This is a genomic window from Bacteroides zhangwenhongii, assembly GCF_009193325.2.
Classification (GTDB): domain Bacteria; phylum Bacteroidota; class Bacteroidia; order Bacteroidales; family Bacteroidaceae; genus Bacteroides; species Bacteroides zhangwenhongii.
In genome coordinates this window covers 690130-747800 of record NZ_CP059856.1, presented here as the reverse complement: position 1 = coordinate 747800, position 57671 = coordinate 690130, and the positions used below count along the sequence as shown (strand labels likewise).

General features: G+C 43.6%; 49 protein-coding genes, 1 tRNA gene, 1 rRNA gene and 4 pseudogenes (2 of these 55 only partly in view). 28 read left to right on the top strand and 27 right to left on the bottom strand.

The genetic code is table 11. The annotated features are described in order from the left end of the window. The 3 genes in view from GD630_RS02990 to GD630_RS02980 are tightly spaced (at most 3 nt apart) and all read right to left on the bottom strand, a layout consistent with a single transcriptional unit that may run on beyond the window. A protein-coding gene (locus GD630_RS02990; RefSeq protein ID WP_143867944.1) for an efflux transporter outer membrane subunit crosses the window boundary here: on the bottom strand, positions 1–1168 show its 5' portion. 212 nt of this gene lie to the left of the window's left edge; 1168 of the gene's 1380 nt are visible here — the first part of the coding sequence; it begins with the start codon at positions 1166–1168; its stop codon lies beyond the left edge, outside the window. Further along, the gene (locus GD630_RS02985) at positions 1168–4272 is read right to left on the bottom strand and encodes an efflux RND transporter permease subunit (RefSeq protein WP_143867878.1); all 3105 of its coding nucleotides are present in this window, start codon (positions 4270–4272) and stop codon (positions 1168–1170) included. Before GD630_RS02985 ends, GD630_RS02990 begins: the two co-directional genes overlap by 1 nt. A 3-nt stretch (positions 4273–4275) precedes the next feature. Further along, complete coding sequence (locus GD630_RS02980; RefSeq protein WP_143867876.1) at positions 4276–5469, bottom strand: efflux RND transporter periplasmic adaptor subunit; 1194 nt, start codon at positions 5467–5469, stop codon at positions 4276–4278. A gap of 259 nt (positions 5470–5728) precedes the next feature. Here GD630_RS02980 and GD630_RS02975 point away from each other — a divergent pair, with 259 nt between their 5' ends. After that, entirely contained in the window at positions 5729–7948 is a 2220-nt protein-coding gene (locus GD630_RS02975) for a patatin-like phospholipase family protein (RefSeq protein WP_143867875.1), read from the top strand. Here the strand turns inward: GD630_RS02975 and GD630_RS02970 are convergent. The 8 genes from GD630_RS02970 to GD630_RS02935 form a co-directional block, all read right to left on the bottom strand. After that, complete coding sequence (locus GD630_RS02970) at positions 7945–9054, bottom strand: AMP-binding protein (RefSeq protein WP_143867943.1); 1110 nt, start codon at positions 9052–9054, stop codon at positions 7945–7947. The genes GD630_RS02975 and GD630_RS02970 overlap by 4 nt on opposite strands. Then, positions 9054–10079 (bottom strand): o-succinylbenzoate synthase, encoded by a 1026-nt coding sequence (locus tag GD630_RS02965; RefSeq protein ID WP_143867873.1) that lies wholly within the window; start codon positions 10077–10079, stop codon positions 9054–9056. Before GD630_RS02965 ends, GD630_RS02970 begins: the two co-directional genes overlap by 1 nt. A 31-nt stretch (positions 10080–10110) precedes the next feature. Further along, positions 10111–10935, bottom strand: a complete 825-nt coding sequence (menB, locus tag GD630_RS02960; protein WP_004310001.1) for a 1,4-dihydroxy-2-naphthoyl-CoA synthase — start codon at positions 10933–10935, stop codon at positions 10111–10113. 3 nt (positions 10936–10938) lie between these two features. Continuing rightward, the gene (gene menD / locus GD630_RS02955; protein WP_143867871.1) at positions 10939–12606 is read right to left on the bottom strand and encodes a 2-succinyl-5-enolpyruvyl-6-hydroxy-3-cyclohexene-1-carboxylic-acid synthase; all 1668 of its coding nucleotides are present in this window, start codon (positions 12604–12606) and stop codon (positions 10939–10941) included. A gap of 27 nt (positions 12607–12633) precedes the next feature. Beyond that, complete coding sequence (locus tag GD630_RS02950; RefSeq protein ID WP_143867869.1) at positions 12634–13755, bottom strand: isochorismate synthase; 1122 nt, start codon at positions 13753–13755, stop codon at positions 12634–12636. Next, complete coding sequence (locus GD630_RS02945; RefSeq protein ID WP_143867867.1) at positions 13752–14984, bottom strand: Cof-type HAD-IIB family hydrolase; 1233 nt, start codon at positions 14982–14984, stop codon at positions 13752–13754. The genes GD630_RS02950 and GD630_RS02945 overlap by 4 nt, the downstream gene beginning before the upstream one ends. Positions 14985–15068: 84 nt before the next feature. Continuing rightward, entirely contained in the window at positions 15069–15431 is a 363-nt protein-coding gene (locus GD630_RS02940) for a DUF488 domain-containing protein (protein WP_143867866.1), read from the bottom strand. Between the two features lie 85 nt (positions 15432–15516). Continuing rightward, positions 15517–17271, bottom strand: coding sequence for a helix-turn-helix domain-containing protein (locus tag GD630_RS02935; protein ID WP_143867865.1), 1755 nt, complete (start codon positions 17269–17271; stop codon positions 15517–15519). 997 nt (positions 17272–18268) lie between these two features. Between GD630_RS02935 and GD630_RS21280 the strand changes: the two are divergent. Then, positions 18269–20374, top strand: a pseudogene (locus GD630_RS21280) (histidine kinase dimerization/phospho-acceptor domain-containing protein); the annotation flags it as partial. Here GD630_RS21280 and GD630_RS21275 read toward each other — a convergent pair. Then, on the bottom strand, positions 20326–20550 hold the full coding sequence (locus tag GD630_RS21275) for a hypothetical protein (protein WP_238482987.1): 225 nt from the start codon (positions 20548–20550) through the stop codon (positions 20326–20328). The pseudogene GD630_RS21280 and the gene GD630_RS21275 overlap by 49 nt on opposite strands. A gap of 12 nt (positions 20551–20562) precedes the next feature. Then, positions 20563–21849: an IS1380-like element IS613 family transposase gene (locus GD630_RS02925; RefSeq protein WP_005805709.1), complete on the bottom strand. Its 1287-nt coding sequence runs from the start codon at positions 21847–21849 to the stop codon at positions 20563–20565. Positions 21850–22010: 161 nt separating this feature from the next. On the opposite strand from GD630_RS02925, the pseudogene GD630_RS02920 reads away from it, so the two are divergent. From GD630_RS02920 to rrf, 13 genes and pseudogenes are all read left to right on the top strand, one after another. Then, a pseudogene (locus GD630_RS02920) lies at positions 22011–22553 on the top strand (sensor histidine kinase); the annotation flags it as partial. A gap of 364 nt (positions 22554–22917) precedes the next feature. Beyond that, a pseudogene (locus GD630_RS02915) lies at positions 22918–24202 on the top strand (phage integrase SAM-like domain-containing protein). 69 nt (positions 24203–24271) lie between these two features. Next, entirely contained in the window at positions 24272–25570 is a 1299-nt protein-coding gene (locus GD630_RS02910) for a PDDEXK nuclease domain-containing protein (protein WP_143867861.1), read from the top strand. 5 nt (positions 25571–25575) lie between these two features. Further along, complete coding sequence (locus tag GD630_RS02905) at positions 25576–26616, top strand: hypothetical protein (protein ID WP_143867860.1); 1041 nt, start codon at positions 25576–25578, stop codon at positions 26614–26616. Positions 26617–26638: 22 nt separating this feature from the next. Next, the gene (locus GD630_RS02900; protein WP_048698324.1) at positions 26639–27181 is read left to right on the top strand and encodes a hypothetical protein; all 543 of its coding nucleotides are present in this window, start codon (positions 26639–26641) and stop codon (positions 27179–27181) included. Next, a complete protein-coding gene (locus GD630_RS02895; protein WP_143867858.1) occupies positions 27171–27737 on the top strand; it encodes a hypothetical protein in 567 nt (188 codons plus the stop codon). The genes GD630_RS02900 and GD630_RS02895 overlap by 11 nt, the downstream gene beginning before the upstream one ends. Before the next feature lie 269 nt (positions 27738–28006). Beyond that, entirely contained in the window at positions 28007–28315 is a 309-nt protein-coding gene (locus tag GD630_RS02890) for a DUF3853 family protein (RefSeq protein ID WP_005856031.1), read from the top strand. Between the two features lie 14 nt (positions 28316–28329). Then, complete coding sequence (locus GD630_RS02885; RefSeq protein WP_143867856.1) at positions 28330–29406, top strand: AAA family ATPase; 1077 nt, start codon at positions 28330–28332, stop codon at positions 29404–29406. Positions 29407–29619: 213 nt separating this feature from the next. After that, a pseudogene (locus tag GD630_RS02880) lies at positions 29620–30571 on the top strand (toprim domain-containing protein). 217 nt (positions 30572–30788) lie between these two features. After that, positions 30789–32192 carry a coiled-coil domain-containing protein gene (locus GD630_RS02875; protein WP_143867854.1) on the top strand — a complete coding sequence of 468 codons (1404 nt, stop codon included), beginning with the start codon at positions 30789–30791 and terminating at the stop codon, positions 32190–32192. A gap of 705 nt (positions 32193–32897) precedes the next feature. Then, entirely contained in the window at positions 32898–34526 is a 1629-nt protein-coding gene (locus tag GD630_RS02870; RefSeq protein WP_182505693.1) for a sel1 repeat family protein, read from the top strand. 290 nt (positions 34527–34816) lie between these two features. Beyond that, on the top strand, positions 34817–35419 hold the full coding sequence (locus GD630_RS02865; protein WP_143867852.1) for a hypothetical protein: 603 nt from the start codon (positions 34817–34819) through the stop codon (positions 35417–35419). Positions 35420–35446: 27 nt separating this feature from the next. Next, a 5S ribosomal RNA gene (rrf, locus tag GD630_RS02860) occupies positions 35447–35557 on the top strand. Positions 35558–36044: 487 nt separating this feature from the next. Here rrf and GD630_RS02855 read toward each other — a convergent pair. Continuing rightward, positions 36045–36129 (bottom strand) — tRNA-Ser (locus GD630_RS02855). A 132-nt stretch (positions 36130–36261) separates the two neighbouring features. Between GD630_RS02855 and GD630_RS02850 the strand changes: the two genes are divergently transcribed. The 3 genes from GD630_RS02850 to GD630_RS02840 are packed head-to-tail and all read left to right on the top strand — an operon-like array spanning position 36262 to position 41080. Further along, positions 36262–38763: an endonuclease MutS2 gene (locus tag GD630_RS02850; RefSeq protein WP_143867850.1), complete on the top strand. Its 2502-nt coding sequence runs from the start codon at positions 36262–36264 to the stop codon at positions 38761–38763. Positions 38764–38799: 36 nt separating this feature from the next. Continuing rightward, a complete protein-coding gene (gene corA, locus GD630_RS02845; protein ID WP_143867848.1) occupies positions 38800–39852 on the top strand; it encodes a magnesium/cobalt transporter CorA in 1053 nt (350 codons plus the stop codon). 19 nt (positions 39853–39871) lie between these two features. Then, positions 39872–41080 carry an L-serine ammonia-lyase gene (locus GD630_RS02840; protein ID WP_143867847.1) on the top strand — a complete coding sequence of 403 codons (1209 nt, stop codon included), beginning with the start codon at positions 39872–39874 and terminating at the stop codon, positions 41078–41080. A gap of 8 nt (positions 41081–41088) precedes the next feature. Here the strand turns inward: GD630_RS02840 and GD630_RS02835 are convergent, their stop codons facing one another. From GD630_RS02835 to GD630_RS02820, 4 genes are all read right to left on the bottom strand, one after another. Further along, positions 41089–41592, bottom strand: coding sequence for a PepSY-like domain-containing protein (locus tag GD630_RS02835; RefSeq protein ID WP_143867845.1), 504 nt, complete (start codon positions 41590–41592; stop codon positions 41089–41091). A 38-nt stretch (positions 41593–41630) separates the two neighbouring features. Continuing rightward, entirely contained in the window at positions 41631–42077 is a 447-nt protein-coding gene (locus GD630_RS02830) for a PepSY-like domain-containing protein (protein ID WP_143867843.1), read from the bottom strand. Positions 42078–42212: 135 nt separating this feature from the next. Further along, complete coding sequence (locus GD630_RS02825) at positions 42213–43391, bottom strand: heparin lyase I family protein (protein WP_143867842.1); 1179 nt, start codon at positions 43389–43391, stop codon at positions 42213–42215. Between the two features lie 124 nt (positions 43392–43515). Beyond that, the gene (locus GD630_RS02820; RefSeq protein ID WP_143867840.1) at positions 43516–44067 is read right to left on the bottom strand and encodes a DUF4738 domain-containing protein; all 552 of its coding nucleotides are present in this window, start codon (positions 44065–44067) and stop codon (positions 43516–43518) included. Between the two features lie 119 nt (positions 44068–44186). On the opposite strand from GD630_RS02820, the gene galB reads away from it, so the two are divergent. Beyond that, complete coding sequence (galB, locus tag GD630_RS02815) at positions 44187–46634, top strand: beta-galactosidase GalB (RefSeq protein WP_143867838.1); 2448 nt, start codon at positions 44187–44189, stop codon at positions 46632–46634. A 737-nt stretch (positions 46635–47371) separates the two neighbouring features. On the opposite strand, the gene GD630_RS02810 is transcribed toward galB, so the two are convergent. Continuing rightward, positions 47372–47773 (bottom strand): hypothetical protein, encoded by a 402-nt coding sequence (locus GD630_RS02810; RefSeq protein WP_143867836.1) that lies wholly within the window; start codon positions 47771–47773, stop codon positions 47372–47374. Between the two features lie 416 nt (positions 47774–48189). Between GD630_RS02810 and GD630_RS21270 the strand changes: the two genes are divergently transcribed. From GD630_RS21270 to GD630_RS02770, 9 genes are read left to right on the top strand one after another with little or no spacing between them, the layout of a single operon-like run. Further along, a complete protein-coding gene (locus tag GD630_RS21270) occupies positions 48190–48537 on the top strand; it encodes a molybdenum ABC transporter ATP-binding protein (protein WP_143867833.1) in 348 nt (115 codons plus the stop codon). Then, entirely contained in the window at positions 48534–48749 is a 216-nt protein-coding gene (locus tag GD630_RS02805; RefSeq protein WP_103004125.1) for a hypothetical protein, read from the top strand. Before GD630_RS21270 ends, GD630_RS02805 begins: the two co-directional genes overlap by 4 nt. Before the next feature lie 12 nt (positions 48750–48761). Then, positions 48762–48983, top strand: a complete 222-nt coding sequence (locus tag GD630_RS02800; protein WP_103004126.1) for a hypothetical protein — start codon at positions 48762–48764, stop codon at positions 48981–48983. A gap of 21 nt (positions 48984–49004) precedes the next feature. Next, entirely contained in the window at positions 49005–49253 is a 249-nt protein-coding gene (locus GD630_RS02795) for a DUF6926 domain-containing protein (protein WP_143867831.1), read from the top strand. 13 nt (positions 49254–49266) lie between these two features. Continuing rightward, on the top strand, positions 49267–49689 hold the full coding sequence (locus GD630_RS02790) for a PcfK-like family protein (protein WP_143867829.1): 423 nt from the start codon (positions 49267–49269) through the stop codon (positions 49687–49689). After that, positions 49686–50951: a PcfJ domain-containing protein gene (locus tag GD630_RS02785; RefSeq protein ID WP_143867827.1), complete on the top strand. Its 1266-nt coding sequence runs from the start codon at positions 49686–49688 to the stop codon at positions 50949–50951. Before GD630_RS02790 ends, GD630_RS02785 begins: the two co-directional genes overlap by 4 nt. 11 nt (positions 50952–50962) lie before the next feature. Next, a complete protein-coding gene (locus tag GD630_RS02780) occupies positions 50963–51208 on the top strand; it encodes a DUF3873 family protein (RefSeq protein ID WP_143867825.1) in 246 nt (81 codons plus the stop codon). Then, positions 51205–51450 (top strand): DUF6956 domain-containing protein, encoded by a 246-nt coding sequence (locus GD630_RS02775; RefSeq protein WP_143867823.1) that lies wholly within the window; start codon positions 51205–51207, stop codon positions 51448–51450. The genes GD630_RS02780 and GD630_RS02775 overlap by 4 nt, the downstream gene beginning before the upstream one ends. Before the next feature lie 57 nt (positions 51451–51507). Further along, positions 51508–51822: a hypothetical protein gene (locus GD630_RS02770; protein WP_143867821.1), complete on the top strand. Its 315-nt coding sequence runs from the start codon at positions 51508–51510 to the stop codon at positions 51820–51822. 487 nt (positions 51823–52309) lie between these two features. Here the strand turns inward: GD630_RS02770 and GD630_RS02765 are convergent, their stop codons facing one another. The 8 genes from GD630_RS02765 to traK form a co-directional block, all read right to left on the bottom strand. After that, positions 52310–52825 carry a glycoside hydrolase family protein gene (locus GD630_RS02765; RefSeq protein WP_143867819.1) on the bottom strand — a complete coding sequence of 172 codons (516 nt, stop codon included), beginning with the start codon at positions 52823–52825 and terminating at the stop codon, positions 52310–52312. Next, positions 52825–53280: a DUF3872 domain-containing protein gene (locus tag GD630_RS02760; protein ID WP_250884450.1), complete on the bottom strand. Its 456-nt coding sequence runs from the start codon at positions 53278–53280 to the stop codon at positions 52825–52827. The genes GD630_RS02765 and GD630_RS02760 overlap by 1 nt, the downstream gene beginning before the upstream one ends. A 56-nt stretch (positions 53281–53336) precedes the next feature. Further along, positions 53337–54209 (bottom strand): toprim domain-containing protein, encoded by an 873-nt coding sequence (locus tag GD630_RS02755; RefSeq protein WP_143867816.1) that lies wholly within the window; start codon positions 54207–54209, stop codon positions 53337–53339. 8 nt (positions 54210–54217) lie between these two features. Further along, positions 54218–54793, bottom strand: coding sequence for a conjugal transfer protein TraO (locus GD630_RS02750; RefSeq protein ID WP_143867814.1), 576 nt, complete (start codon positions 54791–54793; stop codon positions 54218–54220). Positions 54794–54797: 4 nt separating this feature from the next. Continuing rightward, the gene (traN, locus tag GD630_RS02745) at positions 54798–55787 is read right to left on the bottom strand and encodes a conjugative transposon protein TraN (protein WP_143867812.1); all 990 of its coding nucleotides are present in this window, start codon (positions 55785–55787) and stop codon (positions 54798–54800) included. 62 nt (positions 55788–55849) lie between these two features. After that, positions 55850–57202, bottom strand: a complete 1353-nt coding sequence (traM, locus tag GD630_RS02740; protein ID WP_143867810.1) for a conjugative transposon protein TraM — start codon at positions 57200–57202, stop codon at positions 55850–55852. Further along, positions 57183–57461: a TraL conjugative transposon family protein gene (locus GD630_RS02735; protein WP_103004168.1), complete on the bottom strand. Its 279-nt coding sequence runs from the start codon at positions 57459–57461 to the stop codon at positions 57183–57185. Before GD630_RS02735 ends, traM begins: the two co-directional genes overlap by 20 nt. A 5-nt stretch (positions 57462–57466) precedes the next feature. After that, positions 57467–57671 carry the 3' portion of a conjugative transposon protein TraK gene (gene traK / locus GD630_RS02730; protein ID WP_021824925.1) on the bottom strand. It continues 419 nt past the right edge of the window, so 205 of the gene's 624 nt are visible here — the last part of the coding sequence; its start codon lies beyond the right edge, outside the window — the gene reads right to left on this strand; it ends in the stop codon at positions 57467–57469.

Genomic DNA, 57671 nt, shown 5'->3' with positions numbered 1-57671 from the left:
GCTCATATACCTCTTTTATCTTGTTGAAATTCACTATCGCATTACGTGTCTCTTTGAAAGCCTGCAATACAGACTTCTCATAATTGTGTACTTCAGCTTCATAGGCCGCCTTTTTCGCTTTCAATGCGGCACGGTTCTTTCCCCAGCCAAAAATTGGAGTCAATAAAGCCCCTTCCATAACCGCATAAGGAGATTTCAACAGTTCCGATAGAGACGTGCTTTCCGAGCCAAATCCTCCTGTCAGGGCAAGACGCGGAAACATATTCGTATAAGCCACCCCTACTTTGGCATTGGCTGCAATCAGCTTTTGTTCAGCCTGACGGATGTCGGGACGACGTTCCAATAAAGTGGACGGTAATCCGATAGGAAGCGTTTCCGGTGACTTAAACTCCTGAAGCAAACGTGAGCGGGCAATCTTGTTTGGATATTCACCTGCCAGAAAAGCTATATCATTCTCTTTCAAGGAAATCTTCCGTTCCAAGTCCGGAACCAAAGTTGCCGTACGTGCCAATTCCACCTGCGACTGACGGTACGACGTCTCCGAAGTCAATCCTCCGGCAAAACGGATACGAGCCAAACGGACTCCTTCTTCACGGGCTTTCAAGGTTTGTTTTACGATATCCAATTCCGTATCCAAAGCCACCAACTCATAATATGCCTGTGCCACCTCCGCTACAATAGTCATTCGGAGTGCCCGTTGTGCCTCTACTGACTGTAAATACTCGGCAATGCTAGCCGAACGCGCCCAACGCAAATTTCCCCAAAAGTCGAGTTCCCAAGAAACTAGAAACTGCGCTTCAAAGGTATCCGACCTCTTAAAAGCCTCTCCTCCATGATTTTCGAGTTCACGCTCTGCCGTCACTTTCCCTTTTATATCAGGAAGCAATGCTGCCGTAGAAATCCTCTTCTGTGCAGCCATCTCTTTCACACGGGCAGCAGCTATCAGCATATCCTTATTATGATCCAATGCCCGTTCTATCAAGCTTCTCAATGTAGAATCCGTATAAATATCTTTCCAGTCCTGATCACCAAAGCTAACTGAGTCCTGATGTTGAGCCAAACTGTCGGGTAGATGAAGATCGGGACGGACATAACTTTTTCCTACCTTGCAGGAAGTCAATATTCCTGCAAATAACAATATGGCAATATATAGTTTCTTTCGTTTCATCATTTCTTCTGTTTTAAGAGTTTAGACTTCGTCTTATATACCATCACAAAGAAAAACGGTACAAGAATGATACCGAATACAATAGCAAATATCATTCCGAAAAAGACACCTGTACCGATTGCCTGCCGACTTGCCGAACCGGGTCCGCTAGCCAAAACCATTGGAAGCATACCGAGCACAAACGCGAGAGAAGTCATCAAGATCGGACGGAAACGTAAACGGGCCGCATAAATAGCCGACTGCACCAAGTCTTCTCCCTTGTCAACCTGCACCTTAGCAAATTCAACAATCAAAATTGCATTCTTGGCGGCAAGCCCCACCAACATGACCAGACCGATCTGAAAATACACATCGTTCTCCAATCCGCATACCCATACCCCAAGATAAGCACCCAAAGCGGCAACGGGCAAAGAAAGCAATACGGCAATAGGTACTGTCCAGCTTTCATATTGCGCGGCAAGAAAGAGGAATACGAAAAGGAATACCAATGCCATCACCATGCCTGTCTGACCTCCGGCCTGTTTTTCCTGGTAAGAAAGTCCGCTCCATTCCAAACCGATATTGTCGGGAAGATGTTCACGAGCAATCTGTTCCATGATCTCCATCGCTTGTCCGGAACTGTATCCTTGCGCAGCCGCCCCACGAATGACTGCCGTAGTAAACATATTGAAGCGCTTGATACTACCCGGCCCTGTGGTATAAGAAGCGTTTCCTAAAGATGTTAACGGTATCATAGCTCCATTAGAGGCCTTGACGAAGAATAGATTGATATTATCCTTATGTTCACGGTAAGGAGCTTCCGCCTGAATGTATACCTTATATATACGGTTGAACATATTGAAGTCATTTACGTATACCGAGCCGGTATAGGCTTTCATGGTAGAAAATACATCAGCCAAAGGTACACCGAGCATTTTCACTTTGTCCCGGTCTACATCAAAATAGAGCTGCGGTATCTCCGATTGCAAAGAAGAAGACAAACCCGTCAATGCCTTATTTTTAGAAGCGTAATACATTAATGTATCCGCCGCATCCACCAAATTGTCAAAAGTGGCTTCCCCACGAGCTTCCAACTGCATTTCAAAGCCTCCCGAAGTACCTAAACCCGGTATCACCGGCGGAGTGGAAAGATAGACTTTACATTCCGGATATTCCTCAAGATGTCTCTCCACTGTATCCATAATCTTTTCGATACTTGTGTTCTTGCGCTCTTCCCAAGGTTTCAGTATAACCGTCAACTCGGCACGTCCCTGATTACTGCCTACACGCGGACTGCTTCCTGTCACATTCTGAATATATTCTATGTATGGATTCTTTTCCAGATAAGCAATGGCACGATCGGTCACAATGCGCGTACGTTCCAAAGTAGCTCCCTCCGGCAATTCCAATTCAATCTTAAAGTAACCCTGGTCCTCTACGGGCAAAAAACTAGTCGGAATAATACGATGAACCAACATTATGGCTATCAACACCATACCGAAAGCACTCAACACCCGGCGAGGATGCTTGATAGTCCGGGTAACGGCAGCTACATATTTATTACCGCCAATACCTAACCATTCATTGATTTTCCTGAAAACAATGTTTTTCTTCTTCCCACTATCCGGTTTTAAGATCAGAGAACACATGACCGGACTCAATGTCAAAGCTACGACTGTGGAAATGAGTACGGACACTACAATCGTCACTGTAAACTGACGATATAACTGTCCTGTAATTCCGCTCAAGAAACTGACAGGAACGAACACAGCAGCCAATACCAATGAAGTGGCAATCAAGGCGCTTGCCAGTCCGTTCATCGCTTTCTTGGTAGCTTCATAAGGACTCAGCTTTTCCGTTTCCATAATATGCTCTACTCCTTCCACCACTACAATTGCATCGTCCACCACAATACCGATGGCAAGAATCAATCCGAGCAAAGTCAAGATATTCAAAGAGAAACCAAAAATCAACATAAAACCGAAAGTACCGATCAATGAAATAGGTACCGCCACTACAGGAATCAACGTCGCACGCCAGCTCTGTAAAGAAAGATATACCACCAACACTACCAGTACTAAAGCCTCAAATAAGGTTTTATATACTTCATGGATAGATTCTGAAATATAGGTTGTCATATCAAACGGAATCTCGTAGCTCAACCCTTCCGGGAAGTTCTTGCTAATTTCCGCCATCGCTTCCTTCACTCTTTCAGCCACCTCCATCGCATTGGCACCCGGCAACATATAGATACCAAGCACGGCGGCATTCTCACCGTTGATACCACTCTCTGTATTGTAGGAAGAAGCCTCCAAAGAAACACGCGCCACATCCCTCAACCGAATGATGGAACCGTTTGCATTGGCACGCACCACAATATCCTCAAACTGTCCAACCGTAGAAAGGCGTCCTTGAGTTGTAATAGGAATCGTTATATCCAATCCCTGCACCGGTTGTTGCCCTAGCACACCTGCCGCAGATTCACGATTCTGATCTTTCAAGGCATTTTGCAAGTCCTGCACGGTCAGACCGAAATTCGCCAATTTATCGGGCTGTGCCCATATCTGCATTGCATAATAACGGCTACCAATATTTGAAACACGTCCCACTCCCGGAATACGGCGAATCACATCAAGCACATTGATGGTAGCGAAGTTACTCAGATAAATTTCGTCAAACTTCGGATCGGTGGAAGTCAGACAGAGTGTCATCAACTGGCTGGGAGCCTGCTTTTCTACCGAAATACCATTTTGGATCACCTCTGCCGGCAAACGGGATTCCGCCAGTTTCACACGATTCTGAATTTCGACTGCCGCCAAATCCGGATCAGCAGAAACATCAAATGTAACCGTTGCCGAAAAACCTCCGGAATTAGAACTGTTCGACTCCATATAAAGCATTCCCGGCGTACCATTGATCTCCTGCTCAATCGGAGTAGCTACTGCCTGAGATACGGTAAGCGCACTCGCACCCGGATAAGACGCACTGATCTTCACCACCGGAGGAGTGATCTGCGGATATTGATCTACCGGGAGCATTGTCAAACCGATAATACCGACAATCACAATCACGATAGAGATTACAGCCGAAAAAACCGGCCTATCTATAAAAAACGTAACTTTCATCGCCTATTCTCCTTTCGCGTTATCCTTCGTTTCCATCTCCGGCTGACTTACCCGCACTTTCATTCCCGGCGTCAACTTATGGAAACCTTCCACTACAACAATTTCTCCTGCTGCCAGTCCTCTTTCCACCACTACATTATTCCCTACTTCCGGTCCCAATTCAATAAAACGTTTCTCTACCGTATTATCCTTACGCATGGTATAAATATATGCTCCTCCTTTTTCAATGGTAACCGCTTTCATCGGAACAACGAGTGCACCTTCACGAACATCCAACAATAGTTTGACCTTAGTAAACTGTCCCGGCAACAAGACTTGTTTCGGATTCGGCATTTCGGCACGGACGGAAAAAGTTCCCGTCTGAGGATCGACCTGCGGTTCGGCAAAATCTACATATCCTTTGTATGGATAAACGGTATTATCCGCCAGCGTAATAGTGATATTGGGTTGCCAGGAACGGGTAGAATCCTGTTGGCCCAAATTAATATTTCTTTCTTTACTTTTCAGATAATCGAGTGCCGTCATACTAAAATCCACCAATACTGTGTCACTTTTCACAATGGTAGCAAGCAATGATTTTCCACCGGGACCGACCAACGTACCTAAATCCACGTTTCTTTCACTGATATGTCCCGACAGAGGAGAACGGACAATAGTATAACCCAATTCCAGTTCCGCCTGTGCCAAGTCTGCTTCACTCATAGCCACCGTTGCTTCGGCACTTTCAAAAGCAGCTTCCGCATTATCCAAATCCAACTGACTTGCAGCATTTTGTTCAAACAACGGACGGATACGCTTTAAATCACGTTCCGCTTTCAAAGCCTGCGCCTCATCTTTCTTCAACTGCGCTCTCGCCTTGTCCGCTTTGGCACGATACTGATCCTGATTGATTACAAATAAAACCTGATTCTTATTTACATACGTACCTTCGGCAAAAAGCATATTCTCCAAATAGCCTTCCACACGCGCACGTACTTCGACAAACTGTTGGGCACGGATACGCCCGACATATTCCCCGTATATTTCCACATCATCTTTAACTACCGATTCCACAATGACTGTCGGCATTTCCGGCTCAACCTTCTGAGGCCGGGTTAGTATCCAATACACCCCCAACACAATTACCACGCAAATTATAGCAGCAATGTTTCTCTTTCTTCTCAGTTTCAACTCATGTTTCGAAAAGAATAATCTCATATCGAATCTTATTATTAAATTTAACTTATGCTTGTTCTATCTTCCTCTCAGGCAAATAGCATGCCAAAATCATTACATTTATTATTTACTGTCTATCAGCTCATTATACCTTATCATGCCAAATGCGGAAATGTAGAATTTATCGGAAATATGTAGAAATAATCCACAATTCCGACTTTTGGAACATTTTTTCCATTTCCCAATTCAACAACTAAACAAATTATACCCTACATTTGTAGTATATATAAACACCTGTCTGATGAAAAAACAAATACTTTCAACATTGGTTTTATTAACCTGCTTAATATTTCCTTTTTCTTTGCATTCTCAAGAGCAACAACGCAAAAAAGTAGGAGTAGTCCTAAGCGGCGGAGGTGCCAAAGGTATGGCTCATATCAAAGCTTTGAAAGTGATTGAGGAGGCCGGAATTCCTATTGATTATATAGCCGGGACCAGTATGGGAGCCATCGTAGGAGGGCTTTACGCTATAGGCTACACACCTGAGCAGTTGGACAGCATGGTGCGAAAGCAAAATTGGACATTCTTGTTGAGCGACCGGGTAAAACGGAGTTCCATGTCACTAACGGACCGTGAACGTTCCGAAAGGTTTATCGTTTCCATCCCTTTTACAAAAACACCCAAAGACGCAGCTTCAGGAGGAATCGTAAAAGGGCAGAATCTAGCCAATCTATTCTCGGATTTGACAATGGGGTATCATGACTCCATCAACTTTAATAAACTGCCCATTCCTTTTGCCTGTGTGGCAGCCAATGTAGTGAACGGAGAACCTATTGTATTCCATGACGGAATACTCTCCACCGCCATGCGTGCCAGTATGGCCATTCCCGGGGTATTTACTCCGGTACGGAAAGACAGTATGGTATTAGTGGACGGCGGAATCGTAAACAATTATCCGGCAGATGTAGTGAAAGCTATGGGGGCGGATATTATTATCGGAGTAGATGTGCAGAATGCTTTAAAAAAGGCAGACAAGCTGAACAGTGCACCCGATATTCTGGGACAGATTGTCGACCTTACCTGCCAGTCCAATCATGAGAAGAATGTAGATATCACAGATACCTATATCCGTGTGAATGTGGAAGGATATTCCTCCGCCAGCTTTACTCCGACCGCCATTGACAGTTTGATGCGAAGGGGTGAAGAGGCGGCAAGATCGCAATGGGAATCCCTGCTTGCCTTAAAAAAGAGAATAGGGATACCGGACGATTATAAGCCCAAGCAGCATGGCCCTTACTCTTCCTTCTCCAATGTGCGCACCATTTACGTCACAGATATTTCTTTCTCCGGAGTAGAGACTGACGACAAAAAATGGTTAATGAAGAAATGTAACTTAAAAGAAAACAGTAACATCACGACGCAGCAAATAGAACAGGCCTTAGACCTGTTACGCGGTAGCCAGTCTTACTCTAGTGCCAGTTATACACTGACAGATACTCCCGAAGGCTACCATCTCAACTTCCTGTTGCAAGAGAAATATGAAAGAAGAATCAATCTGGGTATCCGCTTCGATTCGGAAGAGATTGCCTCTCTGTTGCTTAATGCCACTGCAGACCTCAAGACTCATATTCCTTCCCGCCTGTCCCTCACCGGACGGTTGGGTAAGCGATATGCCGCACGTATCGACTATACCCTCGAACCCATGCAGCAGCGTAATTTCAACTTCTCGTATATGTTCCAATACAACGACATCAACATCTACGAGAAGGGAAACCGTGCCTACAATACAACCTATAAATATCACTTAGCCGAATTCGGCTTCTCTGATGTATGGTACAAAAACTTCCGTTTCGGGCTCGGACTCCGTTTTGAATATTACAAATACAAAGACTTCCTGTTTAAACAACCGGAACTGATTGATTTGAAAGTAGAATCGGAACATTTTCTGAGTTATTTTGCCCAAATACATTACAACACATACGATAAAGGATATTTCCCCGCCAAAGGTAGCGACTTTAAGGCTGCCTATTCCCTCTATACGGATAATATGGCGCAATATAACGAACACGCTCCTTTCTCTGCATTGAGTGCTTCATGGGCAAGTGTTCTTCCCATCACCCGCCGCTTCTCCGTCATTCCTTCCATCTATGGACGTATCCTGATCGGGAGAAACTTTCCCTATCCTCTGCAAAATGCAATCGGAGGTGAAGTTCCCGGCTTCTATATACCTCAGCAATTACCATTTGCCGGAGTCAACAATATCGAACTGATGGATAATGCAATTATGATTGCGTCTTTAAAATTCAGACAACGGATGGGAGCCATCCATTACCTCATCCTGACCGGAAACTACGGACTGACGGACAGTTATTTTTTCAAAATATTAAAAGGCAAGCAATTGTTCGGTATCAGTGCCGGTTATGGAATGGACAGCGTCTTCGGGCCATTGGAAATCTCATTGGGCTACTCCAACCAGACGGATAAAGCAAGTTGTTTTGTGAATCTGGGGTATTACTTTTAACAGGATGAATCATTCAGAAGTTGTAGCAGGCGCTGTGCCAAAATACGACAATCCGCACGATTGACTTTTCCATTTCCCGTTTGCGGAATACAATCCGCTACCAGAATGTGCTTGGGACGATAATATGGTTCCAATATCGTTTGTATTCCTTTTTCCGTCTCTTGTATATCCGGCTGTCCCGCCAGCAATAAAACCACAGCCTGCCCCAAACGCTTGTCCGGAACAGAGGTAATAACAAACGGTATCGGAATCAACAGGCGAAGTTTTTTTTCTATTTCTTCCGCTTGAATTTTAATTCCCCCGCTATTTATCACATTATCTTTCCGTCCCAGAATAGAAAAACTTCCATCGGGATGGATGCGTGCAATGTCATTGGTTTGCAGAATATCAGCGCAAACCAAAGGTGCTTCAATCACTAAAGTATTCTCTGGAGACAAAGACAAATGCACCGAAGAGAAAGGATGATAGTGTTCGGATGCCGCAGGACCATTCAAACGGCGAAGAGCGATATGGGATAAAGTTTCAGTCATCCCGTAAGTAGAATAGACAGCTCCCGGAAGAGATTGAATGTCCGCTTCCAGTCCGGCATCAACCGCTCCCCCGCCTATTACCAAAATATCCGTCTGCTTCAACCGTTCCTTTTCTTCAGGAACCTGAAGAGTATTATAAACTTGTAGCGGAACCATTGCCGCAAACTTCAACGGTTCGTGTATATCGGACAATGGATGGCCGGAAGCAGGACGCACAATCAAATTCAAACCTGCAACTAAAGAGCGCACCACTACCATCATCGCTCCGATATAACGGAGGTTCATACATAACAAGGCCGTATCTCCCGCCTGCAAATTCAGGTATTCACAAGTCAGACGCGCACTCTGCATCATTTGTTCTTTACGCACCATTAGTTTTTTCGGCATACCGGTAGACCCGGATGTATGAACCGCAAGTAAAGGGGAATCGTTGAACCACTCCTGTAGAAAAAGGAATAAATCCCATATGGCGGAAGGATAGTTTTCTACTCCCCGCACCATACATCTGCGTATATCATCAGGTGTATATTCCTTTCCTTCCAGCAGCAAGCGTTGCTTTTGTCGATTGAATACCATCATCTGTCAAACCACAAACAATCTTTTCTTATTTCAAGCGGCATTTCTACGTTATCAGTAAAAAGCAATCCTGTCCCTAATCCCTGAGGCAACGGATTGTCGAAAGTAGCACACCATTGTGCAATGGCGTTCAGACCGATATTAGACTCCAAAGCAGATGTAATCCACCAACCGATATGCTGACGTCCGGCCTCCGCAATCCATTCGTTTCCACCACTTATTCCACCATGCAACGAAGGTTTGAGGATGATATACTGCGGTCGAATGACAGAAAGCAGTTTCCGTTTCTCTACCGGAGTATTACACCCTATCAACTCTTCATCCAACGCTATCGGCAAAGGAGACTCGGAGGTAAGACGCGCCATCTCCTCCCATTGCCCGGCACGGATAGGCTGCTCAATGGAATGCAAATCCAATTCGGACAACCGTTTCAGTTTCTCCATAGCGTCAACCGGAGCAAAAGCCCCATTCGCATCTACACGGAGCTCGATCTCATTGGAAGAAAAGTGCGCACGGATATGACGGAGCAGAGCCAATTCCTCTTCAAAGTTGATCGCACCGATTTTGAGTTTGATACAACGGAAACCTGCATTCATTTTCGTTTCTATCTGCGCCAGCATTTTATTGAAGTCGCCCATCCAGATAAGACCGTTAATAGGTATCCCTGTTTCTCCGCGAGAGAAAGCGGTATCCCACAAAGCCCAATCTCCCGTATGATAGTGACGGATAGCGGTTTCAAGTCCGAAAAGGATGGAAGGATACTTACGCAAAGCGCCCACATCCAATCTCCCATTTTGCTTTTCCACTTCCCGACAGACCGCTCCTAATATATCTTCATAATCGGGAAGATCGTCACAACTCAGTGCAGGCAGAGGAGCACACTCCCCTATTCCCACCCGACCGGGAAATTCGGAAGAGGTAAAATGGAGATACCACACTTTCCGGGTGGAGTATGTACCTCGCGAAGTTCCTGCCGGCTGCTTGAAATGGAGCAATCGGGGAATGATCTTAATCTTGCAATCCATTGAATGTAAATAATATATCAAAGTATCATTTTTAGGGGAACTTCGGATATTGCTTGAAGTTCGGTTTACGCTTTTCCAGAAAGGCATTCTTTCCTTCCTGAGCCTCATCCGTCAGATAATAAAGCAATGTCGCATCTCCCGCCAGTTCCTGAATTCCGGCCTGACCGTCCAATTCGGCATTCAGTCCTGCCTTAATCATACGCAAAGCCAACGGACTAAGCAACATCATCTCTTCCGCCCATTGCACATATTCGTCTTCCAATTGTTCCAAAGGAACTACTTTATTGACCAGTCCCATATCCAACGCTTCCTGCGCGTTGTATTTCCGGCAGAGGAACCAGATTTCCCTAGCTTTCTTCTGACCTACCACACGTGCCAGATAAGAAGCACCGAATCCGGCATCAAAACTTCCCACACGAGGTCCCGTCTGACCGAAAATAGCATTCTCGGAAGCTATAGACAAATCACATACCACATGAAGCACGTGCCCGCCACCAATCGCAAATCCGTTCACGGCAGCAATCACCGGCTTCGGGATACTGCGTATCTGCTTTTGCACATCCAGTACACTCAAGCGGGGAACCCCGTCTTTTCCGATATATCCGCCACGTCCTTTCACATTCTGGTCACCTCCCGAACAAAAAGCTTTATCGCCTGCACCGGTAATAACAATCACATCAATATCCGCTTCCTCGCGACAAATGCGTAGCGCATCACTCATTTCGGCAGTAGTAGTCGGAGTAAACGCATTCCGATAGCGTTCACGGTTAATCGTGATACGGGCAATTCCATTATAATAATCAAAAAGAATATCATCGTATTCTCTGATCGTAGTCCACTCTCTTTGTGTTGACATAACCTATTTTTCTTTTATTTGATAATAATAATTCTTCAACATACGCGCATCCTTGTTTTTGTTGGTAAACACCTCCAACAACACAGGTTGTTCCATCTCTTCGGGCTGAGTAAAAGTTTTCATCGCCTCCGTCAGTTCATCCCCATCTTCAACTTTCATATAGAGAAATCCGCGCTCCTCCGCCCAGCCTTTGGCGGAAGTCTTATGAACGGCTGCGATAAACTTATGGGATGTGCCCGACATATCCAATCCCGGCAATGTATGGAAAATCTCTCCTCCGCCATTATTCAACAAAAGGATACGCAGGTTGGGACGAACATTGACATTCCACAAAGCATTCATATCATAGAAGAAACTCAAATCCCCGATAGCGATAAAATTCAGTTTATCGGAAGCTGCCGCATAACCGACCGCTGTAGACAACGACCCTTCAATCCCACTCGTACCCCTATTACAGCAAACTTCAATAGTTGAAGGTATCGAATAAAGCTGGGCATAACGAACTACCGAACTATTTGCCAAGTGCAATGCGCACGACTCTGGCAAAGCTTTCACCAATGCACCGACAACCGACATTTCGGAATAAGCAAAGTCCGGTTCGGGAATAGTGTTGCAATAATTCTCCCACACACGGGGATATCCGGGCACACGATTATCCAGCAAACTTGCTATCTTCTCCAGAAACTCAAACGGGTCCATTTCAATCACGGTAGTCAACGAACCGTATAAATCGACCACCTCACCATCCGGCGACACATGCCAATGTTCTTTAGGCGGGTGTTGGCGGAGAAATTTCTTCAGTCGTTTGGAAACAATATGCCCCCCGTAAGTAATCAGCAATTCGGGAACCATCTGTTCCATCTTATCTTCCGGAACAGCATAAAGTGCCGCATCGAAATTCTTGACCGGAATGCCGGGTATGGTCTGATTGCCTATATGCTCCGTCAACCAGGCAAAATGTCTGTATAATAGTTTGGTATGCCGTTTCTCAAACAAATAAATAAGATTCATCTGCCCGACAATGACCATCCGCTTCTGGTATTTATTCATCCGTTCAACCAGACCGTTATAATCACGGTCATAAACATTCAATCCCTGATAACGGGTGATAACACGCACTTCCGGCAATTTGTCCACTGTAAACTGAAACAGCGGTTCGGAAACAGGCACATTGATATGTACCGGTCCTTTCCCATGATGATGTGTCTCCAATAAAGCCTCATTAACCAGACGATTACAATACCATTCGTCTTCCTCTGTATGAATCTCGGGAAGATTCACGGACTTCTTGACCAACGTCCGGAATACATCAGGCTGCGGCAAAGTCTGTCCGTCCATCTGCCCGATCCAGGCAGCGGGACGATCCGCAGAAATGACAACCAAAGGAACGTTCTGATAAAAAGCTTCCGCAACAGCCGGGTGAAGATTCAGCAACGCCGTACCGGAAGTACAGCAGATTGCAGCAGGTTTGCCACCATTCAACGTAAGCCCGATAGCAAAATAACCCGCACTCCGTTCATCAGTCATCGCATAACAGGTAAAGCCCGGATGATTGGACAAAGTATGCACAATAGGCGCGTTACGGCTACCGGGACACAACACAACCTTAGTAATGCCGTGCGCTTCAAGCAACGCAACCAATTGGAGTATGTTTTTCTTGTCTGTATACATGATGATTAGTGATTAACTTGTTAATGATTAGTGATTAGCGATAATGGAGGTGGAAGTAATCAGACGTTTCATTGTCTGCAACTTTTTTTCCGTTTCCAGCCATTCATCATTCAGCTCCGAAGAGGCCAATAGTCCGCCACCGGCATAAAGAGTCAGTCGTTCATCCTCGATATGCATACAGCGTAAGTTCACATATAAATCAGTCCTTCCATTCGGATCCAGCCATCCGATAAAACCGGAATAATAACGACGGTCATACCCTTCGTTTTCCAATATAAAGCGATAGGCCTCTTCCTTTGGCAAACCACACACCGCAGGCGTCGGATGCAACACTTTCAAGAGATCTCCCAAACCATTATTATCTCTCAAAGAGAAATGAAAATCTGTTTTCAAATGTGACAAAGTTCCGGCATATGCAGGATAAGGTCCGCTTTCAGTAGAATGGATGCCCAAAGAAAGAAGCCGGCTACGGATATAAGCAGTTACGTAATCCTGCTCTTTCCTGTTTTTTTCATCCCATACTTGCGGCAATTTGCCATCCTGCAAAGGCTGTGTTCCGGCCAGTGCAACCGTATTCCATTCATCTTTCTCACCCGATAAAATAATTTCGGGAGTACTTCCCAACCAAATGCCGGTCTGGGGAGTGTAACATAGGTATATATATGAATGAATATAACGCTTGCAGGCCGCACGAAATACGGATGAAGGAGAAAAGTCCGCCCCCTTATCCATCGTAATATGCCGGGAAAGTACCAACTTGTCAAAAGTCCCGTCACGTAAGGCATTGATAAATGCTTGAAAACAGCCGGCATACTCCTTCGTGTAAGAGGTCTGAAAAATTTCTTGCTCTTGTATTTGCAAAGAAGCCTCATATTCTTCCTCCGTATCATCGTCAAGAGAAAGGGATTGCCCCCACCCATCAGATTGTATCAGTATAACCGGACACATCTCACTCACCCGAAAGGGAGCGATAACAAATCCTTTCTGTCCGTTCAACTCTTGCAAATCGTATATCAGACGGATATTCTCCTCCGCCTGTGTCAACAGACGGGGAAGTTTCTCTCCGGGAATACGGTATACCGCAAAAGGTCGCTTTTGCCGGATAAGCGCATCAATAACTGTCAGATTACTTATTTCTTCGTCAATCATCTTTTTTTCATAACACTGTTGACTACCCGTACGGAAGACACCAGTTTGTTTGTTGAAGTAAAGACATCCACATTCCATACATGAGATGAGCGTCCTTTGTGTACAATGGTTCCCACTGCCCGCACGGTATCTCCTTCGTGAGCGGAAGATATATGATTTCCGCTGACCTGCATTCCCACTACTATTTCATCAGGCTGGCAAAGAATCATAGAACCCAGTCCTGCAACCGTTTCAGCCAATGCAAGCGTAGCACCGCCATGTAGAATGCCGAAAGGCTGGCGAGTACGGTGATCGACAGGCATTGTCGCCTCTACTCTGTCCTCAGACGCATACGTATATTGGATACCCAGATTTCCCATCAATGCATGACGCGCCTGCGCATTCAGTTGGTCTAATGGAATTTCCGCTGCACGGACTTCGGCTATGATTGCTTTTTCAACGGCAAGGGCTACCCCGTCTTCTTCATTCGACGCTGTCACATAATCGGCACACGCTTTCACCGAGTCTTGAGAATGCCCCATAGCTATTCCCAACCCCGCTAACTGAATCATAGTCACGTCGCATACACCGTCACCAATGGCAATTACCTCATCACGTGTCAGGTTCAACGCTTCCAACAAAGCACCCAAAGTATTCGCCTTGTCGATAGCACACGGAACGACCTCAAGGAAATAGGGTTCGGAACGGAAAACATCCAATGCTCCGTTCAACCGTCTTTTCCAATGATCTTCCAAACCGACAAGCGCTTCTTCATCATCACTGACAAGCATACATTTGCAAGGAGCAAAATCAATGGCTGAGGAGAATTCCTCTTCCTTTATCACCCGCAAATTATTCAATCTGGCTTCATCCCGGATATGTGTATTCTCGGGAGAATCGGTTATAATGGTATCATCGTGGTACGTGAACAGCGCAAATCCATTCTTACGGGCTTTCTTTTCCAGATAAGGCAGCATTTCCGGATTTATGCGACGCTCAAACAGCACCTCTCCGTTCTGTGCATTGATAATCTGACAACCATTATAGGAAAGGATAAAACCTCCGTAATTTCCAAGTTCAAGAGATTTTGCCAACGGCAGCAAACCATAGGTCGGCCTGCCGGAAGCCAAAACAATACGTACTCCCATCTGTTGAATCTTCAACAAAGCGGCCAGCGTACGTTTACTAATTTCTTTCGCATCATTCAGTAGTGTTCCGTCTACATCCAAGACCAATAATTTATACTTCATGGCTACACGATTTTGATTTAGATTACAAAGGTAGGAAATTGAGTGAACGACAGAAAGCGTAAGCAGATAAAAATTACTTTAATTTCACTCTTTCAAACGCATTTCCAGATAATCGCGGAGTATTCGGGCATGATTATATACAGGTTCTTTAGAAGCGTAAATGAGTGTTACTACCGGATGCGGTTTGATAAGGGCCAGAAAATCGGTCGCTGCCTGAGAAGCATCCAGCTCTTTCTGATACAGTACGACGAAGTCATTCCAGTGTCCTGGTATATCATCGTGAAACCATTTGCGCAAAGCGGCGGATGGGGTGATATCTTTTGCCCAATAATCATATTTCAACCATTCCTTTTTTATGCCGCGCGGCCATAATTTGTCAACCAATACCCTATATCCGTCTGCCTCCGAAAAGTCTTCGTATACTCGCTTTATCCTAACCTGTATCATGATTATTTATATTGATTACTTATTAGAATAAACCGATAAGACCGGAAATTGTTTAACCATACAAGAACATTGTACGGCATAATTTTTAAAGAGATTCTTGTGCTTTCTTAAACTCGTACGGAGTCATGCCTGTCTTTTTCTTGAAAAGATTATATAATATCGGGGTACTGTTGAATCCGGCTTCATCAGCTATGGCACGTATCGTATAATTAGGATGCAGTTTTAATAATTTAATTGCATGGTCTATACGCAAATCATTGATATATCCATTAAAATTAGTGCCGGTACATTCTTTTATCATTCGGGCAAAACGTGCGTTATTCAAATGTACGAGTTGTGCCAGATCTTCTCTCGACAATTCTGAAGAAAGATATAACTGGTCTTGAACAACAATACGGTTCAATTCAACAAATATTTTTTTATTCTCTTCTTCTTCCCCGCTCACTTTACTGGCTTCATCAGCGACCTCCTCTTGGTTGTCAAACAAAATGCTTTCATCTTCTATATCTTGCGAGATCATAAGCTGTTCATCAACATTCAGTGACTGACCGTCTTTCTTCCTGGCCAATCTCTCGTTTATAAACTTAGCAAGGATTTTATTCTTATATCTGATAATATGGTTGAAGCGCCACATACGCCATAATACAAACAAAGCCAACAGCGTAATACACGTCAAAAAGGTCAACGTTATGTTTCTGATTTTCAATTGGAATGCTTGTTTTGCTATATAATCCTCCTTTTCAGAAGTATTATACATCGTATTCAGCTCTAATGCCGCATTCTCTTTATCCCTGTTATTAATACTATCCGTTATGGCTATAATAGCTCCCTGCAAAACTGCCGCTTCCTTATAGTTTCCCATACCCATATAAGCTTGCACTTCTCTTTCAAGCACATTCATATATTGTGTATTGATAGTATCCTGTTGTTTCCTCATCAGTTCTTTAAACTCCTGACAGTTGTCAATCACTTGCTTGTAATGCTTGGAGACCAGCAAATAAGGAATTGAATACATTTTTCCATCAGGCGTACGGGAGTATTCAGTCGATTGATACATAGCAAAATACTTTTCCGCCTGCTCATATTTCTTTTCCATATAGCAATTATATGCCCACTTGGAATACAGATAACCATATTGCATATCAACCAACCCTTTCGGAACATCAGGTAAAGTTTCCAATTTTTTTATCTGCTTTTCACGTTCCAAAGCCATAACTGACGCATCCTCATACAAAGAGTCAGTCATTAAATAACTCATTTTCCCTCCATAGAAAGAAGAGAGCATTCCTATCTCTTTTACGCCTTTTCTCCCTTTCAACAAATCGATAGCAGAATCAAAATAATCATACGCTTTATCTTTAAATGACAACATACGGTTATTCTCTCCAATGCAGTATAACAACCGGGCTTCGGACACGCGGTCCTCCAACCTTTTTGATTGGGCAATCCCGTCAAGCGCATAATTCATACTCTCGTTATATTTACTCATCAAGAAAGATAATTCCGCCAAATAAACAGTCATTTTCAATAAGTGTTCAGGATCCTTTTGATATACAGAATCAAGCACATAAGACTTTCTTGCATATACATACGCAAGCTTATTCATAAACAGATTACGATATGACAAGCTACGTAATTCGTCTATAACTCGTAAAGGCATAGAATTTTTATTCTCCGCTACATCTAAAAGTTTCAAAGCACATTTCGGCTTCTCAATATAAATACTCCTTATATATTCAGTAGTTATAGAATCTGTATTTACGGCCTCATCGGCCATTAAAATCTGGTTATGCACAAATAAAAGAATACATATACATACCCCAAGTCGTATATACCTCATAGCGTTTACCATCATTTTATCTGTCAAAGGTAATTCTTATTATTAAAAAGTCAAGAAAATATTTTGTTTCACAAGGTAAAAATAAGAAACATTAGCATTTTATTATTCAAGCAATGTAAACAACGCTTTATATACAGTAATGCAAACAACGTCTTTCCTTCCCAATAAGTTGCAATCTTCCGTCCCCCTTCACCTTTTTTCTGTATCTCCCGTCGCTAGGGCATTAGCGGGTGAAGGTGTTCCCCTTCACCCAGCTTTCACAGTTCTGATGTGTATCATTTTGTTTCAGTTACATCTTGATCAAACATAACTCCAACGCCTAGATTTCTCATTTATCATTAAAATGATAAGGTATTATCACTATTGTGATAAGTAAGTATCATAAATATGATAAGTTCTTATCACGGTAATGATAAGCATAATATATCAAGAGAAAATCCAGCTGCTTTTTGGAACATAATATTGCTATGTATACTTGCTGAAGGAGCCCCCCTTCACCCGCTAACACCCATGAATAGGAGATAGCAGTGAAAAGGTGAAGGCTATTTTAATAAAACGGCATAGACACTATTTAAGAGCATATACGGAAATCGATGTTAAATAATAACAATAGCCAATTCTAATTCAGAATAAAATTAAGAAAAATAATTACCTTAAGCAACTGTTATCTATAAAACACTTGTATAAAAGAAAGAATAAATATGAATAGGAGATAACACTATTAAAAAACCAAATACATATAACCACATAAAAAGAAAAAAGTTACATGAAAAATATACTATCCTGATATCTCCATACTTCTCAATCTGTTCTTTTTTCAATGATATTTGTCCAAAAGTCAAATATTAAACAACTATTAACATACCCAAACAGATAAAATCATGGCAAAAAGTGAAACAGTTTTAATTTTGTCACACGATAACTCATTAATAGATTAAATATAAGCAATTATCATCTATCACAAAGAAACAATTAGAACTATATATTATTTAGAATCATGGCATTATATAATAATATTGTTAAATGTTTTTTTAAACGCAACAAACATATATTAGGAGTCAGCATTTGTCTAATAACCTTTGCGTGGCAACCGTTATGTGCTGCATCTCAGTCCCAAAAACTACTTATCATCAATTCATATAATGAAAGTGCGCCATGGGTACAAAATTATATTACCCAGTATTTGATAGAAGCTGCAAATACTGAAAATCTGGATTATGACCTGGTTCACATGAATGCTATACTTATTCAAACCGACTCTTTGTACAATCTAGTCAAGGAACAGATATTCAACCGTTTTAAGAATAACAAACCGGACTATCTTATTCTCTTCGGAAGGATGGCATTCTCTTTAAGGGACCAAATCAAGAATGAATGGGGCGATGTTCCGATGCTGCTTATAGGAGCAAACGATAACATTGTATTAAATGAAAAATATCTATCAGGAAATAAAGTCACAGCGAGTGCAACGAAAATACATTTGTCAGACATACGGGAACAATACAACTTTACCTATATTGAGGTTCCGGAATTATACAAAGAAACGATTGATATGATGGTCAGGATGCAACCGGACATGAAGAAACTGGTGTTTGCGTCTGATAACCTTGCCGGTAATATGGAGCTGAATGAAAAAATCAAGGCATATCTTACTCTAGAATATCCGTTACTTGAATATGAATGGCTGGTTGCTTCGGAAAATTCCAGAAAAAATATACAGACATATTTAATATCCTCTGATCAATCTGTTGGAATCCTGCTAGGATCATGGTACTATTCTCGTCCGAGTGCGTTTGGGTATCCTATGCTAGTGACGGGAGATTTCAAGTTGATAGCCTCATCTCCTCGCCCGATTTTCTCTTTGAAAGAAAAGTATCTTGAATCAGGAGGAGCTACTGGTGGATACTTTGCCGACCAACAGGAGATCTTACAAAATTCTATTCGCGTATTCCGAAGAATGGTGGCAGGTGAAAATATGCGTAATATCCCTTTTACGTATCCCACGATGAAATATCCGAAAGTAGATTATCTGCAACTGAAGTCGTATGGACTCCTTGTAGACAATTGCCCGAAAGACACTGTTTTCATAAACAAACCGGAAAGTTTCTGGAAACGCTATTTTTGGCAAATTATAATAAGCAGCATCGTATTGGTAGCCATTCTATTCATATTGGGAATTTTCATGATATTCCAACGTAAGAAAATGACATACATGGCATCTCGCAATAGAATGGTGGACAATATGCCTATATGTTATATGACAGGAAAATTGAAAACAGACAAAACCGGAAAACTGATAAACATAGATTTCGTTTCAGAAAACCACGAAACAAGCAAGCTGATTGCAAAAAATACGGATACCGAAGAACAGAATAGCTTATTTGATATGGAATACATTATCGGATTACTTAATAATGTACGCAAAACGAAAAAGAATATCAAGTTTACATATTACTTTGCAAAAACAGACACCTATTATGATTTTCTTGTGTGTCAGACATTGAATAATGATGAAGTGGAGTTCTTCGGTATTGATGTTACAGATAAGGTAAAATCGGAAAACTCTCTGAAAGAAACTACGAAAACACTGGAGATGACTTTGGAGGTAGCTCATATCATTCCGTGGAAATGGGACCTGAAAAGACACACGATTACCTGTGAGGCAAATAGAACAATGCGGCACATAGATTCTCCGGAACGTCCAGAATCAACCATATATACACATACCATTGAAGACAAGGAATACTTCAAAAGGATTCATCCTGAAGATTTGGAATATGTCAAGCAAACCTATATTGACTTACGTGATGGTACTAAACAATACGCTAAAGGAGAATTCCGGATTTTATCAGAAAACAATGGTAAGACCAATATAGAGTGGATTGAAGTCAATGCGTCTGTGGCAAAATATGATGAAAAGTTGAAACCAAAAGAACTAATAGGTTCCTTACTTCTTATAACTTCAAGAAAAAAACAAGAAGCCAGACTTATTGCCGCTAAAGAGGCGGCAAAAGAAGCTGATCGTTTGAAGTCTGCATTTCTGGCCAATATAAGTCATGAAATTCGTACTCCACTAAATGCAATCGTAGGTTTTTCCAGTCTTTTGACTGCAATAGAGGACCTCAAATCCGCAACTAAGCTCTTCAGCGTCCTTCTTGCGTCTAAACGTCCTCTCATCACTGAATTAGCAGATAAATTGAGGCTGAAATACCCACTTCTGCCCACAATATCCCCTTGCCCCACTATGCGACTTGAGGCAATACGCAGTATCATACCCATAAGTTGTAGGCGTTATCCAAAATCAGTCTGAAAAATATCTGCGTAAGCATTATTACAGGTATAGATATTCAGCACATACCGCCTTGATGTTCTGATCCACTTGGCTGGTACAGAGACAAACCTGAAGACAAACGCTTTTATGCGACTTGTTGCATTGAGTCCGAACCTCTTTACGTCAAGTCTGTGGATAATGGCCTTGTAGAAATTACGGATAAGTGCCGTAAGAAGAAGGAACACAGTGTTCTCTGCCATGAAGGATTTGGGCAATCTGTCCCACCCGAAACCATTGTTCATATCATCGAAGATACGTTCCTTTCCTCCACGAAGGTTATAGAACTCGACAATTTCTCTTGTGGAAGATTCATAGTCGTTAGTCAGGATACAACGGTATGTGTATTCTCCTTCCCAAAGATCCAGCACACCGTCCATCCGTTTCTGTCTTTGAATCACAAGTCGGTATGCTTTACCCTTCCACTTCTCAACAAGAATAGAGTTCAATTCGAACTCAATGCCATTGATTTCCTCAGTCTTCCAGCCTCTAAGAGCAAAGATGTCATTGTAGAGCGAACTGCAGCGGTTTGCGCGGATATAGAAGGATTTGCTGTGTTTCTCTATTTCCTCCACGATTTCCTCGGAACATGATCCACAATCAGCTCTGAAACGATTGATTGTAAGTCCGTTCTGCTCAAATCTCTCAAAGAATCTCTTCAGCGTGTCCTTCTGATGAAAACGAACGTTGGTGTTACCATCGCTATTCTCAATGCCAACAATCAAGTCGTCAATAACCGCCACGCCAGGGCGATAACCAAGGAACTTCTTGTATGTAGGCTTTGCATCATACTTCTCAGTCTCTATGAACTGATGGTCGAAATCAACATCATACATCTCGCCCTCTTTCAGTTGGCCGGATGCAAACATACAATTGAGCAGTAAGGTATTGAGTGTGTCAGCCGTGTTGAAATCGTAGTTCTTACCCGTATCTGATGTGTATGAGATGTTTCCTTGCGTCAGTTCCTTTATCGCTCTGAGGATAGTATCAGAACTACAAGTACGAAGTGTCGGATGGAGCGAGAGATGGTTCATCAAATGAGTAGTGACATCCTCAATGCATGAGCCACCACAGAAGTAGATACTCATGAGGGAACGGACGATTTCACTGTACTGATAACCGAACGAGCTACACCTTAGACCGAGTGTCGAGTCGATTACAGATGACAATGTGGAGTCAAATTGCTCCATGATTGAAAATATTCCTCCAAAAGGAGTGAGCTTCTCGGATTTTATTTGTATTTTTGCCATGCCTGATGAGGTTTTGTTTGATTATTTTTTTGCAACACTAAGTTAAGTGAATCCTCTGACATGGCAAAATCCTGAGCAACTTTTTGTTGCTCAGGTACTTAAAAAAAATATTTTATAATAGTGTTGCGGAATTAAGGGAGGATAAAGAAGAACAGCAAAGATACATCAATATCATTGAGAATAACAATCAACTGTTACTGCAATTAATAGAAGATATTCTTGATTTGGCTAAGGTGGAAGCTAATGCTCTTGATTTTATTTATAAGCCAACAGACTTGAATGAACTGATTAGGGAAATAGAAGTAACAATGCGCATGAAAGTACATCAGGATGTTGTATTAAATTATACACTAGGAGCGGTTGACTGCTGTATCGAAACAGAGCCGAATCGACTTTCGCAGGTAATTATTAATCTGCTTACCAATGCTTGTAAGTTTACAGACAAGGGAAGTATAACATATGGTTACGAACTTCATGAGAATGAAATTTATTTTTTTGTACGCGATACCGGATGCGGTATTTCAAAAGAAAATCAAACACGTATTTTCCAACGCTTTACTAAGCTTAATGATTTTGTTCAAGGAACAGGACTTGGCCTATCAATCAGTCAAAGTGTCATTGAGAAAATGAAAGGTCACATTGGTGTAGAATCAAAGGGGGAAGGAAAAGGTAGTACGTTCTGGTTTACGATTCCATACCTTCCAGTGCCTGTTACTTTAGATCCCCAAGAAATGCTTCAACTGTAATTAGGGAGATTAAATTTGCTCCCAATAAGACACGGCTCATTGGAAAACAGATTTTCAAACCTTTACTAAAACAAAACACCCAATTTTACATTATCGAAATGTAAAATTGGGTGTAATCCTTATAAAATACTGATTACTAGTACTTTTCCAGCGGAGAGACAGGCTCTTGAACCTATACTTTCAAGAAATGTCACAAAATCGCAAATCACTGATAATCATATGCTATCTAAAGTATAGAGTAAATCTAAATCTTTCTAAATGCCTTTTGCTATTCCAAATATTGGGTGTATATTTGGGTGTAGAATTTCAAACACACCCAATTATGAATATCAAACGTAACATCATTTTTGCATTGGAGAGCCGGAAGAAGAACGGTGTGCCAATCGTGGAAAACGTACCCATCCGCATGCGTGTCATATATGCAAGCCAACGCATCGAATTCACAACAGGCTACCGGATTGACGTAGCCAAATGGGATGCCGACAAACAACGGGTAAAGAACGGATGCACCAACAAACTAAAGCAAAGCGCATCCGAAATCAATGCGGACTTGCTGAAATATTATGCCGAGATTCAAAACGTGTTCAAGGAGTTTGAGGTACAGGAAGCCATGCCGACCACCCAACAGCTAAAGGATGCGTTCAACCTGCGGATGAAAGATGCCAACGAAGAGCAGCAGGAAGAAACACAGATAAGTTTTTTGGGAGGTATTCGATGAGTTTGTAAAGGAGTGTGGCAATCAGAATAACTGGACGGCATCCACCTACGAGAAATTCTCAGCAGTGAAAAACCACCTCAAAGAGTTCAAGGAAGATGTAACCTTTGAATATTTCAACGAGTTCGGATTGAACGAGTATGTAAATTTCCTGCGTGACAAAAAGGACATGAGGAACAGCACCATCGGTAAGCAGATGGGATTCCTCAAATGGTTCCTGCGTTGGAGCTTCAAGAAAGGGCATCATCAGAACATGGCATACGATACTTTCAAACCCAAATTGAAAACCACCTCTAAAAAGGTGATATTCCTGACTTGGGACGAATTGAACAGGCTGAAAGATTTCCAGATACCAAAAGACAAACAATATTTGGAACGTGTCAGGGATGTTTTTCTGTTCTGTTGCTTCACAAGCCTACGATATTCAGATGTTCGTAATCTGAAAAGAAGCGATGTGAAACCCGACCACATAGAAGTTACCACCGTCAAAACGGCAGACAGCCTGATAATTGAGCTGAACGACCACAGCAAAGCCATACTTGAAAAATACAAGAAAGTCCATTTTGAAAACCACATGGCATTGCCTGTCATCAGTAACCAAAAAATGAATGATTATTTGAAAGAACTGGGGGAATTGGCAGAAATCAACGAGCCTGTACGGGAAACATATTATAAAGGGAATGAACGTATAGATGAAGTCACCCCAAAATACGCTTTGCTAAGCACCCATGCAGGAAGAAGAACATTTATTTGCAATGCGCTGGCTCTCGGTATTCCGGCACAGGTAGTAATGAAATGGACGGGGCATAGTGACTATAAAGCCATGAAACCCTATATTGACATAGCGGATGATATTAAGGCAAATGCCATGAACAAGTTTAACCAACTATAAAAGTATCAATCAGTTTCATAGATTATCCGCTATTTGAATTATATTTGCGACAACAATAGACATTGAAACATGGAAAACAACAAAGAACATCATATAGAAAGAACGAACTTTGACGCATTTGTTCATGCTGTCGGTTCGGAAATAGAACAGGCGCAAGTCCGGCTGATTACCGCAGCCAATGCGCAAATGCTGTTCCATTACTGGAAAATGGGCAACTATATCCTGTATCATCAGAACTTGCAAGGCTGGGGAAGCAAAATCATCAAGCAACTGGCAAAGGCTATCCGTTTCAATTATCCTGAAAAGAAAGGCTATTCGGAACGCAACCTTACCTATATGTGCCAATTCGCACGGTCATATCCGCTGAACGTGCTACGAAGTTTCATTGACACGGATGCAAGACTATCTGTTCCAAGCATACAGAATGTTACAGATGAAATATTGAAACTAAACAACGGACGATTTACGCAGGAACTTACTGCGCAAATACAATCTGTTGATTGCCAGTCTTTAGAATTTACGCAGGAGGCTCCTGCGCAAATTCAGGACGTGGAGAAAACAGTTTCTGCCATTTACAGGATGGAGATTAGGGAGATAGAAAAAGTTTTCCTGACCTCCCCTGTTGCCAAAATAAACTGGGCAAGCCAAATGGTCATACTTGACGGAGCATTACCGTTAGGCATAGGATATTGGTATATGAAGCAATCGGTAGAAATGGGCTGGAGCAGCAATATTCTTAAAATACAAATTGAGACCAACCTATATAACAGACAAATCAGCAACAACAAGATAAACAATTTTACAGCCACACTTCCGGCACCACAAAGCGACCTTGCCAATTACCTGTTGAAAGACCCGTATATCTTCGACTTGGCAGGAGCGAAAGAAAAGGCAGACGAAAGAGACATAGAGGAGCAACTGGTAAAGCACGTTACCCGTTATTTGTTGGAAATGGGTAATGGTTTTGCTTTCGTTGCCCGACAGAAGCATTTTCAAGTAGGCAATAGCGATTTCTTTGCCGACTTGATTCTATATTCTATCCCACTACACGCATACATTGTTGTAGAACTGAAAGCTACTCCATTCAAGCCGGAGTATGCAGGACAACTGAATTTCTACATCAATGTGGTGGATGACAAACTGAGGGGAAAGGATGATAACAAAACCATAGGGCTGTTGCTGTGCAAAGGGAAAGATGAGGTAGTAGCGCAATACGCCTTGACAGGCTACGACCAGCCGATAGGCATCAGTGATTATCAGTTGAGCAAGGCTATACCCGAAAACCTTAAATCAGCCTTGCCAAGCGTGGAAGAGGTGGAAGAAGAACTGACATCTTTCCTTGACAAGGACAATAATTCCCAAAATTGAAATCTATGGCAGGAGAAATAAACAAACTGATTCCCCAATATGGAGAACTCAACAGGATATATAATGATTGGGTAACCAATTATGCTTTTTCTTTTGATAAGCAGAAATTCATTACCGACTTTTATCGGCAGCACAATGATACAAAGGCTTTTGAAGCCGCTATCCTTGAACTGGTACTTGACAAGCAGAAAGAACAATACACATTGATTCTCAACAGTCTGAAAATCGAAATAGAAAAGAATATACGGGCTTATGAAACAAAACCGCTGAATGATGACATCATAAAGCGTGTGTGTTTTCACTACGCAGACAGGCGTAATTCTGCAATTAGAGACCAATTGGAGATTACCACCAAGCTGCACGAGCCTTTGAATGACACATACCACAGATATGATTTCATTGGTTTTCGGGAGCATACGGACGAAGAAGAAATACAGGCAGAAAAGGAATATGAACGCTGCAAGGCTGAATACGACAAGGAAAAGAAAGAATTGGATAAACTCTATGAACTGCAAAAGCAAGACAGGAAAGAGGCTTTTCAATATACAGAAAACCTTTCCGGTGATGTTTACCGCCTAAGCCTTCTTTTTATGGAAGTCCTGAAAAAGTACCTTCCTGATGATAATGTGGAAGAGAAACAGCAGGAAGAACCAGCCAAACAAGATAAGGTGCAGGAAACTTCGAAAGAAGAACATGAATATTTTGACATGAAGTCGCTTTCGTCCATTCATGAAACCTGTGTCGGGGAACAGTTCGAAGCCATTACCATATCGGACTTCCATGCCAGTATAAATCTGCACCCCTGCAAGAACAGATTAAAGATCAAGGCAAGGGAAAAGATACGGGTGTGTTACCTGATATTCCTGATGAGCGAGAAACTATCCAAGCAATACAGGGATGAATGGCGAGACAAGATATTGAAACTACTGGATATTGACGAGAACTATTACAGGTCGAAGTACAAAGAACCCGTTTCCGATTTTCCAAGTGACAGCAACCAGAAATTCGCCAAAGAAATGAAATGTATATTTAATTTAAATAAGTAGTATTATTTATATCGTTAAGCTTATGTTGGAATTAATACAAGAAAATAATGTAATAATAGGCATAATTATAGGCATTATTACACTTTTTATCACAATGAGACAAATAATAATTTCAAATCAAAAGCATAGGATGGACAAAGAAGATTTTATATCCAAAAAGCCAAATTTCTCTGTTTATATAGAGAATTGCTATAGAATATCATATAATTCTTCAAAACACACACATGCTGTATTTTGTATTACGATAAAAAACAAATCTTCTTATAGAAATACAGTTCTACCCAAATTAGAAATAGATTACATAGAGAACGGTATTATAAGAACTATAAAATTATCACATGATAAAAACTTATTTCATAAAAAATACCACTCTCAAATTGAAAAATATGATAACAATATTCGACTAGAACCTAAGGATATAAAATATGGTTGGGTTATTTTTCAAATTCCAGAAATTTTAAAAAATAGACGCATTGAGAGATATAGAATAATTGTTCAAGATGTAGAGAATAACGTATCTAAAGCGGAAAGTTTATTAATCAAAGAGATTCATTATGATGATTAAAAAAATATCAACACCAATATATAATATCAATGAAGAAGGGTTATTTGCAAGTCGAGATTACGCAGATGGGCGATTAATACCTTCTATAGTAATCAGTTCTAAAGAAGATGATTATATAAAAGAAATCATTAAATTACATTCCAATATATCCATGGGAGATGTTGAAGTTCAGTGGGGTGGAACATTATCATCATTATTTAATGCCGATAGATGGATCTTAAATATAAGATTCTATAAACCTATAGATTATAATTTTAGCATTGTATTTTCTTTGAAGAATCATTATTCTATTATTGATGCCATTTTTCAATCAAAAGGCCTAAGAATCGCTTATGGACATAAAGGCGAAAAGGTTTCTCAAATGAGTGACCATATTATAATAGAAATTCCTGATACTGGCATTAGTCCCAAATGGGAAAAAACATTAAGTAGAATCATTAAGAACAAGATGCGCAGATTGAAAATTCCAAGAAAAGAACTAGGTAAAGCAACGCAAGAACAAATAAACAAAATGAGAGAAATTTTAAATATTAGATTCAAACATAATCCTGATTGACCACATATTAAAAAGATTCATAAACAAACACGATTCTTTCTGCTAATCTGTGATATTCATTGATGTTTCACAAAAATTCCACTTTTACCACTCAAAATATTTTTTGAGTGGTATTTTTTCTATCTGATATTTAATGAGATAGCGCAATATCCTATTTATACCATCCACATCCTTACCACTTATAACCATACCTAATTTTGCATCGTTCGAGAACAGAAATAACAGCCAGTGCGCAGGGCTGATTGTTTAACGACTAAATAGATTGGACGATGACAAATCTTCAAGAGTTATTATTAAAACCCGTCTGGCAGATGACAGGCGAAGAGTTCATATTTCTAAGCAAACACGCTTCCAACCAAACGGAAGCGCAACCGCAGCCCGTCACGGATACAGAAAGAAAATATGTGTACGGAATACTTGGTATTGCCAAATTGTTCGGGTGCAGTCTGCCCACCGCCAACCGTATAAAGAAAAGCGGAAAGATAGATAAAGCCATTACGCAAATAGGGCGCAAGATTATCGTGGATGCGGAACTTGCCCTTGAACTGGCTGGAAAGAAAACCGGAGGACGAAAATAACGGGAGGGCTACTTATGGATTATATGAAAGAGATTAAGGAAATATCGGCAGAAGAAGCCGTAATCCTTTGGCAAGCCTCACGTTTGAGCCTGTCGAAAAGTTACGAGAAAGCACCTGAAATTCTCAAAGTACATGATTCCGTCATTGGGACATTGGGGAATTTCAGCGCATCCATCGGCAAAGCCAAAAGTAAAAAGACGTTCAATGTGTCTGCTATCGTAGCCGCCGCATTGAAGAATGGTACGGTATTGCGATATGTGGCGGAACTTCCGGAAGACAAACGGAAAATCCTTTATGTGGACACGGAACAAAGCCCTTATCATTGCCTGAAAGTTATGAAACGTATTTTACGGATGGCAGGGCTTCCCGATGACAGGGACAATGAGAATCTTGAATTTCTCGCTTTGAGGAAATACACGCCCGAACAGCGTATCAGGATTGTCGAACAGGCTATCTACAACACACCTGACATAGCCCTTGTAATTATTGACGGCATCCGTGACATGGTATATGACATCAACAGTCCCGGTGAATCGACACGCATAATATCCAAACTGATGCAATGGACGGACGACAGGCAGATACATATCCATACGATACTCCACCAAAACAAGGGCGATGAGAACGCAAGGGGGCATATCGGCACGGAACTGAACAACAAGGCGGAAACAGTCCTCCTTGTGGAAAAGGACAAGAGCAATGGAGATATAAGCAATGTTTCAGCCATGCACATACGGGCAATGGACTTCGAGCCTTTTTCATTCCGCATCAATGACAATGCCCTGCCTGAACTGCTGGAGGGTTACAAGCCCGAAGCCAAGAAACCGGGAAGACCGGAAGAGGAAAAGTTCGACCCTTACAGGCATATCACCGAACAACAGCACCGCATCGCACTGGAAGCTGTTTTCGGACTGAAAGAGGAATACGGCTACAAGGAACTGGAAGACACCTTAATCAAGACTTATGTGTCGGTGGGTGTAAAGTTGAACCACAAAAAGGCGGTATCGCTCATCACCATGCTTCGCAACAAACGGATGATAGTGCAGGAGAACGGCAGGAAGTACACGTTCATGCCCGACTTCCACTATTAGCCCACGCCTTGCAATCGCTTCACTTTATTCCGGTGGTCTATATATTAGGGATAAAGCGAAGTGGTTGCGGAATGTGGCAAAACCGCTTCACTTTATTACCGTACTCTATATATACGAAAATAAAGTGAAGTGATTATAAAGACCGTACTTCATAAAGAGGTACGGGCGAAAAGAGAAATAAACCAACTCAATTATCATTAAACCTATCATTTTATGGATATACAGACAGCGAAACAAATCAAGATAGCAGATTATCTGCACAGTCTGGGCTTTTCTCCAGTCAAGCAACAGGGCATAAACCTGTGGTACAAGTCACCGCTAAGGGAAGAAACGGAAGCCTCGTTCAAGGTGAATACAGAGCGTAACCAATGGTATGATTTTGCACTCGGAAAGGGTGGGAATATCATCGCACTGGCACAGGAACTTTATTGTTCCGACCATGTGCCATATCTCCTGCAAAGAATCGGAGAACAGACACCCAATATTCGCCCCGTGTCTTTTTGGCAAGCAGTCATCTTCCGAGCCAAGTTTCCAACAGCTGGAGATTGTACCGCTTTCTTCTCCTGCCCTGCTCACCTATTTGCAGGAAAGGGGAATAAACATTGCACTGGCGAAAAGAGAATGCAGTGAAGCGCACTTCACCAACAACGGCAAACGGTATTTCGCCATTGCCTTTCCCAATGTATCGGATGGGTATGAAATCCGCAACCGATATTTCAAAGGTTGTATCGCACCGAAAGATATTTCCCACATCAGACAGCCGGGAACAGCGAGGGAAACGTGTTATGTGTTCGAGGGATTTATGGACTATCTTTCATTCCTTACTTTGAGATTGGAGAATTGCCCGAAATATCCCGAACTGGACAGGCAAGATTATATGGTGCTGAACTCCGTAGCCAATATTTCCAAAGCCCTCTATCCTTTGGGGAGCTACGAGCGCATCCATTGCTTCTTTGACAATGACCGTGCAGGAATGGAAGCACTCCAACAAATACGTATGGAATACGGCAGGGACTTATACATCCGTGACGCTTCGCAGACCTACAGCGGATGCAAGGACTTGAACGAATACTTACAGAAGCAGACTGAAAGAAACAGGCAAGTCCGGTCTGCAAAGGAGACGCACAGCCGGCCACCGAAAAAGAAAAACGGCTTTCGGTTATAGCCCACTATAACTACACGCTTCGCTTTCGTAGTTGTGGGCTCTCCCGAGGGGATTAGGGCTTTGCCCTAATGACCCACTCAGGGCGTTTCTCCCCTGATAACCCAGACCAAAGAGTGACCCTCTCTTTGGAAACTCCGCTTATGGGTTACACCCCTAAGAACCCCTCTGCGAAAGCGAACAAAATAATCTATCGTAAACAATAAATCTGAATAGTAGTATGGCAACAAAATCAAGCATACATATCAAACCTTGCAACACCAAATCAAGCGAGGCTCACAACAGGAGGACTGCCGAGTATATGCGTAATATCGGAGAGTCCAGAATCTACATCGTACCCGAACTATCTGCTGACAACAAGCAATGGATAAACCCGGACTTCGGCAATCCGAATTTACAAACACACTACGACAACATTAAACGGATGGTAAAAGAAAAGACAGGTCGTGCCATGCAGGAGAAAGAGCGGGAGCGCAAAGGAAAGAACGGAAAAATCATAAAAGTGGCAGGATGCTCGCCCATCCGTGAGGGCGTGTTGCTCATCAAACCGGACACCACATTGGCAGACGTGAAGAAATTTAGCGAGGAATGCCAAAGACGATGGGGCATCACTCCGCTTCAAATCTTCCTGCACAAAGATGAAGGGCATTGGCTGAACGGACAGTCTAATGCAGAGGACAAGGAAAGTTTCCAAGTAGGTAAAAAATGGTTCAAGCCGAATTACCACGCACACATCGTATTCGACTGGATGAACCACGACACAGGCAAGAGCCAAAAGCTCAATGACAATGATATGATGGAAATGCAGACTTTAGCATCCGACATTCTCCTAATGGAGCGTGGACAATCAAAGGCTGTTACAGGCAAGGAGCATCTGGAACGAAACGATTTCATCATCGAGAAACAGAAAGCCGAACTGCAACGTATAGATGAAACCAAGCGACACAAGGAACAACAGGTAAGTCTTGCCGAACAAGAACTCAAACTGGTAAAATCGGAAATACGCACGGACAAACTCAAAAGCGTAGCCACTGATGCTGCCACTGCCATTGCAAGCGGAGTTGGTTCTCTTTTCGGAAGTGGAAAGTTGAAAGAACTGGAACAAGCCAACGAGAAATTGCGTCAGGAAGTGGTCAAGCGCAATAAGGGTATTGACGAACTAAAAGCCAAGATGCAACAAATACAGGAACAGCACGGCAAACAAATACGCAATCTTCAAGGAATACATAACCAAGAACTTGAAGCCAAAGACAGGGAAATATCAAGACTGAACACCTTGCTTGAAAAGGCATTCAACTGTTTCCCGATGCTCAAAGAAATGTTGAGAATGGAAAAACTGTGCACAGTTATTGGATTTACCAAAGATATGATAGATTGTCTTTTGACAAAGAAAGAAGCCATCAGATGTAATGGAAAAATCTATTCCGAAGAGCACAGACGAAAGTTTGACATCAAGAACGATATTTTCAAGGTAGAAAAAAGTCCAACCGATAGCAGTAAACTTGTGCTAACCATAAACAAGAAACCAATTGGAGATTGGTTCAAGGAACAAATGGAAAAATTATGGCAAAGTTTACGTCACACGACAGAAGAACCAAGAAAAAATAGAGGGCTCAAGATGTAATCTTGATAATATTTGACTATATCTCAATAAAATTCACTATCTTTGTAAACGGATTGAGCCAACTCTCTCCAAGACATATTAGAAAAGAAAGAAGCGTTATGCTTATCTTGTAGTTTGAAAACCTGAGAAACTTTCAAAATGAGATACAAGGAGAGCGTAGTGGTTCTCACGCTATAGCGTGGGCTACTATATCCATATCTGTATCTCAGGTTTTCTCAGGACCTTCAAACTAAGACGTGGCATAGTCAGCACCACGCTTCGTGATTTAATAAAATGACGTTCTCCGTGGGGCTGGGGAGAACATTGACAAAAAATCAATTCTATGTTTTCTACTATTTGTTTAATCATTTCAATCATTTGTTTCATTTCAGTATATGGATGTCACATGACGTTGAAAAATGGTGATCCGTTATCTTATGCCGGATATCTTTCGTCCCCATTATTATCTTCTATACCTTGGATTAGTGGGTTTATTCTAGCGGTAATACCCGAATGTTTAATTTTTAATGTAACTTGGTATTGGATGTTTCTCATAAACATAGCAGGCATTTATATTTTAGGACCAATCATAACTAAATTCTTTTTAGTACGAATGGCAAGTGGTAAGGGCTTGGGGATGGATGCTTTTATCGCTCTAATAATAGGTATAATAACTCTTATTTTGGGACTTATATTTCGCCCTTAAATCAAATTCATACAAAGGTCATGAAAGCTATACAAGTTATCTTAATTTTGGCATTATTATTATGCCTATTCCCAATGCCTTATGGATATTTCATTTTAGTTAGATATTTGGCTACAGTTGTTTTTACAATAATGGCATACCATCATTACAAACAACAAAACAATACGACAACTTACTTATGGGTGTGTCTAGCCTTATTATTTCAACCATTTTTTAAGATTACATTGGGGCGAGAAATTTGGAGTGTAGTAGATATAGTTGTTGCTATCATACTAGTCATAATATTGTGGAAAGAAAGGAAAGCAACTGATAAAGCTAGCGCTTTGAAAGGAGTAATGCAAGAAATAAACAAGAACCTATTTCCCGGAGGAACAAAACAAATTGAAAAAGAGACCCAATTACTACAAACTTCATTGCATGAAAAGTATTCTTTTGAGGATGTAAAGAATACATTACTATATATATCTTCTATTTTTTTATTATCAACAGACAAAAGTCAGGATGGAATTGTTTCACGCGTATTAAAACGTCCACAGAATAGCCTTGACCGCTCATCCATCATTGTGATATATCAGTTCGTAGCCAAAAAAGCAATGGGAAAGAATAAGAAAACAAACGATTCTGAGCTGCAATATATCCTTAATTTTATAAACGGCAACATCAATAATGGATGTACCGAAAACAAGATACCTAACGGATATGGTGAGTTCGGATTAACAAAAACTAATCCAGTACCAGTAAAAGGAATCTTAGCCAATGAAGCCTACCTATCCCAATTGCGTACATTAAAAGGTGACGAACTACGTTGGAACAGATTAGGATCAACACACGCACCCAATATTGATTCTCCTATTGATATTTACCGCATTACAACCAAAGACGGAATAAACATGGGACATATTTATATTAGTCCATATCAGAATCACACATCAACAAAAGCTCCGAAAGGTTTTATACATATAGGTACAGGCTATTCACAATCACCTCTTCCAATCTGTTACCAACAAATTTATAGTAAAAATTTAGCTATTGATGACATTAGAGATAAACAAGGAAATTTGCTAACATCAATATCGATGCGACAGATAATACCTTTACTAATAAAATATAATGATGGCAAAACTAATGATTTAATAGAAAAAGCAAAGAATGAATATTTAGTTTTAATAAAACAAGGTTATCCTGATGCTTACAATAATCTCGCCATAATTGATGACTTCCACAACGGTGGCAATAAAACTATATTCCAAAAAGGAGTAGAAGCAGGAAGTCTGAACGCCTGTTTTAATCTTTCCATAGTAGAAGATTATGAAGAAGGCTTTGCTTGGAATAAAAAAGCTATAACTTGGATAAAAGAACCAACAAGTGAAATAGAAATAGTTCTAATTATAAATATGGCCATTCGCTACCACTTCGGGTATGGTTGTACTGCAAATCTATCTAAAGCCAAAGAGCTATACAATAAAGCACTGTATTGGAATAGCAATATTGCAGAAAATAATTTGGGAGCTATTTTCATGAAAGAAGGTAATTTAGAACAAGCAAAACGATTGTTTAATCGAGCTATCGCAGAAAAAAGCCATTATCGTCATGGAATTGATGTTTACGAAGTTATTTCAATGGCTCAACAAAATTTGCAGCTCATATAAAATAAGCAGATGAGAATGTTATTAATCCTAATACTATCCCTAATACAACTGCCTTGTGTAATTGAGGGGTGGATTTCATATTTTCTAAATTGCATAGTCAAGCTAATCTCTGACATCATCTTCTTATTGGCTATTATTTCATTCGTCTGGTGGCCATTAGATATGTTATGCGGAGCATTATGGGCTGGATGTGAATGCCTTAAGCAAAAACTTTTTTCACGAAATATAAAATTTAGTGATGCATTGATATTATATACTCAACTATTTCCCACTATTTAAATACTAATCATATGAAATTTTTTAATTTGATTTTTAGTTCTAAAAACAAGCTCCGAATTTCTAAAAAGCAAACTTCTGCTCAGACTATGTCTCCTATAGAAAAACGGACAAAACAGACGGAAGATTACTCATCAGAAGAAATGATTCAGAATGCATCCGATTGGACGAATTATTTTCTTCGAACAGCTCCTCAGTTAGACAATGGAGTATACCAGAAAGATGAAATTTATATGTTTTGCTGTTGGATATTATTAGATTATGGTGTAAATCATGGCTATTTAGACAAGCATTCTAATAGAGACAGTTTCTATTCTAGCATTTATCAAGCAGTACGTAACACCGGCAAATACAGTCAATCAAATTCAGAACAATTTATGTTTAGAGTTGACCAATACAAATGGCAGATTAAAGAAATGTTAAAATGTGATTATCCGAGAACTAAAATATTTTTTCCTGAAACTCTTTACGCTAGATTTGTAAAAATTGATTTCAAGCATTACACCCCAACTTTTGGGGAAATTGATGATTCTCTTATTCTATTCAGTGAATTTTTAGCGTCTTTTTGGAATAAAATCAATAGTGAACTAATGAAAAGATATCCTACTAAGAAATAAATAATTAAATTTAAGCTTGGTAATATAAATGGTAACCATAGTGGTGAGGATACACCTCTAGCCATTCCGAACAGAGAAGTTAAGCTCACTTACGCCAATGGTACTGCATCATTGTGGAAGAGTAGGAAGTTGCCAAAGATTCTTACTTTATTAACATTTAAATTTTAGTAATATGACGTTTAAAGAATTAATTTAGAAGGGGTCTTCATGGATAAAGAAGACCCCAAGTAGATTGGAAGTTTGTATTCTGACAGTATTGATGAATATTACACTGGCGATAGGTCACTATCACTAGTTTCAACAATGTCCAAGTTAGTAGCAAGCGGAACAAGTGATATCAACTATATGTGCTATCGAAAAAACACTTTGTGAATATAATGAAGGTAAAACCGTAGAATACAAACCTAAAAGGAAAAGGTAATTCCGTATCCTAACGATGGAAAACGTGAAATAACCCAATTGGGAGGATTCGCTCCTCCCAATTGCTTTTTATTACCCTTCTAAGCATAAGATATTATCGAAAAAAGACTTCAAGCCTTAAATAAAATAAAAACACCCAATTTTACATTCTTGGGTGTAAAATTGGGTGTTTGTTTTGCAATTTGCTGATTTTCAGCGTTCATTGCGGAGAGACAGGGATTCGAACCCCGGGAAGTGTTACCTTCAACGGTTTTCAAGACCGCCGCAATCGACCACTCTGCCACCTCTCCAAAACTCCTTTATCAGAAGTGCTTTCCGTTGAAAGCGGTGCAAAGGTACGAATCATTTTTAAATCTGCAAACATTCTGATATTTTTTTCGCGAATAAATCGTATTTTTGCAGTCCATTAGCAAGATAGAAATATGATATATCCTCAAAATTTTGAGCAAAAGATAGGATTCGACCAGATAAGACAGCTACTAAAGGATAGATGTCTCAGCACTTTAGGCGAGGAACGAGTCTCTGATATGGTCTTTTCCGACCAATACGAAGAAGTAGAAGAGAAATTAAATCAAGTAACTGAATTTATCCGCATCATTCAAGAAGAAGATGGATTTCCCGATCAGTTCTTCTTTGATGTCCGTCCTTCATTGAAACGAGTACGGATAGAAGGCATGTACCTGGACGAACAAGAACTGTTTGACTTACGCCGTTCATTGGAAACGATCCGCGATATCGTACGCTTCCTACATCGGAATGAAGAGGAAGAAGAAAGCGATCCCCCTTACCCCAGCCTGAAACGATTAGCCGGAGATATAGCCGTATTTCCGCAATTGATCGGAAAAATAGACGGTATTCTCAATAAATACGGTAAAATCAAAGACAACGCTTCAACCGAATTAGCCCGCATACGTCGTGAACTCTCCAGCACAATGGGAAGTATCTCACGATCTTTGAACAGTATCTTGCGTAGCGCACAATCCGAAGGATACGTAGATAAGGATGTAACTCCAACTATGCGCGACGGTCGTCTGGTCATCCCTGTAGCTCCGGGACTGAAACGGAAAATCAAAGGAATCGTACACGATGAATCCGCCAGTGGAAAGACTGTATTTATAGAACCCGCAGAAGTAGTAGAAGCCAATAATCGTATCCGTGAACTTGAAGGAGACGAACGACGGGAAATCATTCGTATTCTTACCGAGTTCTCCAATACCCTTCGCCCGTCTATTCCGGAAATCTTACAGTCGTATGAATTTCTGGCAGAAATCGATTTTATCCGCGCGAAAAGTTATTTTGCAATACAGACGAACTGTTTGAAACCAGCTATAGAAAATGAGCAACTATTGGATTGGACAATGGCTGTTCATCCCCTGTTACAGCTATCATTAGCCAAACATGGGAAAAAAGTCGTGCCTCTGGATATCGAGCTTAACCAAAAACAACGCATCCTTATTATATCCGGTCCGAATGCCGGCGGTAAATCCGTTTGTCTGAAAACGGTAGGATTACTGCAATATATGCTTCAATGCGGAATGTTGATCCCGCTACACGAACGCAGTCATGCAGGTATATTCAGCAGTATTTTTATCGACATCGGTGACGAGCAGTCCATTGAAGATGATCTTAGTACCTACTCTTCACATCTGACCAATATGAAAATCATGATGAAAAACTGCAATGAACGCAGCCTCATCTTGATTGATGAATTCGGAGGGGGTACGGAACCCCAGATAGGAGGCGCCATCGCCGAAGCCGTATTAAAACGTTTCAACCGGAAACAAACTTTCGGAGTGATCACCACTCACTATCAAAACCTGAAGCATTTCGCTGAAGACCATGAAGGAGTAGTAAATGGAGCCATGCTTTACGACCGTCATCTCATGCAGGCACTATTCCAATTGCAGATTGGCAATCCCGGAAGTTCATTTGCCGTAGAAATCGCACGAAAAATCGGATTACCCGAAGATGTCATTGCAGACGCTTCGGAAATTGTGGGAAGCGAATACATCAACGCTGATAAATACTTGCAGGATATTGTCCGTGACAAACGTTATTGGGAGGGTAAACGCCAAACCATCCGACAACGGGAGAAACAGATGGAAGAAACCATTGCCCGTTACCAGACGGAGATGGAAGAGCTGCAAAAGTCAAGAAAAGAGATTATCAAACAGGCAAAGGAAGAAGCGGAACGAATACTGCAAGAATCAAATGCCCGTATTGAAAATACCATCCGCACCATCAAAGAAGCACAGGCCGAAAAAGAAAAGACTCGTCTGGCACGTCAAGAACTGACTGACTTCCGCACTTCCTTGGACGCATTAGCCTCCAAAGAACAAGAAGAAAAACTGGCACGGAAAATGGAAAAGTTGAAAGAAAAGCAGGAACGGAAGAAAAATAAAAAGAACGAACCGAAAGCTGCCAATTCCCCAACAATCATTGTTCCCAAAGTGACTCCCATTGGTATTGGCGAGAATGTAAAAATCAAAGGACAAACAAGTGTCGGGCAAGTCATGGAAATAAACGGAAAAAATGCAATTGTCGCTTTCGGAAGTATCAAAACGACTGTAAAGACAGACCGTCTCGAACGCAGCAATGCTCCTCAAAAGACGGAAGGGATTGCCAAGAGTACATTTGTCAGCAGCCAGACACATGATCAGATGTACGAAAAGAAACTCAGTTTCAAACAAGATATCGATGTGCGGGGTATGCGTGGCGATGAAGCACTGCAAGCAGTCACCTACTTTATCGATGATGCTATATTGGTAGGTATGGACCGCGTGCGCATTCTTCACGGAACAGGTACGGGAATACTCCGTACACTTATCCGCCAATACCTCTCTACCGTACCGGGGGTCAGCCATTATGCTGACGAACACGTACAGTTCGGAGGTGCCGGAATCACCGTAGTTGATTTCGACTAACCTATAAATAAAAACGTCTAAATACGAGAACAAAGCATGAAGAATAACCTGTTAAGCGAAAAGCTGATTTATACCGGAGACAGTCTCACTCCTACCCATTTGCACCTTTGCACGTACAGTACGACAGAAATGCAGGAGTCGTCCGGTAATACTTTCCAATCAATCAAAGGTACATTGGACAATACGCACATCAATTGGCTGCAAGTACACGGGATGAAAGATACGGAAACCATCCGTGAGATTTGCAGTCATTTCGAAATAGACTTCCTTGTATTACAGGATATTCTAAATGCAAACCACCCCACCAAAATCGAAGAGCATGATAAATATATTGTCCTGATCTTGAAGTTATTCTATCCCAATACACATAAGGGAGAGGACGAGTTGGACGAACTGCTCCAACAACAAGTATGCATTATTCTCGGAAGTAATTATGTACTTACCTTCCTCGAAAAAGAAACCGACTTCTTCGATGATGTCAATACAGCCTTGCGCAATGACGTTCTGAAAATACGCAGCCGCCAAACAGACTATTTGTTCAGTGTGCTGCTGAATAGTGTAATGGGAAATTATATTTCAACCATCTCTTCTATCGATGACGCTCTCGAAGATCTGGAAGAAGAACTGCTCACCATCACCGAAGGATATGATATAGGTATTCAAATCCAGGCACTCCGCCGCCAATATATGCTGATGAAGAAAGCAATACTTCCGCTAAAAGAACAATATGTAAAACTGTTGCGTGCGGAAAACCTGCTTATCCATAAAGTCAACCGTGCTTTCTTCAACGATGTGAACGATCATCTCCAGTTTGTACTGCAAACCATCGAAATCTGCCGGGAAACGCTTTCTTCATTGGTAGACCTTTATATTTCCAACAATGACCTGCGCATGAACAACATTATGAAACGCCTGACTATCGTATCCACCATCTTTATTCCCCTAACTTTTCTGGCCGGGGTATGGGGAATGAATTATAAATGGATGCCGGAGCTGGATTGGCGATATGGTTATTTATTTGCCTGGTTAGTGATGGGAATTATCGGTATTATCGTATATTTGTTCTTCAAAAAGAAAAATTGGTATTAACGAAAATATATCATCAGTCATGAAATCAATTAAAGAGCTATATAGAATAGGTACAGGTCCTTCCAGCAGCCACACTATGGGACCGCGTAAAGCCGCAGAAATGTTTTTGGAACGTCATCCGGACGCAGCTTCTTTTAAAGTAACCCTTTATGGCAGCCTAGCCGCTACGGGTAAAGGGCACATGACAGATGTGGCCATTATAGACACCCTGCAGGCGGTTGCTCCGGTAGAAATCGTGTGGCAACCCAAAGTTTTCCTGCCGTTCCATCCGAATGGAATGACATTTGCTGCTTTCGACACCAGTAACAAGGTACTCGAAAATTGGACGGTTTATAGTATCGGTGGCGGTGCACTGGCAGAAAACAACGACAGCCCGACTATCGAAAGCCCGGAAGTATATGGGATGAACAACATGACCGAGATTCTGCAATGGTGTGAACGTACAGGAAAAAGTTATTGGGAATACGTAAAAGAATGTGAGAACGAAGATATCTGGGATTATCTGGCAGAGGTATGGACTACAATGAAAGACGCCATTCATCGTGGTCTGGAAGCGGAAGGCGTGCTGCCAGGACCGTTAAATCTCAGACGAAAAGCTTCGACCTATTATATACGCGCCACCGGATACAAGCAATCTCTCCAATCCAGAGGGCTTGTTTTTTCATACGCATTGGCAGTAAGTGAAGAAAATGCTTCCGGTGGCAAGATTGTAACTGCACCTACCTGTGGTTCCTGCGGTGTAATGCCTGCAGTACTTTATCACCTTCAGAAAAGCCGTGATTTCAGTGATATGCGCATTTTACGCGCGTTGGCAACAGCAGGGCTTATCGGTAATATCGTTAAATTCAATGCATCCATCTCAGGCGCGGAGGTAGGTTGTCAAGGAGAGGTAGGCGTTGCCTGTGCTATGGCTTCAGCCGCTGCCAACCAACTATTCGGAGGTAGCCCCGCACAAATTGAATATGCAGCAGAAATGGGATTGGAACACCACTTGGGAATGACTTGCGACCCGGTATGCGGATTAGTACAAATTCCCTGTATCGAGAGAAACGCTTATGCCGCAGCACGTGCGCTGGACGCTAACCTTTATTCTGCTTTTACAGACGGTATGCACCGCGTTTCTTTCGATAAGGTTGTGCAAGTGATGAAACAAACCGGTCATGACCTTCCATCCCTCTATAAAGAAACAAGCGAAGGAGGATTGGCTAAAGACTACCAACAGATGTAACAATTCACCTACTCAGTTGGCGGCCAATTGGTATCATCTCCATTACTAATATTTTTTTCATGGAGCAATCCGCCTTCCTGTGAGAAATAAAGTGAATAGCGCTGGCTACCCTGTTTTACTTGAATGACAGAGGTAGTCGGGTTCAAAGGATAAGTCAAAACATACACATCCGTCACTACCCATGTACTATAGTTAGAATCCATAAAGGCAGTATAAACAGCCGGTACCAACTGATTAACATTATCCAATTCATTCTCCGTCATCACCCAATTGGCATTCGCATCAAACCAGACTTCCAGTTCATCACCGGTCACCCAGCAATCAGCTACATAATAAACACCTTTCACTTCCCATTCTATATTCTGCGCACCCGGATACAATTGTTTCAAAGCCGCCTCAATATTAGCAGGAGGAACAAAAGTATCATTATCATCATCGTCACCACATGCGCTGAAAGAAAAGACAGAGGTTATCAAAACCACTGCCCATAAGCCAAACTTAAATTTCCACATAACAATCTTCCGGTTTAGGTTTATCTACATATAACTACTCAATCATCCGCTTTCAAAAATTTGCCTTTCTTGTCAAACTTGAAAGATATTCCGGTAGACAATTCGATTTCGTACCCCTTACGGTCACGTTCTACTTTCGTCACACCTTCACTCACAAAATTATGAGTCTTCAGATAATTGGCAGCAAATCCCGGAACAACAGTTGCAGGAACAGTCTTTCCTTTCTTAGCGCTAACTTCCTCCCAATTCCCCTTACTGTCAAAATCGATCTCCGTACCATCCATTAATAAGACTTCATACTTAGTGGACTCCATCAGATCCTTATCAATCTTAATCTGAGCAACCTCAGGCTTTGTGAAATGACGATTGATAAAATTCCGCGCAGGAAGCGGCAATTGGTTGATGTCTTTAGTTATCACATCAGCTGCGAACGAGAACTGCACGGCCACTATAGCCAATACAAGTAAAGATAAAATCTTCTTCATAATCGTTATCCTTTTAGCATTAATATTACACTTTGTTTTTATAATGCAAATAACGATATAGAACCTGAAAAGATTCTGGAATATTATGAGTTTGCCAATCTTTAACTTTCTCTAACAGCTACTTGTTATCCGGAGTTACTTTTCCGAATAACCTGCCAGATTGTAACACACCGGTTTGGTGCTGTTACCTACCCTATAAATACCAAATTTAAAATAGTAGCCATCTTTGTCGTTACGTCCAATCAGAATCTGCTCATTGTCTACAAGGTGTCTACTAACCTTTTTACCTTTGTCCTGATAATTCATCTGTACATCAAGCATACCCGGCTTTACAATTGTCTCAGCCTCTTTCCCGTAGACAGTCCAATCAATATGGATACGGAATGTAATCCAACAATCTTTCGGGAAATCGGCAAAAGGCATTTTGTAAGCGATAGTCGATGACTTATATTCAGAAGTCACCGGTTTCATGACAGGTGTTTTTTCTACATTTGCATTGCAACGGTCATCTTTGTCGGTCAGCCATCTACGGTCAGAGTTTGCTTTGATATAAAACCATCCTCCGGAGAATCCGAATGCCAATGGAGGATAGCCCCCTTGTTCAACCAACCATCCATTAGCTTTTCCGGCTGTATATACAGGATTGCCATGTTTATCTTTTACGGGGTTACCTTGCTTGTCCAACTTGGCCTTTTTCTCGTGGCCCACATTTTTCTTAAAAATAGTAGTCTTTTCCAATTCTATAAATTCATCGACTGTCAGCGTCTTCACTTCTCCTTGTGGAGTCTGAACCAATGTACGGTCCGGCATTCCATGCCATTGAGCAAAAATAGTGGAAACATCACTGCCCAATGTAGAAGGGATGTATACCGAAAACTCATAATCACGTGAAGAGCCTTGCGGGCAAGCTCCTTTCCCGTGATGATACACGGTTTTCATAATTTGCGCTTTCTTATAGGTATCGGCAAGTTTCCCTTTAAAATCATCGGATGTTGCATAACAGTAAGAGAACTCCGCACGTCCCTTGGTCTCACCTTTGGCATATCCCGACAGTGTATTATCGTCTTCTTTCAGTTCAAAACGATAAGAAGGCTTTCCGTTAAACATACGGGTAAAATCCCGCTGAATGGCATGGGACTTTTTAGAGCCGACTGCTACCCAGCAACCGTCTATAATCTGATTAACACGTGCCGAATCTGCCTGTACGTTTACCCGTTCAGTCAGCGGAACCAATGTTTGCGTATTCTTTGTTTGAGCGTTCAGTGCCGTACAGCTTACTGCTACCACGCAGATAGCCAAAATGTTTTTCTTCATTCTATGGTTGGTATTAAGTTTTTAACGGTGCAAAAATACAAAAGGCAACCATATAGGTCGCCTTCCGTTTGTCTCAAATGTTTTCACATTTGTGCAATTCCATTGTCGATATCTATCCAAAGAGCTAATTAGACGGGATATCATCATATTCTTCTTCAAGCATATCCACTTTCTTTATATTCATTTTCCCGTCTGAAGTGATTGTTATAGAGAGCGGCATATACAAATCTGTCTGCGGATAACAGACACTTGCGGCATACACTATCCCTTGCGAAGTAGTCTTATCATATACGATTCCTTCCAGAATAGAGTTCGACAGGAATTTCGCGTCTACCACAGAAGAGAAATCATTCTTGGTAAACGTCTTATCAAAAACTTTCTCGTTTCCGCGCATCAGACGCAGTACGATCTTATTGTCTACATAGGTATCTCCCATTTCATTCTTGATATGAGGCAAACTTTCGTCCGGAGTACGTGAAACAATGGAATGGTAATCTTTTCCTTTAAATTTAAAGTCCGTTTCGCTTTTGGAAGTCTGCATACGTTGCAATCCGTGAGCATCCACACTATCCATTGTCGCTAATACCGACTCTTTGTCTGAAACTCCTTTTTTGCCGCCACAGGCAACCACAACCACCATTAATGGCAACAAAAGCAAATAAATTAGTATTCTCATATATAAGCTTTCCGTTTATAAATAGGTAACAAAGGAACAAAAAGAAGCGGATATTTACAAGTGTAACCGACATTTTTCCTACATTTGCACACCAAAAACTTTATACCTGAAAAGCAAAAATGAACATGAAACATCTCAAACAGTTATTAACTGTACTTTTGATGGGCGTTGCCTGCACATTGCAAGCACAACGCAGCGAGACACTACTCGAAAAGGACTGGAAATTCAGTAAAGGAGATTTCAAAGAAGCCAGCCAGCCGGAGTTTAATGATATCCAATGGGAATCGGTTGTTATTCCACATGATTGGGCAATCTTCGGTCCGTTTGATGTAAACAATGATCTACAAAATGTAGCAGTCACACAGAACTTCGAGAAAAAAGCTTCCTTGAAAACCGGACGCACCGGCGGACTGCCATACGTAGGCACAGGCTGGTATCGAACAAGTTTTGACGCTCCTGCCGACAAAGAAGTAACACTTCTTTTTGATGGGGCTATGAGCGAGGCACGTGTCTATGTAAACGGAAAGGAAGCTTGTTTCTGGCCTTTCGGCTACAACTCCTTCCACTGCAATGTAACTCCTTTCCTCAACAAAGATGGAAAAAAGAATACACTCGCCGTACGTTTGGAAAACCGTCCACAATCTTCACGCTGGTATCCGGGAGCTGGTTTATACCGTAATGTACATCTGATTGTAACAGACAAAATTCATGTACCCGTATGGGGAACACAAATCACAACACCTCATGTCGACAAGGACTTTGCATCCATACGCCTTCAAACGAAAATTGAGAATGCAGGCGAGAAAACACAACTCCGTATCGAAACGGAGATTCTTTCTCCTGATGGAAAAGTCGTTACCCGCAAAGAAAATACAAGCCGCATTAATCATGGACAGCCATTCGAACAGAATTTTATTGTAAATGCGCCTGAACTTTGGTCACCGGAGAATCCGTCACTCTACAAAGCCGTTTCCAAGATTTACGCAGACAATAAGCTGGTAGATACTTACACTACACGTTTCGGTATCCGTAGTATTGAATATATTGCCGACAAAGGATTCTACCTGAACGGAAAGCATCGTAAGTTTCAAGGAGTATGTAATCACCATGATTTAGGTCCGTTGGGTGCTGCTATTAATGTAGCCGCTCTCCGGCATCAGCTTACACTATTAAAAGATATGGGATGTGACGCCATCCGTACCTCTCACAATATGCCGACTCCCGAACTTGTAGCTTTATGTGACGAAATGGGATTTATGATGATGATTGAACCATTTGATGAATGGGATATCGCCAAATGTGAAAACGGTTATCACCGTTATTTCAATGAATGGGCAGAACGTGATATGGTGAATATGCTTCATAATTACCGGAACAATCCGTGTGTAGTAATGTGGAGTATCGGAAATGAAGTACCGACCCAATGCAGTCCTGTCGGTTATAAAGTAGCCAAGTTCCTGCAAGATATTTGCCATCGTGAAGACCCTACCCGTCCCGTTACCTGCGGAATGGACCAAGTGACTTGCGTACTTGCCAACGGATTTGCCGCTATGATCGACATTCCGGGACTTAACTATCGGGCTCATCGCTATAAAGAGGCATACGACCAACTCCCACAAAATCTGATTTTAGGAAGTGAAACTGCTTCTACCGTCAGCTCACGCGGAGTATACAAATTCCCTGTGGAAGATAAAAAAAGTGCCACTTACGACGACCACCAATGCTCTTCATACGATGTGGAAGCCTGTTCCTGGTCAAATATTCCGGACGAAGACTTTGCGCTAGCTGACGACAACCATTGGACAATCGGACAATTCGTATGGACAGGATTTGATTATCTGGGTGAACCATCGCCATACGATACAAACGCATGGCCTAATCACAGTTCAATGTTCGGCATCATCGACCTTGCCAGTATCCCTAAAGACCGTTACTATCTTTATCGCAGTGTATGGAACAAAAATGCGGAAACATTACATGTCCTGCCGCACTGGACATGGCCGGGACGTGAAGGGAAGGTTACTCCCGTATTTGTATACACCAACCATCCTACGGCCGAACTGTTTATTAACGGTAAAAGTTACGGCAAACAAAGTAAAAACAACAGCTCGCTTAAAAACCGTTACCGCCTAATGTGGATGGATGCTGTATATGAACCGGGCGAGATAAAAGTAGTGGCCTACAATAAAGATGGAAAAGCAGTAGCTGAAAAAATTGTCCGCACTGCCGGAAAGCCTCATCACATCGAACTGGTGAGCAACCGCAACGAACTGATAGCAGACGGAAAAGACTTAGCCTATATCACCGTCAAAGTGGTAGATAAAGATGGAAATCTATGTCCCGCTGACAGCCGACAGATAAACTTCTCCGTAAAAGGGGCAGGCAAGTATCGTGCCGCTGCTAATGGCGACCCGACAAATCTGGAGCAGTTCCATCTTCCGAAAATGCATGCCTTCAACGGAATGCTGACAGCCATAGTACAATCCGGTGAAACAGCCGGAGAAATCGTACTCACAGCGAAAGCAAGCGGAGTGAAAGCTGGAAATATTCGTATCCAAACGAAATAACACATTTCAAAAACAAACAATATCTTAATCTGCCACCGGATTGCACTTCTATCGAAAGTCGTCCGGTGGCTTTTATATATAAATACAGGCAAGGCCTTTTCTTTTGCAAGAAAAGGAGCTTATAAATGCAAGTTAATATTTATCTTTGCTACGGATAATCAAAAAACGTGTATCTGATTGAATATCAGAATAGAATGGAGGAGTTGCGGATTTATGGTAACGATTTAGCGAAAGTGCAAGTGCACTGATATTCTGTGATTTACTTCGCCTCACAACTCTATTTGCAAAGGTACACTTTTTATTCGGGTACGCCAAGGAATTGCTCGTTTTTCTTTGTTTTCAACGTGATTTCTTGACCTGTTCATTACTGTTCTTCCGTAAAAGTGAGTTTTCATGTAGGAAAGGCGTTGGCTGAAACGAGTTCAGACAACCTCTTTCCTACTATGGCATATCCGAAAGGAATGTCAGCTTTTGAAGCCTAAACTCTCGTTTAGACAATCGGCAATCGGACAACCCTTTCATGGCTATGCGAGAGAGGTACTTTTACGGGGTCTTGCCGTTTTCTTTTTTTGTTGTTCTTCTTGGCGCAAGTGAAACCGTGCTGATGATTCACCCTTACGTGGTAAGGGCCGGTCATCGGCACTGGCGGCATGGCTGAAAGAAAGTCCGCATATCCGCATCAAACCGAGGGTTTGACGATGGATGTGCGGATTATCTTTCTTACGGCACAACCGCCTTTACCACTTGCGCCTTTTGTTTCTTGTTGAAAGCGGAACTGAGATAGGTACAGCCAACCACTTGCCGCTCACAGGTGAGCCACAAAAGGTTGTCCGTACCGCCGAGGCCGAAGAAGAATGTCCGTATGTGTCTGTCCGAACAAGTCGGATAGGCATATACGGACACACTTCTCTTGTGGGGCTTCGGCTTTTCACGCTTTCAGTCTGTTCCCTCTGTCTCTTTTTCATTTTGTTGAAAGCGGAATTGAGATAGGTACAGCCAACCACTTGCCGCTCACGAGTGAGCCACAATAGGCTGTCCGTACCGCCGAAGCTGGAGAAGAATGCCTGTATGTGTCTGTCCGAACAAGTCGGATAGGCATATACGGGCATACTTCTTTTGTGGGGCTTCGGCTTGTTCACGCTTTCAAGCGAGCTTCCAAGTTAGAGGACGTTTTCTTTTCTCATGCAGTTTCCGCATTTAGGAGATGTTCCATTCAATCTGTCTCTTGTTACGCTTACCTCCATTTTGCGACTTCCAGACGGCGCATCAGGAGGTCATTCTCGTTCGGCTGCAAAGGTAACTCCGGGATTTGCCGGAAATGCAAGGTCAAGCCTCCTGTTTGCGGGAAAAATCTCCAGCCCTACGGGTAGTATTTTTCCCGAAAAACCTTGCATTTCCGAATCCCTACCTTGATGGGGCAACCGAAACGAAAACGACCGATGCGACAGGAAGACGCATAAAAAAAATGTCGGATAACCGAGAGGCAGATAAGAAGTTTTGAAACTCAACTCCCTCAGCTCTTGGATCCGCATATAAAAATAAAAACAGAACGGATATGGCAACAGCAATGGCAACAAAATTCGTCGAATGGGAAGTTCCAGAACTGGACACCCTTCAAGACAGCAAGGTTTACAGACTCCGCCACAAACTCAACAACGGAGGCAAGATGAACCGAGAGGAGAAGGATTGGCTCACGCACAACGTGAACTTCAACACCTACTTCACGACCGCAGTACCCCTCATGGGGTGGAAATTCGACTTCTCCGATGTGCTCCGACCCTACCTTGTGTGCCAATACGGAAGGTGGAGCGAGTATCAGGCAGCGGACAAGACGGCACTGAGAAACGTGATTTACGGCAGGATAGACAACATCGTGGAACTTCAAAACGGCAACAGACAATGACAGCAGCAATGGACATCAGACAGACGGCACACTACATGGCGGTAGCAATATGCACCCTCATCGTACAGGCGTTCCTATGGCTCATAGGCATCCTTTGGAGCGTCATCAGAGAGATTGTGAACGGAGTGTTCCGAGTAGTGGTAAGCGTGATAGTGCTCATGCTCTCCCTCATCACCTTCTTCGGGCTTCTCCTTTGGTTACTCACCCTTTAACACCCTACGGCAATGGCAAAGAGAACAAGCAAGACGGCAGCGCAGCAGTGCAGGTACTACGAGGTGGACAACATCTTCGAGTATATGGTGGAAACCTACATCAACGGCAACCACAGCACGTTCAGCGAATTGTACCACGAACTGAACAAGGAGGCACGGCAGGACTTCGTGGAGTTCCTATTCAACGAGGTCAATCCGCAGTACCACAGAGAGATTATCAAGCGAATGTTATAACCCCTATAAACTGACAGCGATATGAACAGAACGACAGAGAAGATACCCACATGGAGTTTGTGCTACCTCATCAATGGCGATGCAACGGCACTGACAGACGAGGAAATCCGAATGGTGGACGAGTGGGTCAGTAAATGGCAGGTGGAAATCGTTTCGCCCCTCATGGACGAGGACGGCAGCACGCACCCCTATTTCAGCCACTACCCCCTCTTCGGACTACCCACCGAGGTGGAGGACTGCGAGATACTTTACAAGAACAATAACCTATAAAACAGCAAGCGACATGAAAGGAACAGACCATTTCAAGAGAACGATACAGATGTACTTGGAGCAGCGTGCAGCGGAGGACGAACTCTTCGCCAAGAACTACCGCAACCCTGCCAAGAACATCGACGACTGCATCACCTACATTCTGAACTACGTGCAGAAGAGCGGCTGCAACGGCTTTTCAGACGGAGAGATTTACGGACAAGCCGTACACTACTATGACGAGAACGAGATAGAGGTAGGCAAGCCCCTGCAATGTCAGATAGCCGTGAACCATGTAGTGGAACTCACCGCTGAGGAGAAGGCGGAAGCACGTCAGCGAGCCATCCGCCAATACCAAGACGAGGAACTGCGCAAGATGCAGAACCGACAGAGAGCAAGGGCAGCCAAGCCACAGAAACCCCAAGTTGAACCCTCCTTATTCGATTTTGACGTATGAGACCGAGAAACAAGTTTGAGAAAGCGGTGCTTGCCGAGAGCAGGCACCTGCGCCCCATCAGCAAGCGACAACTGAAATGGGCATTCCGTGAGTGTGTGGACCACTATGCCTACCGGCTACCCAAAGGACGAACCACCTGCATGGACTGCGGACACACATGGCAGACAGACGGCACAGCACGCACCTGCACCTGCCCCCACTGCAAGGTACGCCTGCAGGTGAAGAACACCTTGGAGCGCAAGTTGCAGCAGAAGCAGTATTTCACCCTACTCACCACCTGCGGAGAGTATCAAGTGCTGCGCATGTACCTCCTCATCGTGGAAATGGAGAAAGGCTGCAAGGCTACTCCCACTGCCCTTGAGATAGGCGGCTATTGGTGGAACAGGCAGGGCAAGCGCACCATCGTAGCCATACAGCGCACGTTGGGCAGGTACATAGACACCTTCACCTTTGCCTCACCCATGGCAATCCGTGGCGACAACCTTGCCTACCAGCATATCGCCCACATGCCCCTCTGCCCCGAATACAAGGTGGTGGACGAGCTGCGCAGGAACGGCTTCCGAGGTGACTTCCACGACATCGTACCCACGAAACTCATCCCTGCACTCTTGTCTGACAGCCGTGCGGAAACGCTGATAAAGGCAGGGCAACACCCCATGCTGCGCCACTACCTCAACTCCTCCTGCAACATCGAAAACTATTGGGCATCCGTGAAAATCTGCATCCGCAACGGCTACACCATTCCCGACGGCTCTCTATGGTGCGACACGATAGACCTCCTGCGCCACTTTGGCAAGGACATACGTCAACCGAAATACGTCTGCCCGACCGACCTCAAAGCCCTCCACGACAAGTTGGCAGCGAAAAGGCAGGAGCAGTTGCAGCGAGAGCGGACAGCGGAGGAACGAGAGCAGGCTATCAAGGATGAGAAGAAGTTCCTCAAAGAGAAAGGCATGTTCTTCGGACTTGTGTTTGCCGATGAACTCATCTCCGTCAAGGTAATAGAGAGCGTAGAGGAAATGATATTGGAGGGCAAGGCGATGCACCACTGCGTAGGCACGTACTACAAGCGAGCCGACTCCCTCATACTTTCAGCCACTATTGACGGCAGGCGCATCGAGACGATAGAGGTGTCGCTGAAGACCCTCCAAGTGGTTCAGAGCCGAGGAGCGTGCAATGCCAACACCGAGTATCACGACCGCATCATCAATCTTGTAAACAACAACATCAACCTTATCCGTCAGCGGATGAAGGCAGCGTAATAGAAACGATTATGACTACACAAATGACCATCAACGGACTCAGTACCTGCACAGCGGCAGGTACTGAGAAGTACGAGAGATTTTTTCGCCAAGGCTCAACAACACGTCAATCGGGTATCGGCAGACGCAAGCGTACCCTTGTGCAATACGACTACCGCCACACGGACGGAGAACTTTTCTCCTGCGTAAAGCCCACGTTGGACGAGTGCCGACAGAAGCGTGACGAGTGGTTGAAAAAGAAGGAGGACAGACTATGAGCGAGACCTATCAAACACTGATTGTCAGGTTCTGCGAGCCAATCACTACATTGGACGGAATATTTGACGATGCCGAAGCATGGGGAGTTTCCACCTTAAAGGGGTGGATAGACAACTACGAGAGCAGCCGTTTCACCGCCATTGACAGCCACACGGCAGTCATAACGAGCGAGTACAACATGGAATGTCTGAAAGAGTGGTTGGAGAAGTACACTTCTATCACTGAGAAATTAGAGTATTGAGAAATTTACTTGCGTTTAGGCGGTGCGGACACCGCCTAAACCTAAAACCAAAAGGCAATGAATACGATAGCACGGACTATATTGGAGCAGATTGGCGGCAAGCGTTTTGCCGTCATGACAGGCAGCAAGGATTTTGTGGATATGGGTAACGGACTGCGCATGAGCCTTGCGAGGAACAAGACCAGTGCCAACCGCCTTGACATCATCTATGATGCAGGGACTGACCTCTACAACATGCGTTTCTTCCGCAAGACGTTCAGCAAGAAGACCTTCGAGAGCAAGTCGAAGGACGTAGAAGTACATGAAGGCATCTTCTTTGATATGTTGGAGGAGGTCTTCACACAAGTGACCGGACTCTATACACACTTTTGAGAGGTGGGCGGCGCAAGCCGCCTACTTTCTTTCATGAGCAGGACAAGCGGAAAAAGAAAGTAGCAAAGAAACCTATGTACCAATCTACGATGAATAAAAAATCCGCAAGTAAAAACTTGCGGAGGAAAATATATTGAGTCGTTATTTTTGGTGGAAGGGGAATGATTATCTCATAACGTTGACTACACATTTCTGCTTCGTTTCCATAACCCCCAACGCTTTGATATGTCTAAACATTCTTGTTGTCCCTTTCTGAATTATCCAAAATATTCTCTTCATATATTCGCTATACTTTTTACGGTAAATAACTATTTCATGTAATGCTCTCACTACACTTACTATTTGAAGTGCATTTTGGAAACCGATTGGCAAAAATGGTTCAACGATGTCAAATAACGAGAAAATCCTAAAATTGTCTATTAGCAATATGCAAAATCCGTGCCAATTTGAACAAGACACGGATTTTGTTGTCAATTTGTCAGTTGCGTCAGGGTACATACAGCAGCGCAAACTCCGCTTTCCTGCGTTTAAGCAGCATGGCGTGCCGTTTCCCCTTGTAGTTGCAGAAAGCGATGTACTCCTGATAGATGTTGCGGTCGCCTGCCTCTAACTTCCTTATCAACTTGCTTTTGGGTATTTTGTCGCTTCCCAAGAGCCTATACGGACCGACATTGTAGGCAAGTGTGGCAAGCAAGAGAGAATCTTTCCCGAACTTGCGGAACATGGCACAGAACTTCCTCAAATCCTTCCGCAGCAACGCCTCGCCCTGCCTGCGTGTCATTGTCCTTGCCGAATACCTCTCGCCCGGTTGCAACTGATGACCATATCCAACGTACGGATGATGTTTTTCGGTGTGCCACCCCTCAAAGAACTTGATACAGCGCACCGCCCTCTCAAACCGGGGCAGGCGATATATCCTTGCCGCCTCCATGCGGTCGCCCTGTGCAAGCAGAGGGCTGACCGTCAGGAATGCACAGCAGATAACCATGAATATCCGCATCATCACGACAAGGGTTTGAAGTTACCGATGGGAACTACGGACAGCGTTTCGTCCTTCACATTCTGGTTGTTGAAGTCAAACTCCAGCTCGTAGGCATTCCCGAAATTGTCCTCCACCACCACGATGAAGTTCTGCGCCTCGCTGCATCCCGAAGTGTAGTACAGGCGGAACTTCTCGTTCTCGAGCAGGTAGCGGTCGTTGGGCAGGAACGTAATACCGTTGTCCATCTTCAGCGTACCCTCACCCTCAAACTGGAAATAGCGGATGGTGTAGAGCGCATTGGCATAGTTGCCCTCCTTCTTCATCTCGCAGCGTATCTCCACCGTCTGCCCCTTCGTCACCTTGCCCGGTACGGGCATCGTCTCCACCGTGAACGGATAAGACTGCTGTATGTCCAGCTCGCCATCGCAGGAGGCGAGGAAACACCCCATCAGCCCCACGAACAGGACGGTTGCCATACTCAAAAGTTTCACTCTCAGGGTCTTGTTGTTCTTGTTATTCTTGATGTTCATTGTCATTCTTTGTTTTGATGGTTACTGATTTTCTGTTTGGCCACAAGGTACTCGTTCAAGTCCTTGTAGCCCGAATAGCGTCCGGAATGGTCTGCCACACGCTCACCGAACCGTTTCCGCAAGACTCCCACCGTCCTGCGCCCCGCCTCGTCATGATCGAGGTGGCAGACTATCTCGTGGTAGTTCTCCAAGGCAGGTATTGCCTTGTCCGCATTGGCTACGGAGTTCAGCACAAGGCTGTCCTCCGCATGTCCGATGCCCAGAGCCAGCGCAGATAGCCAATCCATAAATCCCTCGTAGAGGTGGCAGCGAGAGCTTCCATACTTCGTCAGCGTGATGTCCTTCGGCGGTATGCAACCCTTGAAGAAGCGGTTGCGCAGTTCAAATCCACCGCTGCGATTCCCGAAACCGATGGCAAAATACCGCTTGCCGTTGAGCCGGAAATGGACTTCCTTGCAATGCCGCCCAGCAATCGCCGAAGCAACGCCACGTTCCTCCAAATACGAGAGCAATGCCCGATGACTTAACGCCCTTACCTCCACCTCCTCAAAGGCAGGCTTCTTTCCCACGGCTTTATGAGGGCGAGGTTCTGTCTGCGGAAGCGGAACGATGCCCGCTTCCGTGATGAACTTTGCCTGCTCCATGAAGTCGCAACTGTGGACAAACTCGCCTGCCAGCGTGAAGATGTCGCCGCCCTTGCCCAGACCGAAGTCATACCAAAGCTGCTTGTCCACGTTCACACGAAACGAGGGAGTGCGCTCCGTGCGGTAAGGTGCGGCATACCACCATTCATTACCCCTTCTTCGGACAGGCTCATGCCCTAAACGTGCGAGAAAGTCCTCCAGTGGTATCTGCCTCAATGCGTCAATCTCCATGCGCTCCGTCAGTTAATGATGAACTTCACGCCCACGCCGAACTGCGTATGGAAATGCCCTGTGGAGTTGCCCCAGAGACACCTTTCCCTGAGGTTGGCGAGCAGGGCGATACGGTCGGCCACATAAAACTCCACATCGAGTGTCAGCGCACCGCCATAGATGAAGGAATCCTTATCGTGGAGCATCGCCCCGTCATGCAGCACCTTGTCTCCCCAGTTCACCGTCTCATAGCCTGAAAGAGCCGAAGCCCCGGCATAGACAAAGAGCGTTTTCCTTGCGTCCGACAGCACTTTCAGATAGTAGCCGCCCTCCGCCATAAACTGCGCCACGGGTATCTTCTCCTCCTTGTAGGGCTTGTTCTTCAGCAGGTACTCACCACCGAACACCCACTTGTTGCCGCCTTTGGTATAGGTGGAGAGAGCCGTGCCAAGACTGTACCCTCCATCATTGCCGCCGGGATTGAAGCCGTCCACCATGTTCGCCCTCACCTCGATGCCCTGCATCTTCGGGAGACATCGCTGGGCGTGCGCCTGCCCCGTAAACAGGGCAAGCGACGCGAGAATCATAAAAAGAAACTTCTTCATAGGGTCAGCGCACTTGAAGTTCGTTGATGGTATTGGCACGCACCAAATCCTCGTTCTCAATCACGAAGGATTGGTGACGACCACCGTTCTTCTCATTCAGTTCCACCACGAGGCACTTGTCGTCAGGGATGGTGAACTTCGCCATCGTGAACACCGTGCGCTCGCTCTTTTTGCCAGGCACGCAGGTAGCATAATTCTGCGCACGGAGTGGCAGGACAACCTGCTCCTGCACGGCGGTACGCTTCGCCACCTTCTTGTCCACAATCTTCCATGTCACGTAGTCCACATCAAACGGCACGTTGCTCTGGTTCTTGATTTCCGTGTGGAAATACAGCAGTCCGTTGTGCGTGTAGATTCCTTTCAGCAGGTACTGTATGCCGAAACGCTTGCAGCCGATGTGCTTCACCTCACGCTTGTTCTGCTTGTGGATGGACTTCATGATAAGTCGCACCAGCATCGGACTCTCGCTGCCCAGTTCCTTCAGGTAAATCTCCTGAGCATTGTTCGGACGGTTCACCGCCTCGCCGTCGTGGATGAAGTCGCACATCTCCACGTTGAGCAGCAGCGGCTCCTTGGCATACTTCACATTGAAGGTGTAGAAGCTGCCGTCCTCCGTGATGACGCTCATGTTCGTCTCGTTCTTGAAGTTCTTCACGGTTGCCTTCACACGGATCACGTTCTCCGCACCGTCCGCCTTGCCCGCTATCAGGTTGGGCGAGCCCAAATCCACATAGCGCACCTCTGCCGGGAAGATGATGTGTACGGTCTTGTCGTACGTCACCTCCAACCCGTGGGGCGGAATCATGCGGTCGAAGGTCAGCTTCTTCGTCAGCCCGTGATACAGGTCGCCGTCCGCCTCCTTCTGCGGATAGACCTCCTTGGTCAGGGTCGGCTGTCCGTCACTCACGTTACTTTCCTTCACGGTCTTGTTCTCCTGCGCATTGGCAGTTACGATGCCCATCGCGAGGGCAAAAATCATGATTGCTTTTCTCATTTCACTTTGGATTTTAGTGGTGAATAAAAATTGGATTGTTGTTACTTTATCTTTTATATTTCTCAGTCTCTGTCCTGATACAGCATCACCTTGTAGCCCGCCTTCAGATGCACCTTCACGGTACGCATCTTCTTGGCGATATACTGACTTGTGCCCTGTATCAGCCCCTTGCCGAGGTCGGAGGCCAACTGTGCCCCCGCATTGGTAGAGATGTTGATGCTGCTGCCAAGCGAACCACCCATGTTGGCGGCAACCTCCCGCACCGCATCCATCTCCATCGAGCCGGGGATGAAGATGCCCTGCTGCCCGTCCGTGTCATAGACCGAAAGCTCCACAGGCACGATGGTTCCCTCATGCTCTATCGAGGTGATTTCGATGTCGAGGCGTTCGCCCTGCACACGTGCCGCCCCTACCACCACTGCATTTCGGGGAATAATCCGTTCCGCCACGGCCATCGGCTCCAACAGGCGCAGCTTCACCGCCTGCCCGTCCGTCACGCTCTGCGCTCCATAGACGCACGCCGATATGGTGTTCTTGTCCGTCACCCCGACCTTGCCCACAGCGGTGTTGAAACCATAATTTCGCTCCTGCGCATTGGCGGCGACGAACTCCTCGTTACTCATCGGCTGTCCGAGGGCGGATACCACCTGCTTCGTCACCTGCCTTACGGGACTGACAGCATTCTTTCCTGCTTTGCTCACAGTGGCAGGCATTGCCTCCTGTTTGGGTTGTCCGCCATTCTGACCGCCCATATATTTTGCCGCCAGTTCGTAGGACTTTTCCATGAGTGCCACTTGGTCGTCCATATCGGAAGCCTTGTCTTTCTCGCTTTCAAGTTCTGATTCCAGCGAGGCAATGCGCTCCAGCAGCTCCTCCATCTCCGCATTTTCCTCCTTTGGCTGCTCATAGAAACTGCCAAGCGTGGTGTTCAAGTCACGGTAGGCAGTGGCAGACGAACGGATGCTTTGCGGCGCCAGGGGCTTGCTCTTTTCCGTGCTGTCATTATCGGTCAGACTGAAATCCGCAGAGGATTCGTTTCCAGCCACTTCACGGTCGAACATATCCCCCAGCTCCATCATCGAGCGGTTGCGGTTCTCCTTACGTTCCTCCATCGCTCCCTGCTCATAGGCCTTCGCCTTGTCGCCGATAATCTGCCTGTCGGCCTTGTCGGCATCCGGCATCTCCATGTTGTAGCCGTCCATGCCCGGCTCTTTCGTCCCCTCAGACGATGGGCCAAAAATCAGCCACATCGCACCGAGGAACACCAGCACCATGACAGGCAGCACAATCATCTTCTGCCGTCTCAGTCGTTCCGCCTCCGTCAGCGGTGTGCGCTCCTGCTTGGGCTTTTCCTTGCCTTTCTCCTTGTCGGGAGTCTTGTCCTTGTCTTGTACTTCAATCTTCGTCTGTTCCATACGCATTTACGTTTAATGGTTTGATATGTCCTGTTTCTATTGTGGGACTTTCGTCCCTTCCGATGTCATAGACGGCTTTGCCGAAAGTGTAGAGGGCAAGCACCGCAAAGACGGCGAGCATTCCCAATACGATGCGTCTCTTCGTCCGATGTGGCAGACTCTCCAGCCGGTCTTTCGCCGACTTCGTCATCTGCTTTCTTTTGTCGCGGAGACTCCAGAAGAGCCTCCACGCCGTTTTTCTGATTCTGTTTTCTTTCATACCCGTCATCGTTTGATTGTCTGTAAATCCTTGTTCTCAATGATGGTGAATCCCTCGATGGTGAATCCGTTGGGATTGTCGTCCGAACGTGATGCGTTCAGCAGGCGGCACGTCGTCACGAGGCTACGCTCCGTAATGTTGCTCTGCCGGATAATCTGCTGCCGTGCGTAGGTGGTGGCACGGTACGGATAGCCGTTGAAGTCGCACACC

Excerpts from the sequence above, each read along its gene's own strand:
- GD630_RS02985 (WP_143867878.1), bottom strand. The coding sequence starts at position 4,272 with ATGAAAGTTACGTTTTTTATAGATAGGCCGGTTTTTTCGGCTGTAATC.
- GD630_RS02980 (WP_143867876.1), bottom strand. The coding sequence starts at position 5,469 with ATGAGATTATTCTTTTCGAAACATGAGTTGAAACTGAGAAGAAAGAGA.
- GD630_RS02975 (WP_143867875.1), top strand. The coding sequence starts at position 5,729 with ATGAAAAAACAAATACTTTCAACATTGGTTTTATTAACCTGCTTAATA.
- GD630_RS02970 (WP_143867943.1), bottom strand. The coding sequence starts at position 9,054 with ATGGTATTCAATCGACAAAAGCAACGCTTGCTGCTGGAAGGAAAGGAA.
- GD630_RS02965 (WP_143867873.1), bottom strand. The coding sequence starts at position 10,079 with ATGGATTGCAAGATTAAGATCATTCCCCGATTGCTCCATTTCAAGCAG.
- menB (WP_004310001.1), bottom strand. The coding sequence starts at position 10,935 with ATGTCAACACAAAGAGAGTGGACTACGATCAGAGAATACGATGATATT.
- menD (WP_143867871.1), bottom strand. The coding sequence starts at position 12,606 with ATGTATACAGACAAGAAAAACATACTCCAATTGGTTGCGTTGCTTGAA.
- GD630_RS02950 (WP_143867869.1), bottom strand. The coding sequence starts at position 13,755 with ATGATTGACGAAGAAATAAGTAATCTGACAGTTATTGATGCGCTTATC.
- GD630_RS02945 (WP_143867867.1), bottom strand. The coding sequence starts at position 14,984 with ATGAAGTATAAATTATTGGTCTTGGATGTAGACGGAACACTACTGAAT.
- GD630_RS02940 (WP_143867866.1), bottom strand. The coding sequence starts at position 15,431 with ATGATACAGGTTAGGATAAAGCGAGTATACGAAGACTTTTCGGAGGCA.
- GD630_RS02935 (WP_143867865.1), bottom strand. The coding sequence starts at position 17,271 with ATGAGGTATATACGACTTGGGGTATGTATATGTATTCTTTTATTTGTG.
- GD630_RS21275 (WP_238482987.1), bottom strand. The coding sequence starts at position 20,550 with ATGGGTATGATACTGCGTATTGCCTCAAGTCGCATAGTGGGGCAAGGG.
- GD630_RS02925 (WP_005805709.1), bottom strand. The coding sequence starts at position 21,849 with ATGGCAAAAATACAAATAAAATCCGAGAAGCTCACTCCTTTTGGAGGA.
- GD630_RS02910 (WP_143867861.1), top strand. The coding sequence starts at position 24,272 with ATGGAAAACAACAAAGAACATCATATAGAAAGAACGAACTTTGACGCA.
- GD630_RS02905 (WP_143867860.1), top strand. The coding sequence starts at position 25,576 with ATGGCAGGAGAAATAAACAAACTGATTCCCCAATATGGAGAACTCAAC.
- GD630_RS02900 (WP_048698324.1), top strand. The coding sequence starts at position 26,639 with ATGTTGGAATTAATACAAGAAAATAATGTAATAATAGGCATAATTATA.
- GD630_RS02895 (WP_143867858.1), top strand. The coding sequence starts at position 27,171 with ATGATGATTAAAAAAATATCAACACCAATATATAATATCAATGAAGAA.
- GD630_RS02890 (WP_005856031.1), top strand. The coding sequence starts at position 28,007 with ATGACAAATCTTCAAGAGTTATTATTAAAACCCGTCTGGCAGATGACA.
- GD630_RS02885 (WP_143867856.1), top strand. The coding sequence starts at position 28,330 with ATGGATTATATGAAAGAGATTAAGGAAATATCGGCAGAAGAAGCCGTA.
- GD630_RS02875 (WP_143867854.1), top strand. The coding sequence starts at position 30,789 with ATGGCAACAAAATCAAGCATACATATCAAACCTTGCAACACCAAATCA.
- GD630_RS02870 (WP_182505693.1), top strand. The coding sequence starts at position 32,898 with ATGAAAGCTATACAAGTTATCTTAATTTTGGCATTATTATTATGCCTA.
- GD630_RS02865 (WP_143867852.1), top strand. The coding sequence starts at position 34,817 with ATGAAATTTTTTAATTTGATTTTTAGTTCTAAAAACAAGCTCCGAATT.
- GD630_RS02850 (WP_143867850.1), top strand. The coding sequence starts at position 36,262 with ATGATATATCCTCAAAATTTTGAGCAAAAGATAGGATTCGACCAGATA.
- corA (WP_143867848.1), top strand. The coding sequence starts at position 38,800 with ATGAAGAATAACCTGTTAAGCGAAAAGCTGATTTATACCGGAGACAGT.
- GD630_RS02840 (WP_143867847.1), top strand. The coding sequence starts at position 39,872 with ATGAAATCAATTAAAGAGCTATATAGAATAGGTACAGGTCCTTCCAGC.
- GD630_RS02835 (WP_143867845.1), bottom strand. The coding sequence starts at position 41,592 with ATGTGGAAATTTAAGTTTGGCTTATGGGCAGTGGTTTTGATAACCTCT.
- GD630_RS02830 (WP_143867843.1), bottom strand. The coding sequence starts at position 42,077 with ATGAAGAAGATTTTATCTTTACTTGTATTGGCTATAGTGGCCGTGCAG.
- GD630_RS02825 (WP_143867842.1), bottom strand. The coding sequence starts at position 43,391 with ATGAAGAAAAACATTTTGGCTATCTGCGTGGTAGCAGTAAGCTGTACG.
- GD630_RS02820 (WP_143867840.1), bottom strand. The coding sequence starts at position 44,067 with ATGAGAATACTAATTTATTTGCTTTTGTTGCCATTAATGGTGGTTGTG.
- galB (WP_143867838.1), top strand. The coding sequence starts at position 44,187 with ATGAACATGAAACATCTCAAACAGTTATTAACTGTACTTTTGATGGGC.
- GD630_RS21270 (WP_143867833.1), top strand. The coding sequence starts at position 48,190 with ATGGCAACAGCAATGGCAACAAAATTCGTCGAATGGGAAGTTCCAGAA.
- GD630_RS02805 (WP_103004125.1), top strand. The coding sequence starts at position 48,534 with ATGACAGCAGCAATGGACATCAGACAGACGGCACACTACATGGCGGTA.
- GD630_RS02800 (WP_103004126.1), top strand. The coding sequence starts at position 48,762 with ATGGCAAAGAGAACAAGCAAGACGGCAGCGCAGCAGTGCAGGTACTAC.
- GD630_RS02795 (WP_143867831.1), top strand. The coding sequence starts at position 49,005 with ATGAACAGAACGACAGAGAAGATACCCACATGGAGTTTGTGCTACCTC.
- GD630_RS02790 (WP_143867829.1), top strand. The coding sequence starts at position 49,267 with ATGAAAGGAACAGACCATTTCAAGAGAACGATACAGATGTACTTGGAG.
- GD630_RS02785 (WP_143867827.1), top strand. The coding sequence starts at position 49,686 with ATGAGACCGAGAAACAAGTTTGAGAAAGCGGTGCTTGCCGAGAGCAGG.
- GD630_RS02780 (WP_143867825.1), top strand. The coding sequence starts at position 50,963 with ATGACTACACAAATGACCATCAACGGACTCAGTACCTGCACAGCGGCA.
- GD630_RS02775 (WP_143867823.1), top strand. The coding sequence starts at position 51,205 with ATGAGCGAGACCTATCAAACACTGATTGTCAGGTTCTGCGAGCCAATC.
- GD630_RS02770 (WP_143867821.1), top strand. The coding sequence starts at position 51,508 with ATGAATACGATAGCACGGACTATATTGGAGCAGATTGGCGGCAAGCGT.
- GD630_RS02765 (WP_143867819.1), bottom strand. The coding sequence starts at position 52,825 with ATGATGCGGATATTCATGGTTATCTGCTGTGCATTCCTGACGGTCAGC.
- GD630_RS02760 (WP_250884450.1), bottom strand. The coding sequence starts at position 53,280 with ATGGCAACCGTCCTGTTCGTGGGGCTGATGGGGTGTTTCCTCGCCTCC.
- GD630_RS02755 (WP_143867816.1), bottom strand. The coding sequence starts at position 54,209 with ATGGAGATTGACGCATTGAGGCAGATACCACTGGAGGACTTTCTCGCA.
- GD630_RS02750 (WP_143867814.1), bottom strand. The coding sequence starts at position 54,793 with ATGAAGAAGTTTCTTTTTATGATTCTCGCGTCGCTTGCCCTGTTTACG.
- traN (WP_143867812.1), bottom strand. The coding sequence starts at position 55,787 with ATGAGAAAAGCAATCATGATTTTTGCCCTCGCGATGGGCATCGTAACT.
- traM (WP_143867810.1), bottom strand. The coding sequence starts at position 57,202 with ATGGAACAGACGAAGATTGAAGTACAAGACAAGGACAAGACTCCCGAC.
- GD630_RS02735 (WP_103004168.1), bottom strand. The coding sequence starts at position 57,461 with ATGAAAGAAAACAGAATCAGAAAAACGGCGTGGAGGCTCTTCTGGAGT.